The 56,570-nt window shown below is 63.1% G+C and carries 54 protein-coding genes and 1 tRNA gene (1 of these 55 running past the window's edge); 31 read left to right on the top strand and 24 right to left on the bottom strand.

What is annotated here, in order from left to right:
* Positions 1–171: the beginning of a VOC family protein gene (locus SO156_RS33120; protein ID WP_458149043.1), read on the bottom strand. Its footprint begins 261 nt before the window's first position; only the first 171 of its 432 coding nucleotides appear in the window; it begins with the start codon at positions 169–171; the stop codon falls past the left edge of the window.
* Positions 172–274: 103 nt separating this feature from the next.
* Between SO156_RS33120 and SO156_RS33115 the strand changes: the two genes are divergently transcribed.
* From SO156_RS33115 to SO156_RS33100, 4 genes are all read left to right on the top strand, one after another.
* Positions 275–1,249, top strand: a complete 975-nt coding sequence (locus SO156_RS33115) for a Bug family tripartite tricarboxylate transporter substrate binding protein (protein WP_498537693.1) — start codon at positions 275–277, stop codon at positions 1,247–1,249.
* Between the two features lie 172 nt (positions 1,250–1,421).
* Complete coding sequence (locus SO156_RS33110; RefSeq protein ID WP_498537692.1) at positions 1,422–1,871, top strand: ArsR/SmtB family transcription factor; 450 nt, start codon at positions 1,422–1,424, stop codon at positions 1,869–1,871.
* Entirely contained in the window at positions 1,808–2,215 is a 408-nt protein-coding gene (locus SO156_RS33105) for an SRPBCC family protein (RefSeq protein ID WP_498537691.1), read from the top strand. The genes SO156_RS33110 and SO156_RS33105 overlap by 64 nt, the downstream gene beginning before the upstream one ends.
* Before the next feature lie 15 nt (positions 2,216–2,230).
* Positions 2,231–2,968 carry a DUF899 domain-containing protein gene (locus SO156_RS33100; protein ID WP_498537690.1) on the top strand — a complete coding sequence of 246 codons (738 nt, stop codon included), beginning with the start codon at positions 2,231–2,233 and terminating at the stop codon, positions 2,966–2,968.
* A 335-nt stretch (positions 2,969–3,303) separates the two neighbouring features.
* Here SO156_RS33100 and SO156_RS33095 read toward each other — a convergent pair whose 3' ends face one another.
* On the bottom strand, positions 3,304–4,542 hold the full coding sequence (locus SO156_RS33095; RefSeq protein WP_498537689.1) for a S1C family serine protease: 1,239 nt from the start codon (positions 4,540–4,542) through the stop codon (positions 3,304–3,306).
* A 202-nt stretch (positions 4,543–4,744) separates the two neighbouring features.
* Between SO156_RS33095 and SO156_RS33090 the strand changes: the two genes are divergently transcribed.
* The 7 genes from SO156_RS33090 to SO156_RS33060 all read left to right on the top strand — a co-directional run bounded on the left by SO156_RS33090 (position 4,745) and on the right by SO156_RS33060 (position 9,135).
* The gene (locus tag SO156_RS33090) at positions 4,745–5,362 is read left to right on the top strand and encodes a hypothetical protein (RefSeq protein WP_498537688.1); all 618 of its coding nucleotides are present in this window, start codon (positions 4,745–4,747) and stop codon (positions 5,360–5,362) included.
* Positions 5,349–5,723, top strand: a complete 375-nt coding sequence (locus tag SO156_RS33085; protein WP_458149049.1) for a transcriptional regulator — start codon at positions 5,349–5,351, stop codon at positions 5,721–5,723. Before SO156_RS33090 ends, SO156_RS33085 begins: the two co-directional genes overlap by 14 nt.
* Before the next feature lie 30 nt (positions 5,724–5,753).
* The gene (locus tag SO156_RS33080) at positions 5,754–6,485 is read left to right on the top strand and encodes a di-trans,poly-cis-decaprenylcistransferase (protein WP_498537687.1); all 732 of its coding nucleotides are present in this window, start codon (positions 5,754–5,756) and stop codon (positions 6,483–6,485) included.
* A gap of 108 nt (positions 6,486–6,593) precedes the next feature.
* Positions 6,594–7,001 (top strand): Crp/Fnr family transcriptional regulator, encoded by a 408-nt coding sequence (locus tag SO156_RS33075; RefSeq protein WP_458149051.1) that lies wholly within the window; start codon positions 6,594–6,596, stop codon positions 6,999–7,001.
* 142 nt (positions 7,002–7,143) lie between these two features.
* The gene (locus tag SO156_RS33070) at positions 7,144–7,830 is read left to right on the top strand and encodes a DNA-3-methyladenine glycosylase I (protein ID WP_458149052.1); all 687 of its coding nucleotides are present in this window, start codon (positions 7,144–7,146) and stop codon (positions 7,828–7,830) included.
* Between the two features lie 49 nt (positions 7,831–7,879).
* Positions 7,880–8,608 carry an SDR family oxidoreductase gene (locus SO156_RS33065; protein ID WP_458149053.1) on the top strand — a complete coding sequence of 243 codons (729 nt, stop codon included), beginning with the start codon at positions 7,880–7,882 and terminating at the stop codon, positions 8,606–8,608.
* A gap of 233 nt (positions 8,609–8,841) precedes the next feature.
* Positions 8,842–9,135, top strand: a complete 294-nt coding sequence (locus SO156_RS33060) for a hypothetical protein (protein ID WP_458149054.1) — start codon at positions 8,842–8,844, stop codon at positions 9,133–9,135.
* A 124-nt stretch (positions 9,136–9,259) separates the two neighbouring features.
* On the opposite strand, the gene SO156_RS33055 is transcribed toward SO156_RS33060, so the two are convergent.
* On the bottom strand, positions 9,260–9,997 hold the full coding sequence (locus tag SO156_RS33055) for a hypothetical protein (RefSeq protein ID WP_458149055.1): 738 nt from the start codon (positions 9,995–9,997) through the stop codon (positions 9,260–9,262).
* Positions 9,998–10,297: 300 nt separating this feature from the next.
* Complete coding sequence (locus tag SO156_RS33050) at positions 10,298–10,759, bottom strand: hypothetical protein (protein ID WP_498537686.1); 462 nt, start codon at positions 10,757–10,759, stop codon at positions 10,298–10,300.
* 926 nt (positions 10,760–11,685) lie between these two features.
* On the opposite strand from SO156_RS33050, the gene SO156_RS33045 reads away from it, so the two are divergent.
* Positions 11,686–12,108, top strand: a complete 423-nt coding sequence (locus SO156_RS33045) for a VOC family protein (protein WP_498537685.1) — start codon at positions 11,686–11,688, stop codon at positions 12,106–12,108.
* A 42-nt stretch (positions 12,109–12,150) separates the two neighbouring features.
* Here the strand turns inward: SO156_RS33045 and SO156_RS33040 are convergent, their stop codons facing one another.
* Positions 12,151–12,567 carry a hypothetical protein gene (locus SO156_RS33040; protein WP_498537684.1) on the bottom strand — a complete coding sequence of 139 codons (417 nt, stop codon included), beginning with the start codon at positions 12,565–12,567 and terminating at the stop codon, positions 12,151–12,153.
* Positions 12,568–12,802: 235 nt separating this feature from the next.
* Between SO156_RS33040 and SO156_RS33035 the strand changes: the two genes are divergently transcribed.
* From SO156_RS33035 to SO156_RS32995, 9 genes are all read left to right on the top strand, one after another.
* On the top strand, positions 12,803–13,285 hold the full coding sequence (locus tag SO156_RS33035; protein WP_498537683.1) for a helix-turn-helix transcriptional regulator: 483 nt from the start codon (positions 12,803–12,805) through the stop codon (positions 13,283–13,285).
* Positions 13,286–13,708: 423 nt separating this feature from the next.
* A complete protein-coding gene (locus tag SO156_RS33030; RefSeq protein WP_498537682.1) occupies positions 13,709–15,505 on the top strand; it encodes a hypothetical protein in 1,797 nt (598 codons plus the stop codon).
* A 239-nt stretch (positions 15,506–15,744) separates the two neighbouring features.
* Positions 15,745–16,482 carry an ABC transporter ATP-binding protein gene (locus tag SO156_RS33025; protein ID WP_498537681.1) on the top strand — a complete coding sequence of 246 codons (738 nt, stop codon included), beginning with the start codon at positions 15,745–15,747 and terminating at the stop codon, positions 16,480–16,482.
* Positions 16,479–17,717, top strand: coding sequence for an ABC transporter permease (locus SO156_RS33020; protein ID WP_498537680.1), 1,239 nt, complete (start codon positions 16,479–16,481; stop codon positions 17,715–17,717). The genes SO156_RS33025 and SO156_RS33020 overlap by 4 nt, the downstream gene beginning before the upstream one ends.
* Before the next feature lie 55 nt (positions 17,718–17,772).
* Positions 17,773–19,170, top strand: a complete 1,398-nt coding sequence (locus tag SO156_RS33015; protein ID WP_498537679.1) for an HlyD family secretion protein — start codon at positions 17,773–17,775, stop codon at positions 19,168–19,170.
* A gap of 123 nt (positions 19,171–19,293) precedes the next feature.
* Entirely contained in the window at positions 19,294–19,734 is a 441-nt protein-coding gene (locus SO156_RS33010; RefSeq protein ID WP_498537678.1) for a hypothetical protein, read from the top strand.
* Positions 19,734–20,552 (top strand): hypothetical protein, encoded by an 819-nt coding sequence (locus SO156_RS33005; protein ID WP_498537677.1) that lies wholly within the window; start codon positions 19,734–19,736, stop codon positions 20,550–20,552. Before SO156_RS33010 ends, SO156_RS33005 begins: the two co-directional genes overlap by 1 nt.
* 47 nt (positions 20,553–20,599) lie before the next feature.
* Positions 20,600–20,779 carry a hypothetical protein gene (locus tag SO156_RS33000; protein WP_498537676.1) on the top strand — a complete coding sequence of 60 codons (180 nt, stop codon included), beginning with the start codon at positions 20,600–20,602 and terminating at the stop codon, positions 20,777–20,779.
* 282 nt (positions 20,780–21,061) lie between these two features.
* Positions 21,062–21,481, top strand: a complete 420-nt coding sequence (locus SO156_RS32995) for a hypothetical protein (protein WP_498537675.1) — start codon at positions 21,062–21,064, stop codon at positions 21,479–21,481.
* 70 nt (positions 21,482–21,551) lie between these two features.
* On the opposite strand, the gene SO156_RS32990 is transcribed toward SO156_RS32995, so the two are convergent.
* The 12 genes from SO156_RS32990 to SO156_RS32935 all read right to left on the bottom strand — a co-directional run bounded on the left by SO156_RS32990 (position 21,552) and on the right by SO156_RS32935 (position 37,334).
* Positions 21,552–21,628, bottom strand: a tRNA-Arg gene (locus SO156_RS32990).
* A 58-nt stretch (positions 21,629–21,686) separates the two neighbouring features.
* Positions 21,687–22,742, bottom strand: coding sequence for a GGDEF domain-containing protein (locus SO156_RS32985; RefSeq protein WP_498537674.1), 1,056 nt, complete (start codon positions 22,740–22,742; stop codon positions 21,687–21,689).
* 2 nt (positions 22,743–22,744) lie between these two features.
* Positions 22,745–25,855, bottom strand: a complete 3,111-nt coding sequence (locus SO156_RS32980) for a bifunctional diguanylate cyclase/phosphodiesterase (RefSeq protein ID WP_498537673.1) — start codon at positions 25,853–25,855, stop codon at positions 22,745–22,747.
* Positions 25,856–26,057: 202 nt separating this feature from the next.
* Positions 26,058–27,128, bottom strand: coding sequence for a branched-chain amino acid ABC transporter permease (locus tag SO156_RS32975; protein ID WP_458150765.1), 1,071 nt, complete (start codon positions 27,126–27,128; stop codon positions 26,058–26,060).
* Complete coding sequence (locus SO156_RS32970; protein ID WP_458150764.1) at positions 27,125–28,135, bottom strand: branched-chain amino acid ABC transporter permease; 1,011 nt, start codon at positions 28,133–28,135, stop codon at positions 27,125–27,127. The genes SO156_RS32975 and SO156_RS32970 overlap by 4 nt, the downstream gene beginning before the upstream one ends.
* Positions 28,132–28,854: an ABC transporter ATP-binding protein gene (locus SO156_RS32965; RefSeq protein ID WP_458150763.1), complete on the bottom strand. Its 723-nt coding sequence runs from the start codon at positions 28,852–28,854 to the stop codon at positions 28,132–28,134. Before SO156_RS32965 ends, SO156_RS32970 begins: the two co-directional genes overlap by 4 nt.
* Positions 28,851–29,627 carry an ABC transporter ATP-binding protein gene (locus SO156_RS32960; protein WP_498537672.1) on the bottom strand — a complete coding sequence of 259 codons (777 nt, stop codon included), beginning with the start codon at positions 29,625–29,627 and terminating at the stop codon, positions 28,851–28,853. Before SO156_RS32960 ends, SO156_RS32965 begins: the two co-directional genes overlap by 4 nt.
* Before the next feature lie 170 nt (positions 29,628–29,797).
* A complete protein-coding gene (locus SO156_RS32955; protein WP_458150761.1) occupies positions 29,798–30,994 on the bottom strand; it encodes a substrate-binding domain-containing protein in 1,197 nt (398 codons plus the stop codon).
* Between the two features lie 324 nt (positions 30,995–31,318).
* Positions 31,319–33,055 (bottom strand): putative bifunctional diguanylate cyclase/phosphodiesterase, encoded by a 1,737-nt coding sequence (locus SO156_RS32950; RefSeq protein ID WP_458150760.1) that lies wholly within the window; start codon positions 33,053–33,055, stop codon positions 31,319–31,321.
* Positions 33,056–33,276: 221 nt separating this feature from the next.
* Positions 33,277–34,239, bottom strand: coding sequence for a sensor histidine kinase (locus SO156_RS32945; RefSeq protein WP_498537671.1), 963 nt, complete (start codon positions 34,237–34,239; stop codon positions 33,277–33,279).
* 382 nt (positions 34,240–34,621) lie between these two features.
* Complete coding sequence (locus SO156_RS32940) at positions 34,622–35,998, bottom strand: cytochrome P450 (protein ID WP_498537670.1); 1,377 nt, start codon at positions 35,996–35,998, stop codon at positions 34,622–34,624.
* A 94-nt stretch (positions 35,999–36,092) separates the two neighbouring features.
* Positions 36,093–37,334 (bottom strand): LLM class flavin-dependent oxidoreductase, encoded by a 1,242-nt coding sequence (locus SO156_RS32935; protein ID WP_498537669.1) that lies wholly within the window; start codon positions 37,332–37,334, stop codon positions 36,093–36,095.
* 191 nt (positions 37,335–37,525) lie between these two features.
* On the opposite strand from SO156_RS32935, the gene SO156_RS32930 reads away from it, so the two are divergent.
* Together SO156_RS32930 and SO156_RS32925 are read left to right on the top strand one after the other, a co-directional pair.
* Entirely contained in the window at positions 37,526–38,938 is a 1,413-nt protein-coding gene (locus SO156_RS32930) for an MFS transporter (RefSeq protein WP_498537668.1), read from the top strand.
* Between the two features lie 122 nt (positions 38,939–39,060).
* Positions 39,061–40,257, top strand: a complete 1,197-nt coding sequence (locus SO156_RS32925; protein ID WP_498537667.1) for an extracellular catalytic domain type 1 short-chain-length polyhydroxyalkanoate depolymerase — start codon at positions 39,061–39,063, stop codon at positions 40,255–40,257.
* An 80-nt stretch (positions 40,258–40,337) separates the two neighbouring features.
* Here SO156_RS32925 and SO156_RS32920 read toward each other — a convergent pair whose 3' ends face one another.
* Positions 40,338–40,640, bottom strand: coding sequence for a hypothetical protein (locus SO156_RS32920; protein WP_458150754.1), 303 nt, complete (start codon positions 40,638–40,640; stop codon positions 40,338–40,340).
* Between the two features lie 130 nt (positions 40,641–40,770).
* Here SO156_RS32920 and SO156_RS32915 point away from each other — a divergent pair, with 130 nt between their 5' ends.
* Positions 40,771–41,142, top strand: coding sequence for a winged helix-turn-helix transcriptional regulator (locus SO156_RS32915; protein WP_458150753.1), 372 nt, complete (start codon positions 40,771–40,773; stop codon positions 41,140–41,142).
* Positions 41,143–41,153: 11 nt separating this feature from the next.
* Here SO156_RS32915 and SO156_RS32910 read toward each other — a convergent pair whose 3' ends face one another.
* Positions 41,154–41,828, bottom strand: coding sequence for an MBL fold metallo-hydrolase (locus tag SO156_RS32910; protein ID WP_498537666.1), 675 nt, complete (start codon positions 41,826–41,828; stop codon positions 41,154–41,156).
* Between the two features lie 173 nt (positions 41,829–42,001).
* Between SO156_RS32910 and SO156_RS32905 the strand changes: the two genes are divergently transcribed.
* A complete protein-coding gene (locus tag SO156_RS32905) occupies positions 42,002–43,603 on the top strand; it encodes an alpha-amylase family glycosyl hydrolase (RefSeq protein WP_498537665.1) in 1,602 nt (533 codons plus the stop codon).
* Between the two features lie 9 nt (positions 43,604–43,612).
* Here SO156_RS32905 and SO156_RS32900 read toward each other — a convergent pair whose 3' ends face one another.
* On the bottom strand, positions 43,613–45,313 hold the full coding sequence (locus tag SO156_RS32900; protein WP_458150750.1) for an alpha-amylase family protein: 1,701 nt from the start codon (positions 45,311–45,313) through the stop codon (positions 43,613–43,615).
* Positions 45,314–45,502: 189 nt separating this feature from the next.
* Here SO156_RS32900 and SO156_RS32895 point away from each other — a divergent pair, with 189 nt between their 5' ends.
* A complete protein-coding gene (locus SO156_RS32895) occupies positions 45,503–45,994 on the top strand; it encodes an MmcB family DNA repair protein (protein WP_498537664.1) in 492 nt (163 codons plus the stop codon).
* Between the two features lie 216 nt (positions 45,995–46,210).
* On the opposite strand, the gene SO156_RS32890 is transcribed toward SO156_RS32895, so the two are convergent.
* Together SO156_RS32890 and SO156_RS32885 are read right to left on the bottom strand one after the other, a co-directional pair.
* The gene (locus SO156_RS32890) at positions 46,211–46,765 is read right to left on the bottom strand and encodes an ActR/PrrA/RegA family redox response regulator transcription factor (RefSeq protein WP_254101122.1); all 555 of its coding nucleotides are present in this window, start codon (positions 46,763–46,765) and stop codon (positions 46,211–46,213) included.
* 104 nt (positions 46,766–46,869) lie between these two features.
* Positions 46,870–48,192 (bottom strand): ActS/PrrB/RegB family redox-sensitive histidine kinase, encoded by a 1,323-nt coding sequence (locus SO156_RS32885; protein WP_458150769.1) that lies wholly within the window; start codon positions 48,190–48,192, stop codon positions 46,870–46,872.
* A gap of 109 nt (positions 48,193–48,301) precedes the next feature.
* On the opposite strand from SO156_RS32885, the gene SO156_RS32880 reads away from it, so the two are divergent.
* From SO156_RS32880 to SO156_RS32865, 4 genes are all read left to right on the top strand, one after another.
* A complete protein-coding gene (locus SO156_RS32880; protein WP_498537663.1) occupies positions 48,302–49,108 on the top strand; it encodes an ABC transporter ATP-binding protein in 807 nt (268 codons plus the stop codon).
* A 109-nt stretch (positions 49,109–49,217) separates the two neighbouring features.
* On the top strand, positions 49,218–50,036 hold the full coding sequence (locus tag SO156_RS32875) for an ABC transporter permease (RefSeq protein WP_458150747.1): 819 nt from the start codon (positions 49,218–49,220) through the stop codon (positions 50,034–50,036).
* A gap of 121 nt (positions 50,037–50,157) precedes the next feature.
* Positions 50,158–51,486, top strand: coding sequence for a polyhydroxyalkanoate depolymerase (locus SO156_RS32870; RefSeq protein ID WP_458150746.1), 1,329 nt, complete (start codon positions 50,158–50,160; stop codon positions 51,484–51,486).
* A 206-nt stretch (positions 51,487–51,692) separates the two neighbouring features.
* Positions 51,693–52,532 (top strand): M48 family metallopeptidase, encoded by an 840-nt coding sequence (locus SO156_RS32865; RefSeq protein ID WP_498537662.1) that lies wholly within the window; start codon positions 51,693–51,695, stop codon positions 52,530–52,532.
* Positions 52,533–52,880: 348 nt separating this feature from the next.
* On the opposite strand, the gene SO156_RS32860 is transcribed toward SO156_RS32865, so the two are convergent.
* Positions 52,881–55,079 carry a transglycosylase domain-containing protein gene (locus tag SO156_RS32860; protein ID WP_498537661.1) on the bottom strand — a complete coding sequence of 733 codons (2,199 nt, stop codon included), beginning with the start codon at positions 55,077–55,079 and terminating at the stop codon, positions 52,881–52,883.
* A 167-nt stretch (positions 55,080–55,246) separates the two neighbouring features.
* On the opposite strand from SO156_RS32860, the gene SO156_RS32855 reads away from it, so the two are divergent.
* A complete protein-coding gene (locus SO156_RS32855; RefSeq protein WP_498537660.1) occupies positions 55,247–55,672 on the top strand; it encodes a DUF1330 domain-containing protein in 426 nt (141 codons plus the stop codon).
* Positions 55,673–55,920: 248 nt separating this feature from the next.
* Here the strand turns inward: SO156_RS32855 and SO156_RS32850 are convergent.
* On the bottom strand, positions 55,921–56,570 hold a 650-nt coding region (locus SO156_RS32850; RefSeq protein ID WP_498537659.1), incomplete at its 5' end, for an ABC transporter substrate-binding protein.

Below are 56,570 nucleotides of genomic sequence, written 5' to 3'. Positions count from 1 at the left end.
GACGTTGATCTTCTGGTTGCCGAACTGAAGCGAGGTCCGCGGCGCTTTGCCGCCGCCCGGGTCGAACACCCTCACTTCCATGCCGAGGATTTTGCGGTACCACTCGGCGGTGCGCGCGACGTCTGCGACGTTGATGACGAGGTGATCGAGGGCTCGAACCTTGACGGACATGCCTTATCCTTTCGTCGCGATGCAGGTAGCGCACTTCTCGTCGCTGGCGCGCTTTGTTACAACGCGCTGCCTTCAAGAACAACAAACTGGGAGAAGACTTCAGATGATCACACGCCGCACTGCGCTGGGCCTGCTCGCCGCCAGTCCGCTTGCAACGGCGCCGCTCTCAAGGGCCTTTGCGGCGGATTATCCAACGCGGCCGGTGAAATGGGTCGTCGGCTATCCGCCGGGAGGCGCTACCGACATCCTGGCGCGGCTGATCGGCCAGCGGCTCTCGGAAAAGTTCGGCCAGCAATTCGTGATCGAGAACAAGCCCGGCGCCGGCAACAACATCGGCACCGAGTCCGTCGTCAACGCCGAACCCGACGGCTATACGTTGCTGCTGGTCAATCCGGCCAACTTCATCAACGCTTCGCTCTACGCCAATCTCAAGTTCAACTTCGTGCGCGATATCGCGCCGGTTGCCTCGTTCCAGCGCGTGCCGAACGTGATGACCGTGAACAAGGACGTGCCGGCGAAAAACGTCGCCGAGTTCATCGAATATGTGAAGGCCAATCCCGGCAAGGTGAACATGGCCTCTTCGGGCAACGGCACCTCGGTGCATCTGTCCGGCGAGATGTTCATGGCGATGACTGGCTGCAAGATGCAGCACGTCCCCTATCGCGGCGCGGCGCCCGCGATCACCGACATGCTCGGCGGCCAGGTGCAGGTGATCTTCGACAACATGCCCTCGATCATCCAGCACATCCGCGCCGGCTCGCTGCGCGCTCTCGGCGTCACCACAGCTGGTCGCTCCTCGCAATTGCCCGACGTGCAGGCGATCGCGGAGACCGTCCCGAACTACGAGGCGAGCGCGCTGTTCGGCATGGGCGCGCCGAAGAGCACGCCGAAGGAGATCATCGCCAGGCTCAACGGCGAGATCAACGCGATCATGAAGGAGCCCGACATGACCAAGCGCCTGGTCGAGCTCGGCGGCGAGCCGCTCGTGCAGACACCGGACGCGTTCGGCGACATGATCAAGGCTGAGACCGACAAGTGGAAGAAGGTCGTCGAGTTCGCCGGCCTGAAGGTCGAGTAGCGATCTCGGCTAGCGCATGACGATGCTGACGAAGCCCCGTCGCGAGGCGGGGCTTTCTTCATTTGCGGTTCCGGAACCGGTTTCCAAGCGGGCACGCGATCACGCACTCGTGCGGACCTCCAGATGCGCGTTCCCGCTTGACCGGAGCCCGCATCCACTTATACTAAACCATATGGTTAAGTATAAGGACGAGACGCTGGACCGAACCTTTGCGGCGCTGTCCGATCCGACGCGGCGTGCGCTGCTGGCACGGCTCGGCGAGGAGGACGGCCTGTCGGTGAGCGAGCTGGCCGCTCCGTTCTCGATCTCACTGCCCGCGATCATGAAGCATCTCGAGGTGTTGTCGGATGCAGGTCTGATCGTGCGGGAGAAGTCCGGTCGCACGGTCGCCTGCCGGCTCACCGCGCAGCCGATGGAGCCGGCGATGAATTGGCTCAATCGCTACGCGCGCTTCTGGTCCGACAATCTCGATCGCCTTGCAGCTTTTGTGGAGGAAGACCCATGGCCGTCAACCAAGCAGCCGCAGCCCGCACCGGCGAACGCCCAAGCCTCACCCTCATGCGCAGGCTCCGCGCGAAGCCGGAAAGGGTCTACGCCGCGTGGACGCAGGCAGAGCAGCTAGCGCAGTGGTTCGGGCCGCCAAACATGAAGCCCGCGATGGTGCGGGCCGACCTCGACGTCCGCACCGGCGGCCGCTACCGGATCAGCTTCACCCGCGACGACGGCGAATATTTCGAGGCCGGCGGAATCTACCGCGAGGTCGTGCCGAACGAGCGGCTGGTGTTCTCTTGGGCCTGGCACTCGACGCCGGAACGCGAGTCGCTCGTCACCATTTCGTTCAAGCCCGATAACGGTGGCACGCTGATGATCTTCCATCACGCCCAGTTCTTCGACGAAACCGCACGCGACAACCACCAGCGCGGCTGGAACTCGTTCTTCGACAAGCTCGACGCCTTCGTCGCCTGATCAACGGAGTTCATCATGCAGCAACATCAGATCGTTTCCCGCCAAGAGTGGATCGCGGCGCGCAAGGCGCATCTGGCGCATGAGAAGGAGTTCAGCCAGGCGCGCGAGCGTCTTGCGGAGGAGCGCCGCAACCTTCCCTGGGTCAAGCTCGACAAGCCCTATGTATTCGATGGGCCGGCCGGCAAGATCACGCTCGCCGAGCTCTTCAAGGGGCTTCCGCAGCTCGTCGTGCAGCACGTCATGTTCGCGCCCGACTGGGAGGCGGCCTGCAAGAGCTGCTCGTTCTGGGTCGACGGCTTTGAGCGCATGGTGCCGCATCTGGCCGCGCGCGACACCACCATGGTCGCGATTTCGCTCGCGCCCGTCGCCAAGCTCGAAGCGTTCAAGAAGCGCATGGGCTGGACGTTCGACTGGGTGTCCTCGGGCGGCAATGACTTCAACCACGACTATGGTGTGACGTTCACGCGCGAAGAGATCGACAAGGGCGAGCCGAAATACAATTTCGGAACCACGCGGTTCTACGGGCCCGAGTTGCCCGGCATAAGCGTGTTCTTCCGTGACGAGGCCGCCACTGTCTTCCACACTTACTCGTGCTTTGCCCGCGGTCTCGACATGATGAATGCGGCCTACCAGTATCTCGATCTCACCCCGCTCGGTCGTCACGAGGAAGGCCTGCCCCATCCGATGCACTGGGTACGCCTGCGCGACGAGTACCAGCCCGATGCGGCGAAGGCGGGGTGTTGCCACACCTGAGGTGATTTGCTTGCGCGCATCCATAGCCAGGTGCCGTAGGGTGGGCAAAGGCGCGAAGCGCCGTGCCCACCATCTCTCCTGAATCGCGACCAAAGTGGGGGCACGCTTCCGCCTTCGCTCTTCGAGCTACGGCGGACAAGTCGCTTTGCCCACCCTACGACTCTGAATTGGTCGGGTCGTTCGATCCACACTGATGCTGTCATCGCCCGACTTGATCGGGCGATCCAGTATTCCAGAGGCAGCGACGAATACGGAAAGGCCGCGGCGTACTGGATTCCCCGCTTTCGCGGGGAATGACAGCGAAGATTGACGAGGCAGTGTGCCTCGCACAGCACCTATCGCTTCGCGTCGGCCTCTTCCGTTGCGGTGCAGGTGATCAGCATGGTGTAGGCCCGGGCGTTGCCGGCGATCTCGGCGGTCTTGAGCTCGCCCTTGGGCTCCGCCGTCTGGTACGGCACCACGCTGTTATCGAGAAAATCGCGCAGCGCGCCGGTCTTTATCGCGAAGTTGATATTCTCCGTCAGCTGGCCGGTTTCCCGGATCATTTTCAGCGCGTTGAGCTTGGAAACGACGACGCCGGCCAACTGGCCGGATGTGTCGAACAGTGGCCCGCCACTGTTGCCCGGCTGAATCGCCGCGCTGATCTGCAAACGGCGAGTGTCGTTTCTGATTCCACTGAGCGAGCTCACGATGCCAGTCGTGACCGTCAGGTCGGACGTAAGATAGCCGTGAAGGGGAAAACCGATCGCGACCACCGAATCGCCCGACTTCATCGAGCGGTCTCTGATCCTCGCAAAGTCCTTGAAGGTTGCGGTGGTTGGCGCCTGGAGCAGCGTCAGGTCGTTATAGGCGTCGCGCGATACCACGCGAAGGATCATGGCCGATTCGCCCGAGAGATTGCCCTTGATGTCTCCGACGCAGCCGTCGATCACATGGTTGTTAGTGACGACGTGCCCGCCGGCGCTGACCACGAAACCCGTGCCGCTGACATCGAAGGTCTTGCTTGGCTTGCCGCTTGGCGGCGCCGGCTTGTCACCCGCTGCTGGCTTCGCGGCGAGCTTGGTGAAATCGCCCGCCTTGTCGAGCCCATCGGCTTTCACCCGGGTGACGCAGGTGGCGAGCGCCGCGATCAAGGGCGCCGTCGAGGTCAACTGAAATTGCAACGCGTTGCGACTCGCGGTCGCTACCATCAGGCTCGCCTTCTGGAACATGCGCGTCACGTTCGGCGGCATGATCGCCGTGAGCATGTTCGGCGCGTTGGCCGTCGCAAACAGCCGAGCCTGCTCCTGTCCGTCGAAGATCACGTCGATCGCGGCATTCTCGCCCTTGGTGAACTTGAAGCTGGGACTCGCAAAGCTCAGGAGCCACGAGCCGGCGACGTTATGCCCGACGACGAGGCTGACGCCATTGGCGTAGGGCGCAGTCGCCGCACAATGCGAGAATGCGCCGGTCTGCTCGTTACTGAAGGCGCCGCCGATCCAGTTGCCCATCGAAACCGAACCGAACGGCCCCGCGGCATTGGCAAACCCGACAAGAATGACATGCAGCACGCACGCCGCTGCCCACTTCAACATTGCAAAGCCCCCGGAACGCTTTTCGTGCGGCACCTTACCTGTCCGACCCGTCCTGGCGCAACCGGCAGTTGTCTGGCGCCGACCATCGCCCAGTCGGATCATGGCGCCTTGCTTTTACTTTGCAGTACGGTATACTTTGCATTACAAAGTTAATGATGCCCCGAATTGGGGGGTGAGGGTGGAGCGAGGCTCGACGTTGCAGATGCGCGAACTCGACAAAGCGCTGGCGGATATCGGGGCGATCCGCAGCCAGATCGCAGCCGGCACCGCCTTTCGCGGCTACGGCCCCGCGACGATGATCGCAACCGGCGCACTCGCGCTGATCACCACGATCCTGCAATATTGGTTCATCGACGATCCGACCACCCAGCCGCTCGCGTTCTTCCTCGGCTGGGGGCTTGCGGCGGGCCTCTCGGGCTTCGTCATCTGGATCGAGATGCGCGCGCGCTCGCGCCGCCATCACTCCGGTCTTGCCGACGTCATGATCCACCAGGCGATCGAGCAGTTCCTGCCGGCCGGCGTCGCCGGCGTGCTGCTCGCGGTGGTGCTGTGGAAGTTCTCGGCCGAGACGCTCTGGCTGTTGCCCGGCCTGTGGCAGATCCTGGTGTCGCTCGGCATTTTCGCCTCGGTCCGCTCGCTGCCACGCAGCGTGGCGCTGGCGGGAGCCTGGTATTTCGTGTCGGGCTTCGCGGTCGTTGTGCTGGCGAGCCAGACCCGCACGCTCTCGCCCTGGACCATGGGGCTGCCCTTCGTGATCGGGCAGTCGCTGATGGCCGGCATTCTCTACGTTGCGTCCGGAGACCATGATGTCGAAGACTGAAAACGCGCCCTTCTCCTATGAAGGGCTCGATCGTGTCATCCATGAAAAGGCAAGGCTCGGCCTCCTGACCTCGCTGATGGCGCATCCGAAGGGACTTGCCTTCGCCGATCTCAAGCAGCTCTGCGGGCTGACCGACGGCAATCTCAGCCGACATCTCGCCGTGTTGCAGGAGGCTGGCCTTGTCGAGGTGACCAAGGGCTACGAAGGCAACCGTCCCCACACCTCCTGCCGGCTGACCAAGGCCGGCCGCCGCCGCTTCCTCGATTATCTCGCCGTGCTCGAGCGCCTCGTGCGCGATGCCGCCAAGGCGGCCGGCCGCGAGGCGCCGCCGCTCGGCCGCCTCGGCATCATCTCGACCTGATCATCCCATTTTTTGACTGGAGACTTTGCGATGCAAAGTGACGTCACGCAGGCAAACGAAAAGCTTCACGTGGGCATCATCATGGACGGCAACGGACGATGGGCGACGCGGCGCGGCCTGTCGCGTATCCGTGGCCACGAAGCCGGCGTCGAGACGATCAGGCGCATCATCGAAGCAGCCCCCAAGCAAGGCATCGGCACGCTGACGCTCTATGCGTTCTCGACCGACAACTGGCGCCGGCCCAAGGCCGAGGTCGCAGCCTTGATGACGCTGCTCCGCTTCTATCTCGCCAATGAGGTGCAGAGCCTGGTCAAGAACGGCGTGCGGCTCTCGGTGATCGGCCGCCGCGATCGCCTGCCCGAGGGCATTGCCACGGCAATCGCGGGCGCTGAGCGCGCGACCGCCCACGGCAACGCGCTGCATTTGCGCATCGCCGTCGATTATTCGGCGCGCGACGCCATCCTCAATGCCGCCGCGAAGGCGGCTGCGTTGACGAGCCTCACCCGCGAGGCCTTTTCGCAACTCGTCACCGGCGAAGCGTCCTTGCGCGACGTCGATCTCATTATCCGCACCTCTGGCGAAAAGCGGCTGTCGGACTTCCTGCTGTGGGAAGGCGCCTATGCCGAGCTGCATTTCACCGAGCGGATGTGGCCCGAATTCGATGCCAGCGATCTCGCCGAGGCGCTCTCCTCGTTCCACCGCAGGGAGCGCCGCTTTGGTGGCTTGCAGGCCTTGCCGCTAGAGCCCGCACCGAGCCTGTGATGCGATGCGGCATAGCCGCTGATCCCGAAAAGTTGAGCGGGCTCGCCGCTGTTATCCCTTCGACGCCGACCGCGTCGGTGCCTAGTCTGACGCGGACGGGATATCAACATGCGCGCCGTGCTGGACCATTGCAGAGGTGGAACGCGGCAGCGGGTCGCGACCGGCACGCTGATCCTCACCGAGGGCGGTGCCTCCGGGCACCTCTATGTCCTGTTGGAAGGCAAGCTCGAGGTGATCAAGGGCGACACCGTGGTCGCAACCATCGCCGAACCCGGTGCCGTGTTCGGCGAGATGTCGGTGCTGCTGCAACAACCCCACACCGCCACAGTGCGGGCCTGCGTCGATTCCGTCATCTACGAGTTCGACGATGCCGCCTCGTTCCTGATTCAGGAGCCCGAGGTCGCGTTGATGCTCGCGCGCATGCTGGCGCAGCGGCTCAATGTCGCCAACACCAGTCTCGCCGATCTCAAGCGCCAGGCTGCCGGGCAGGGCAACCACGTCGCGGCGCGGCGCTGATGAGTTGATCGACCCTGCGGCAGCGAGCATGCAGCTCAGTGATGACCCGGGCGGCGCGTCGGCTGCAACTGTCGGGCATCGCAGGGCTGGACCTTCCCAGTGAAGTCTGATGTCGTAGCGCGGCCTCATGGCAGGTGACCGCATGACCTCGTTCAAGACCATTCGCGCTCGGGCCGAGAAGCGCAAGGGCGGGCCCAGGCAGCTGGAGAAGTTGCTGCCGGCGAAGCCCGATGCAAAGGCGCTCGCCAAACTGCCCGACGATCGTATCCTCGCGGAGATGTCGAAGCGGGTGTTTTGCGCCGGCTTTGCCTGGAGCGTGATCGATTCGAAATGGGACGGCTTTGAGCAGGCCTTCCTGCACTTCCAGCCGGCCAAGCTGAGCTTTCAGCCTGAGGATTATTGGGAAGGCCTGATGCGCGACGCCCGCATCGTGCGCAACGGCGCAAAGATCCTGTCGGTGCGCGAGAACGCCGCCTTCGTGCAGGAGATCGCAAAAGAACACGGCAGCTTCGGAAAATTCCTGGCAAAATGGCCGGCCTCGGACGAGATCGGCCTGCTCGATCTCCTCACCAAGCGCGGAAGCAGGCTCGGGGGCAACACCGGCCAGATGCTGCTCCGCTTCGTCGGCTGGGACGGCTTCGTCACCTCCAAGGACGTCGTCGCGTGCCTGCGCGATGCCGGCCTCGACATCGCAGAAGAGGTGAAGTCGAAGGGCGATCTCGCCAAGGTACAGGCGCAGTTCAACGCCTGGGCCAGTGAGACTGGCCTGCCCTACATGCACCTCTCGCGCATCTGCGCGTTATCGGTCGGGGAAAACCGCGGGGAGTGACGATTGCCGGGCAGGCGCCCGACGAAGCGCCCAACAAGGAGGAATGTCCATGGCAGGAGATCTGGACGGCAAGGTTGCCGTCGTGACGGGGGCTGCGTCGGGCATTGGCCTCGCGACCACCGAGGCAATGCTGGCCGCAGGCGCGCGCGTGGTGCTGGTCGACCGAGATGCAGCGGCCCTGAAGGCCATTTGCAACAGGCACGGCGACGCGGCGATCCCGCTCGTCATCGACTTGCTGAACCCGACGGACTGCGCCACGCTGCTGCCCCGCGTTCTGGAGAAGACCGGTCAGCTCGACATCCTGCATGCCAATGCGGGCACGTATATTGGCGGCGACCTCGTCGATGCCGATGGCGCCGCGATCGACCGGATGCTGAACCTCAATGTCAACGTCGTGATGAAGAATGTCCACGACGTGCTGCCTCACATGATCGAACGCCGGACAGGCGACATCATCATCACGAGCTCGCTCGCGGCCCATTTTCCGACGCCTTGGGAGCCGGTCTATGCATCGTCCAAATGGGCGATCAATTGCTTCGTCCAGACGGTGCGGCGCCAGGTGTTCAAGCACGGCATCCGCGTCGGATCGATTTCGCCCGGTCCCGTCATCACCGCACTGATCGCGGACTGGCCGCCGGAGAAGCTGAAGGACGCGAAGGCCTCCGGAAGCCTGCTCGAAGCCAGCGACGTCGCCAACGTGGTGATCTTCATGCTGACGCGGCCACGCGGCATGACCATTCGCGACGTGGTCATGCTGCCGACCAATTTCGATCTCTAGACGCGTCTTGAGGATGCAACCGCCCCAGCGTGTTGGATCACGTGCGACTGCAATCTCGATGTCGCCCCAATCATGCCACGAGCGCGGCGGCCGCAATCGGTCGCGTGGACATGGAAGCGCGGGGAACAATTGCGCGCGCGGTCTGTTCGGGAGTCTAGGCCGGGGCGGGTGCTGGAACAAAGTCCGCCACGGCCACGCCGGGGATAACAGACAAGCGCGAAATGGAGCGGCTCATGAAGCTCAATCCCATCCAGGTCAAGGAGACCATGAGACAGTTGGACGCCCAGGTTCTTCCCGACGGACACCCGGCCGTACCTCAGCTCAACAGCCTGTTCGGAGACCATACGTTCTTCGTCGACGAGAGCGGATTGAAAGTGCTGGAGCCCACCGACTCATCCGAGATGGAGGGCAGGACCGGCGAAGTCGTCAGTCTTGCCGACTGGAGCGATCCGGAGCTGACCAGCCTCAGGGCGCATGAGCCGGAGCCCACCGGCGTGATCGTGGTGTTCGAGCCGAGCAAGCATTGAGCGAGGCCTTGAGGTAGGCGCGGCGGCGCCTACGGATTGCGGGCTGAAGGGGTCTCGGCGCGCGAACTACAGGCGTCGCGCCGTTGCGGGGAAGCCAATCCGGCCAAACCCAGGCTCATGTCGATCAGTGCCCCGGGTCCATTTCCCAGACGCCATTGGGATTGACGTATTCGTGTCCGTCCGGGTAGCGACGATCCGCGACGTGCTTCAAGACGTACCTCTGCGCTCCAGCCGCGTTGCGCGAGAATGTGTGTCCGGCTTCGAGCGGCGGCCGGGTCTGCCACAGATGAATGTTGAACTCGAACAGCACCCACGCGGGCCCGGCATCGATTCCTGCGTCGGCGACACAGCCATCCGCCAGTCCGAATTGCACCATGCCGAAAGAACACAACCGGCCGCGCTCGCGATACGGAACCTGCACCACGAGGGCCTGGAACAGCCCAGCCGGTAGTTCGGCGCCAAGCAGCGCATCCCAGCGCTTCCAATCATGGCTCAGGCCGGAGTAATGCACGCGCACTGCGAGGCCGCCAGCTTTTCTCACTGCGGCGGCCAAGATCCTGAGATGCTCTTCCACTCCCGGACCAGTGTCTGTCACGACGAGTTGCACCACCGACTTGTGAGCGGCGATCCTGTCCATCGTGTTGCGATCGAGTGAGCGTCCTGCGCCGATCCACATCGCATTTGCGAGAGCTGGGTCGTGCGGCATGACGTCGAAGGCGGCATGTACGCGACGGTCGGCACTGAACATGTCGGGGCCGGACACGACCACAGCAGGGCCATTGGCTTCAGCAAAGTCCGCGAGGAACGCGGTCCGGTCCGGCCACGGTCCCGGGATATCAAGTACTATGCCTGTTTGCGTCATCTCGGCCTCAGTTGCGCGTGAGCAGGTAGATGCTAGAACTCCCGACAGCACGAACGCGGCTATCAGCCTGCTGCAGATAATCGAGACTGCCCAATTGTGTGTCTTGGCAAGCTTGCTGGGAGGGGGCATGGTCGACGGCATGTGATCTGCTACCTGGCAACCGGCGACGGAAGATAGCCGACTGGGATGTTGTCGCGGGCAAGGGACTGTCGGGTTCAAGCCGAGCGTTGAGAATTTGGCTAGTTGAGTTTCTGATCGAAAAGAATGCGGAAGGCCTTGCGGCTGGGACGAGCCGACGGCTCAATTCGGGCATTTCTCAAAAAAGCTTGCCCGTTCGATTTCCGGCAGGCCTTCAAATTGAACACGAATGATTTCGATCCGCGTGCCGACCTTTTGAAAGACAAGACGCACGCCGTCATATTCATGTTGAGAAGCGGCCTTGCCGTCTGATCTGGTGACCGTCGCGGCCCGCAGGGCTATCCTGATTTTCTTGCTATCAATGATTGACGATTCAAGAACTTCATGGACTGCAGTAACTAATGCCTCGCCTTTATTCTCTTGAATTGTCGCTGTGGCGCTTCCCTCGCCCGGTGCAGCAAAAGATAGCTTGGAGCCTCCCGGATCAGAAATTGCTTTGCTGCAATTTGGTGACCATGTTCCCAAAAGCCCGAATTCCTTCAAGGCGCCTTTGATGTCATCGCCAAACGCTGGAGCGGAAAGCGTGCTGGACGCCAGGACAGTCGCGACAAAGATGCGGCGCATTAGTCTCATCTGTACACACGACCCCCATGCGAAAAGCTGTGACGTTGAGCGCCTAGAGAACCATGCAGGAGCACCCGTGTGTCAAGGCAGAACGTCTCGTCCGGCTACGACTTTGAAGACATATACGGGTACTCGCGGGGCCGTCCGCGTCGGAAATCAAGTCTTTGTATCGGGTACGACGATCCGCCCGCCGCAACCAGACGGCGACGCTTATGTGCAAGCCAAGGTCGCGTTGGCGATGATAGCCGACGCGCTGGCCAAGGTCGGCGCAGGAATGCGGCACGGCTAGTTCTTTGAGACTAGTCGTTTATCTCTAACTCTGATGTCCGGCTTGGCGTCGGCAAGGCGCAATGGAATTCTCGGCTGGCACGACCGTATTGGCCGTGCGTCTGAACAGGAGCCGACGACAATGATTTTCCGTGCGTTCTGCCTTTCATTACTCGTTGTGAGCGCATTGGTCGGCGTCGCGCATGCCGACAGCAACCCCGCGAACAACTCTTTGCCGATCATCATCGGTCCGCTGCCTCCAGTGCACATCGGCCCTCCACCGCTGCCGTGGTGGCCGCCACATATCCCTGTCGATCCGGTGCCGATCCATCCGTGGCCGCCACTTCCGACGCCGCATCCGACGCCACAACCGATTGTTCCTGGTCAGGGGTGCGTGCCGACACCAGGTACAGCCTGCCCGCTCTGAGGCAGGCACGGTCCGCTCGCGCCTATGCGCACGTCGCCGAACAGACGAGCCAAGTCTGGCGGCGAGGATCGTCCTTGCTGTGGCGGCGCGTCAGGACGGGCGCGCCGCGATCAAAGCGACGGGCCGAACTGGCAGGGCCGCACCACATCACGCTGCCGCCCTGATTGAGCTCGATATGATGTTATGCTGGCCTTCTTGACAGCCAACTTCTCGCAACTCGCCAGGTTGGACGATGAATCGGTATCTCTCCCTCGTCAGCCTTGTGGTCGCGGACTATGACGAAGCGATCGCCTTCTTCACCCGCGCTCTGGATTTCGAGCTCTGCGAGGATGCGCCGCTCGGCGGCGGCAAACGTTGGGTGGTCGTGCGCCCACCGGGCGGCGCCGGCTCCGGCCTGCTATTGGCGCGGGCTGACGGTCCGGCCCAGTTGGCGCGCATTGGTGACCAGACTGGGGGGCGGGTCTTCCTGTTCCTCGAGACCGATGATTTCGATCGCGATCATGCGCGCATGATCGCAGCCGGCGTGCGCTTCGTTGAGGAGCCACGGCGCGAGGCGTATGGCGTCGTCGCGGTTTTCAGGGATATCTGTGGCAACCGCTGGGACCTGATCCAGCGCAACGCACCGCCGCGAAGCCAGTCCTTAGCCGCTGGTTGACCGACCAGTCAGCGAGAGGCGCGTCCGCGTCCAGGGCTGCGGTCAGAAGAGCCGGTAGTTGCATTGAAAGTACTGAAACAGGTCGATGACCTCGGCCGCATGGTGCTGATTGAGGTCGGCGATTAGCGCGTTGATCTCATTGGCGCCCGCGAACTCTACACCATAAGAACCATCGTTGTTCTTTTCGATGCGGCCGACGCCCGGCAAGGATCGCACAAAAGCGAGCGCGCGTGCCTCGTCTCTGGCTGTCGGCCTGAACCCGATCTTCGTGCTGTTGCAGGGCGGATTGTTGGCGATCGCCGGATTTGCGGAAAGTGATGAAGACCAGGCGCAGGCGAGGAGGAGGAAAACCGAACCCCAGGCCGCCGGCCGAAACAACGTCCCCGATCGCGCCTGCGAAAACCTGACGCCGATAGACTCGTTCATTCTGGTCCCCCGCAATCCCTGACCCGGCAGCAAAATGCTTCCGCCGCGAGCCTTGGTCGCAGCTGCTCCTTTTCGGGTTCAAGCAGCCACACGCCTGGCAGACCTCGCGCGCGTCGCGCAATGACGCCTCGTCCGGTTGGTTATGTCGTTCTCGTCCAAGCGCGTTCGGCATGAAGGCGAAAAAGAAGAATTCTCCAATGCGGCCATCGAACCACAGCGGCGTCCAGGCCTACGAAGGCTCATCTGCACGAACCAGGGGGCGTGAGACGTGCGATCGTCGGAAGGTGCCTTTCAAGGCGTGGGCGCGATAGAGGATTCGCATGGCGCAGCGCTGCCGGTCGCCTCGGCGACTGTCAAAACGCTGAAGGCTCGGCGCTGCGAGATTGCACCAAGATCGGAGCGCCGGGCCAAGCGTATCGATCGGTTGAGACTGATCAAAACCACCATCGTTGAAAACATCGGCAGTTCGTCGCTTTCGATCGACAGCATCGCCGCACGTCAAGGAGTGACGTCCCGTGCCGTTCAAAAACTTTTCAAGACCGAGGGGGTGACGTTTTCCGATTTCGTATTGGAAGCGCGTTTGGCCGAAGCGTATCGAGTGTTGAAGGATCCGGACTTCTCCGGCAGGCGGATCAGCGCGATCGCGTATGATCTTGGTTTTGGCGACCTGTCCTATTTCAATCGCGCATTTCGCCGCGCCTTTGGAATGTCGCCGTCCAGACTCCGCGACGCGACAAGACGACGGCCGTGACGGTTGCCGACAAGCACGATGATCGTGCGATGAACCACTGACGGCCGCTTCGAAAATCATGACGCACGCGTGACGATCGCGTAACGACCATCGTATTCAGTGAGCAGCGAGAGACGACACCGAGTACATCGCATGTGCCGCGATCGATTGCGCTCTGAAAAAAACCAAGCCGCGGCGATTCGGAATTGTACTTGAATCTCTTCGGCTTGCGCTTGTCGTCTCGAACCAACGCGACGATCGGCCATTCATGACGGCGGACAGCATGGAGATAGACGGAAGAGTTGTTTGCATTGCTTGCAGGCAACTCAAGCAGCGAATTTGGTTCGGCCCAGTCCAAGAAAATTGCGTCCGTTTGCTTCATCAACGTGCCGCTCGACTCGTCGCCGAGCGCTAAACGCGACGATCCAAGATGGAGACTGTTTGATGAAAAGAACTGCACTAGTGAGTGTGTCGGTCATGGCACTGCTGATTGCCGCAGGCCCCGCCAGGGCCGACAATGACGGGACGGGCGTGCTCAATAGCACTGTGGAGCTGTCTATCCCGGAGGGCGGCCAGTGGGTCGATGGCCGCGGCTTCGTGCGCAGCGCGACGGCCAATTGGGTGGAAAATAATTACGAGGCCATCAAGGGCGGCATTACCACCGTGGCGAAGCTCGCGATCACGTCGGCTGTCACGTCGGCAACCGGCAACCCCAAAGCGGCTGCGGTCGCTGGCTCAGTCATCGCAAATGGCCTTGTCTCGGTTGGCGAATCCGCGGGCGCCGGCACCGGCACCGTCGCGGGAGCCGCGAAGAAATCCATCATTGCCGCGGCGGGCGCGGGGGCTGCCGAAGCGATCGGCGGCCTTATTCCCAAGGGCACAGGTCCGCTTGCCGATGTCAACGCGGCGGCTGCGAAAGCCGTGGTGAAAGCCGGCGTCGATGCTGGGGCGGCCGCCTTGCAGGGCAAGGATCCCGTCAAGGCCGCAGGCGGAGGGCTCCTCGCCGGAGCCGCGGATGTGGTGCTGAACGCTGCTGGAGTTGCGGGCCTCGCCAAGGACGCGATCAAGGGCGTACTTGGTGGGATCATCAAGGACGGCCTGAATGGTGCAAGCGGCAGCAATGCTGCTCCGTCGGCGGGTGCGCCCACCACCAACAACAACACGACCGGCAGCATCGTCAGCGGAGGTGGCGGCATCGGCGGATCCGACACCTCCGGCGGCCCTGTTATCGGCCCCGTTCGCTCGGGAGACCCCGAAGGCAGTAGCAGCGGTAGCAGCAGCGCAACCAGCGACGGCGGTCCTGTTGTCATTGTCGGAGGCAACGATCAACCCGGTGGAACTGGTGGAGGGACTGGCGCCCTCGGCACCGGAACAAGCGCGTCAGGTGGACCAAGCGGTGGTGGCACCACGACAACCTCGGGCGCCAGTGGCAACACCGGCTCCATTGACACCGGCTCGGTCGGCCCCACCAGCGGCCCAGCCACGTCTGGAGAGACCGGGAACAGCGGAAACGACCAGCCCGTCGCCGGCCCGAGTGGCAATCAATCCAATGGCAGCGGCCAGGGCAACCAGGGTCAGGGCAACCAGAACACCCAGACGGGAAGCAATAACTCCAATAGCAACGACCCCAATAGCAACGAATCGAACAACAATCCCAGCAAGACTGGCGACAATGATTGTTCGGATTGCGTTGCCAACAACGATACCTCCGCCCCGGGTAACCAGCAGACCGCGGGAAGCGCGATGTCCGCTCCCGATCAGAGCGGCGGGGACGGTTCGCAATCTGCCGTTCTCGCTCAACACGGCATCCATCTTCCGGGCGCTGGCTTGATGGGCAATGACGACAACGGCACCGGATCGAAACCGGGCAACAACGGCAAAGGTCCCGGCAACCCCGGCGATCCGAACAGCAACTCCGATTCGAGCGGCGTGACCATCGTGCTCGGATCGAACCCGGCTGCGCCGGCGGGTGGTACCGGTGGCAACACCAACGGCGGCTCCGGCGATCCGCAAGATCCGGAAGGAAATGGCGGCTCGGATTCGACGCCTGGTGCGAAGGGCATCAGCAACAACGGCCGCGGCAACGCCGTTTCGCCGGGATCGAGCCCGGACGGCACTGATGCTTGGTCATCCGGCGGTCATATCAATACCGCGGGCGCACCGACATCGGTGATGCTGACGACCGGCTCGACTGCCGCCACGGTCACCGCGAGTGCGGGGAACGTCGTCGTCGCGCACTGACGACGTCGACCACCACTCCCTCGATCGCCTGCGGCGCTTTCGCCGCAGGCGATCTGCCCGAAGCCGTACCTCTTGCCGGCGCCACCGTTCTTCCGTTCCAAATTCGAAGCTCGCTGGCCATGTCGTGCTGCCGCGAGTGAACCCATTCGCTGCTGTCTCAAACAAAGGGGCGAGCAACCGACTGCGATGATCCGTATGTCCTACGTACACGAGACAATTCAATGCCAGGCGATCAATGCATGACGGCTGAGTTGCGCGCAAATGGTGTCGCTCCGGCAATCGAGATGCGCCGTGTCGTCAAAATCCATGCCGACGGCCGTGGAGGCAGCGTTGCCGCGCTCGATGGTCTCGATGTCTCGATCGCCGTCGGTGAATTCGTCGCCACGGTCGGTCCCTCCGGTTCTGGCAAATCCACGTTTCTCGGCATCGCCGGCTGTCTCGACACGCTGACGTCAGGGGACTATCGGCTATGCGGAATCCCGATCGCGGGCCTAGACTACGACCAACTGGCCTGGCTGCGCACGCATCGGCTCGGATTCGTATTTCAATCCTTCCAGCTGCTGGGTCATTTGAGCGTCCTCGACAACGTCGTTCAGCCGATGATCTATGCGAGGCAGCCGAAGCACCAACGCAGGGACCGGGCCATGGCATGTCTCGAACGGGTCGGCCTCGCCCAACTTCATGACCGGCGGCCGTATCAGCTCTCGGGCGGGCAGCAGCAAAGAGTCGCGATCGCCCGCGCGCTCGCGAACGAACCTTCCATCCTGCTCGCCGACGAACCGACGGCGGCACTCGACCCCGACAACAAGGCGCAGGTGCTTGATCTGATCGAGGGCCTCAATGCCGGCGGGCTCACCGTTGTCCTGGTCACGCACGACGCCGATTCGGCGAGGCGTGCAGGGCGGCTCGTCCGTTTTCATGCCGGACGCGTGGTGAACGACGGACGATCCGACCCACTCCTCGAGAATGCGGCATGATGAAAGCACATATCTCCGGTGCGATCACCGCGCTGCGCGCTAAGCCGTTGCGAAGCCTGCTCACCATGGCCGGCCTCGCCGCAGGCGTCGCCTCGCTCATCGGTCTTGCCGGCATCGGCGCGGGTTTCCGCTCTGCGGTCTCCGATGAAATGGCGGCGCTCGGCACGCGCCTCCTGGTGGTCGAACCTCGCCCTCCAGCACAAGATCACCGCGCGGATCGGAAGCTCCCGACGACGCTGACCGCGGCCGACGCCGTCGCTATCGCCACCATTCCCGGTGTTGCCGGCGCCGTGCCTCTGTTGCAAGGCGAGCAAGTCGCATTGGGGCCAGGCGGCAACGGCAAGCTCGCCTTGATCGGCAGTCCACCACCATTCGGGCAGGCACTTCGCTTTCAGATGCGCGCGGGGCGATGGCTTGGAACCGCCGATGAAGCCGCCAGCGAAAAGCTTATCGTGCTTGGGGTTCGCGCCGCGCGCATTCTTCTCGGGAAGGATGCGGACGCGCTCATTGTGGACGGAAGCGCCGAGATCAAGGTTGGACAGGCCTTGCTTAGGGTTGTCGGCATCCTGCAGCCAATCGGCAGTTTCGGAGGGTGGAACATCGACGAGTCCGGCTTCGTGCCGTTCTCGACTGCGCGATTCAGGCTTCTCGGTGCCGACAAGAACTCCCCGAACAAAGTCGATGCCCTGCTCATCGATCTTGCGGATCCCTTGGCCAAGGCGGCCATTAGCACGGATGTGAGACTGGCGCTGCGGGAACAGCATCGCATCGCGCCACAGGATTCGAACGATTTCGCGGTCGTCGATCTCGCAGCGAGCGCTCGCGCGGAAAGCGCCATCATGGACACCATTCGTCTGTTTCTGGCTGTGACCGCGGTCACGACCATGCTGGTCGGTGGCGTCGGAATCGCCAACATCATGCTGGTTGCCGTTGCGGAGCGCAGCGGGCAGATCGGCCTGCTACAGGCGTTGGGTGCACGACGCAGCGATATCCTCGTTCAATTTCTCATCGAGGCGGCGATCCTGGCAACGATCGGCGGTCTCGCCGGAGCGGGCCTCGGGGTTGCTGGCGGCACATTCGCAGCCCAGCTCGCGGGGCTTCGGTTTCAAGTCGCCGCAAGTCTCGTCGTGGTGGCCCCCATTGGCGCGGCCCTGGTCGGCGTACTGTCCGGGCTGCTTCCGGCGCGACAGGCGGCGAGACTGAGCCCGCTCGCAGCTCTGCGACGCCCTGGATGACGCTGAACGAGATGATCGAGACCCGCCCAATCAATCAACAAGAAAGAGATACGCAATGGCTGATCTGGTGACGCAGATCGATCCTATGGTCCCGCCGCCGTCGCGGCGACGGCGGCGATATATCCTCGTCGCACTGGCGGTGGGCCTCGGGCTCACGTGCAGCGCTCTCTACGCGCACAACAAGGCTGGCGTCGCGCCGCAGATCGAACTCGTGACCGTGCCGCTGGGACGCGGCAACGTGACCAGCACGATCTCGGCGAGCGGAAACGTCCGTCCTGTCAGCATCGTTCGGGTGAGCACGCTTCAAGGCGGAACGCTGAGCCATATTCCCGTCGATTTCAATTCCGATGTTCGAAAGGGCGATCTCCTGGCGCAAATCGAAGACTCGGCCCAGCGTGCCGAACTTCGCCGTGCGACGGCCGAACTCGCTGCGACATCCGCCCAACTTCGCATGCAGGACGCCCAGATCACACTGCACAAAGCGGAACTTGCGGCCGCGCTATCCCAGCAGGCCGCCGCTGAGGCTGCCGTCGCGACGGCGAAGATTGAGCTGCAACTGGCCGAAACGGCCCGGGGCCGCCAGCTCACCCTGCAAAAGAGCGGCTTTGCGACCCTCGTCGCACTGCAGAGCTCCGAAGCCGCCCGCGACATCGCCAAAGCCAAATTGAACCAGGCGGAAAGCGAACTCGATCGCGTATCCGCCCTCCTGGCTGCCGCGCGCGCGACTGTCATCGCGGCCGAAGCCCAAAAAGATTCCGTTGACGCGGCCCATGAGCAGGCGGCAGCACGCGAGCAGCGCGCCAAAATCGATCTCGATCGCACACGGATTCGGTCGCCGGTCGACGGCACCATCGTGTGGAAAGCCGTCGATGTCGGGCAGACCGTGTCGACCAATGTCGATCCCCCCATCCTGTTCTTCATCGCTCAGGATCTGACGGAAGTTCAGATCGAAACCACCATCGACGAAAATGATGTCAGCCATCTGCGGATGGGACAGCCCGTTGCTTTCACCGTCGCGGCTTATCCCGGCGAGCAGTTCAAGGGGGAAGTGAAACAGATCCGGACCGGCTCTGAAGCGCTGTTCGGCAACAAAGCAGGCACCGCTTCCGCCGTCACCTACATCGTCGAGATTGCGACAACGAACAAGGATCGACGGCTGCTGCCGGGCATGACGGCCTCCGTCCGGATCATCACGGCAGATGCGAAAGACTCCATGACGGTACCCGCCACCGCGCTGCGCTATGGCGAGCAAATCGTCGCAAGGCACAGATTGACACTGCCAAAGAATTCGGGGGCACGACCGCTCGTTCTTCTCGATACCAACAACGTCCAGCGGGTCGTCACGGTCCATGCCTCGGCGAGCGACGGCGTGACGGCGGCGATCAAGACGAACGTGCCGATCTCGGAAACGGACCGGGTCGTCATTGCCGATCGGCCGGCGCATGACGGTTGAAGCAGCCGCAGCGACCAAATTGGCTTTTCATCGCGTGGCTCGGCGCGGTAACGTCGCGATGTCGTCAATCATTCTACTCGTGAATAAGGTGAGCTAAGGAACGTGAAATTCATGCGATGCCCGATGGCTATGATTGCCTTGATCCTTGCATTCGCTACGGCCAATCCTGCACAGGCCGCCGAACGAAAGATCCCACAACTTTTGGGAATGCTGACCGAAAGCACCTATCCGGAGTTTGAGCAGTTCGTCGACGATCACGTCAACAAGGTCATCGCCCTGAAAATCACGATTGAACGCTCCGGCTCCGACGCCGCCCCGCTTCAGGCAAGTGCGGACGACGGACAATTGGTCGTATACCTGAAGTCTACGCCGGACGAGCCAAGCGAGTCCGAGATCGTCGCGGGCAAGGACTTCTCCTACCGCAACGGCTCCTACCTTCTCGACGGGCTTTTCATCGTCAAGAACGGCGGAATGCATCAAGGCGTCGTATCGTACAGTCTTCAGAAGACCAAGCCCGACCCCTCGATCAAGCTTGAACAGATCGAGCTAGGAAAGAAGAGCTGATGAATCCCGATCGAGATCGCTGCCGCGGATTGTGGCAATTGTTGAGTTTCATGATCGTGTTTGCAGCTCCAACGGTGGTGTTGGCAGAGCCTGCTTTGCTCTCGGGCACGATCGGCAAGGCGCCGGTGATGCTGAGCCTCACCAATGACAACGGCAAGTTACACGGCTGGTATGTCTACCTGCGCGTCGGAAAGCAGATCAGGCTCGAGGGAAAACTGAATGCCGACGGCGCATTCACGCTCGAAGAGTTTCCCCTGGACGATCCCAAGCAACAGAAGAGCACCGGCGTTTTTGCCGGTACGGTCGCGCAAGGGCGTTGGACAGGGCTATGGCACAAGCCCGAAGGCGGACCTGAGGTGAGTGTCGATCTCGGTGAGAACCACTCAACGCTCGCCAATTCGAATATCGATTTGAGTTGTGCGGCGACCAAGACCGACAAGCGTTTCGGTTACACCTACAAGTATACGCTTGCGCTCGCCTTGGCCAACGGAGCCATGCACAAGTTTTCACTCGCGCAGAAATCAACCTCCAGGTCTGGCGTGGACCAGGGCTGCATGATCGACCTCGGCGATCTCAAGCCCATCGAGTCCGACGTGGGCTTCCTGCTTGGGACCGGCGACCTCGCTGAGGACGGAACGCCCCGGTGCACGATCCGCCTCATCGAGGTCGGCAATTATCTGTTTGTCCGGATCGGCGACGTCACGGCGGGGCGCAACGATTGTCGCGGCGGTGACGAAGTGATGTATTGCAGCCCGCGCCAAGACTGGGCCGACATGATCGTCGACCGAAAGTCCTCGGTCTGTCAGCCGGTGGAGTGATGCTCGGCAGGCAAGCGGAGTTGTGTTGTTGTTTCGGAGATGCGTCCATGAGACCAGTGATCAAGCTCGCGGTCGGCTTCGGGATCATCGCCGCAGCCTGGATACCCTATAGCTTTACGACCCGGTACGACATTCCATTTGGTGAGGTGATCATCGGCTTCGCCGGCAGTGCCGTCGGCGCGGTCATGATTCTCATCGCTCTCGTGCAGGGCCTCAGGGCGGATTAGCGAAGCGCAATCCGCCCTTCCGCAGCCAAGCGGCAGCACTCCGCGCGCATCCGCGGTTGCTTTGTCGGGAAAAATCGTAGAGTGGCGCGCCACGGACGATGAAGATGGGCACTATTGCCTCGCCGTGGCGCTTTGATGTTGCAACCCGCGAAGCGCTGAGATCGGCAAGCACGCGAAGCCCCGCGATCTTACGCTACGCGTCATGCGCTCCCCGGTATCGCAGGGTGGTTCGTGTACCCTTCGACAGCGTTCCTTTTCGATCAGTCCGGGGATCGACGTGATATGCCGACTGTTGACAATTCCGACCTGAACCTCTGTAAGTCCGCCGACGTCAAAATACGGATATTCGCCTTCGTAGAGCGTGCGTCCATGACATCAAAGTTGGATCTATGGCCTTTGCTGCCCTGGCTTTTCCTTGCTTGGGTGGGCGGTGCCTTTGTGGCCATCGCCGGACTAGCAATTGACGAATATCGTAGCCACTTGCCCGAGCGCCCGCTTCTATCGGCCGCATGGCAATGCGCGCGAATCGGCATCTTTTTCACGATCTACCTTATCGGCTCGGAGGTTTATTCCCACGAACTCATATCGCTGAGTTCATTTGTTCTCACAGTAGTGGGGACAATCTTGGTTCTAGTCGGGACGGAGTGGCTGACGGCCCGTGAACGGAAAGCCGATGATGATACACCCCCCGGCGCAAGTTGACGCATGCAGCGACCAGCGGCTCAGTGTTCGGCGCGCCCCTTCGCCAGCAATTTCGGATTAAATCGTGGAATGGCGCACCCGACACGATTCGAACGTGTGACCTTTGCCTTCGGAGGGCAACGCTCTATCCAGCTGAGCTACGGGTGCAGCGAGGCCTCATTTAGCTGATTGCCGCGGGGTCGGCAACCTCCGCTCGACGCCTGTGTCAGGCCCGGCCGGACCGGCGCGCCGCCTGGGCCGGAACCTCCCGGATCCCGCGATCGGGGCGGGCGAATTCGGCCAGCATGGCTTCGGCGGAGATGACGCGATTGCGGCCCAGCCGTTTGGCGGCATAGAGCGCCTGGTCGGCTGCTCCGAGCAGCCGGTCCGGGCGGTTATCGCGCTCGCCGGGGACGTGGCTTGCGACGCCGATGCTGAGCGTGACGTGTTCGCCGGCGCCTTCCGCGCCGTGGGTAATCCCCAAGCCCATGACCGCGCAGCGGATCTGCTCGGCGAGGGCGCAGGCGGCCTCGCAACTCATCTCCGGCAGGATCATCGCGAATTCCTCGCCGCCATAGCGGGTCGCAAGGTCCAGCGGGCGCACGGCGTGGCTGCGGACGACATTGGCGACCGCGCGCAGGCATTCGTCGCCGGTCTGGTGGCCGTGCAGGTCGTTGAACAGCTTGAAATGGTCGACGTCGACGAACAGCAGCGAGAGCGGCAGCTGCGTCCGCTGTGCGCGCGACCATTCGGTCATCAGCATCTGGTCGAAGGAGCGGCGATTGGAGAGCCCGGTCAGCCCGTCCTTGCTGGCGAGCTCCTTCAGCGCCATCTCGGCGCGCTTCTGGTCGGTCAGGTCGCGCAGGGTTTCGACCACCGCGATCAGATTGCCGGCCTCGTCGTGGATCGGTCCGGCGTCGATCGCGAGATAGAGCTGATTACCGAGCTTCGGCATCATGCACCAGTTCTCGGCGCCGAAGCCGAGCCCGTTATGCCCGCGGGCGGCGTATTCGGAATAGAGTTCCGGCAGCTGCTCGGGCAGGTCGAGCGCGACGAGATCGGCAAGACAATAGCGCTTCGTCTCGTAGAAGGCCTGCCAGTGCTTGCTCGTGCCGATCACTTCGGAGGCGGCAACGCCGGTCAGGCGCTCGCAGGCACGATTCCAGATCACGACGCGACGCTTGGGGTCGATCACGAAGGTCGGAACGACCAGATGCTGCATCAGCCGCACGGCATAGGAATGCGCAACATCGAAATGTCTGGGAGAGGCGGGCTTCGCCATCTTCAGGCCACCGCCGCCACTTGCGCGCTGCGCGGCCTGAACAGTTTTCGCACCTCGCCCGCAGCCTTCGGCGCGCTGAACAGATAGCCCTGCATCTCCGTGCAACCGAGGGCGCGCAGCATCTCGCGCTGCGCCTCGGTCTCGACGCCTTCGGCGACGGTGGTCATGTTGCTGGCGCTGGCGATGTTGACCACGGCCTGAACGATGACGGGCGCGCCGCCCTTCTCCGCGATGTCTGCGACGAAGCAGCGGTCGATCTTGATCTTGTCGAACGGGAAGCGCTTCAGATAGCTCAGCGAGGAGTAGCCGGTGCCGAAATCGTCGAGGGCGATGCGCACGCCGATCGAGCGGAGCTGATGCAGGATCGCGAGCGCGGCCTCGTCATCGCGGATCAGCACGGCCTCGGTGATCTCGAGCTCGAGGCGGCACGGATCGAGGCCGGAGGCGGCGAGCGCGCCGGCAATCTTCAGAGCCAAGGTCTCGCATTTGAGCTGCACCGGCGACACGTTGACGGCAAGCCGCACATGCCGGGGCCAGCTTGCGGCCTCGGTACAGGCCGTGCGCAGCACCCAGTCGCCGAGCTCGTTGATCAGGCCGGTGTCCTCGGCCACGGGAATGAACTCGGCCGGAGAGACCATGCCGCGTTCGGGGTGACGCCAGCGCAGCAGCGCCTCGCAGCCGGAGACCTCGCCGGAGCGCAAGTTCACCAGCGGCTGATAGTGAAGCTCGAAGCCGCCATCGACCAGGGTCTGACGCAGGTCCTGCTCCATGGCAAGTCGCGCCTTGGCGCAGGCATCCATCGCCGGCACGAAGAAGCGATAGGTGCGGCGTCCCTCCGCCTTGGCACCGTACATCGCGAGGTCGGCATTCTTGATGAGCTGGTCGAGATCGGTGCCGTCCTGGGGCGCCAGCGCGATGCCGATCGAGGCATCGGTCGATAGCTGATGGCCGAGACAATGGCAGGGCCGCCGGATCGCCTCGTGGATTCGCGTCACGAAGGCCAGCACGTCTGCGGCTGTCTGGATCCCCGTCTGGATCACCGCGAACTCGTCGCCGCCGAGCCGCGCGATCAGGTCGCCTGGCTTGAGGCAGGTGCGGATGCGGGCCGCGACCGCTTTCAACAGCTCGTCGCCGACATGATGGCCGAGCGAATCGTTGATGCCCTTGAACTCGTCGACGTCGATATAAAGCAGCGCGAACTGCTCGCCGCCAGCGACCTTTTCGAGCTCGCGCTCGATCTGCTCTCGGAACAGCACCCGGTTCGGCAGGTCGGTCAGCGCATCGTAATGCGCCAGATGCGCGATCTTCTCGTCGGCGCGTCGACGCTCGGTCACGTCCTCGATGACGTTGATGATGTAGCGGGGCTCGCCGGCCTTGTCGGGGATGCCGATGCGCTTGGAGATGACGTAGCGGTGGCCGCCGGTCCGCGTTTCCCAGGCCTGCTCACCCAGGATCAGGCCCTCGGGCGACTTCAGCAGACTGTCGTCGTCGCGGGTAACGGCCTCGGCGTCTGCCATCGGGAGAATGTCGAAAGCCGTCTTGCCGACGATCGTCGTGCCCGATTCCCCGAACACCTCCTCGGCAATCCGGTTGACCAGCAGATATTGCCGCGTGTGGGCATCCTTCACGGTGATTTGCGAAGGGATATGGTCGATGATCTCGCGCAGGAAAGTGTAGTTGCGGTCGCGCTCCTGCTCGAGATTGCGCCGCTCGGTGATCTCCTCGATCGTGGCGACCCATCCACCCTGTGCCAGCGGGGTGTTGATGACCTGGAAGGCACGGCCGTTCGAGAACTCATGGATCCTCGTGGAGACCCTGCCCTCGGCGACGATCTTCATGACGCTGGCGCAAAACTCCTCGACATTGCCGTCGAACGTCCCGCGCTCCTTGCGATGATACATCGCCTCATGGATGTGGCAGCCGGGCTTGATGACATCAGGGGACAGGCCGAACATGTCGGCATAGCGCCGATTGCAGGTGACGATGTGTCCAGTGGCGTCGTAGAGGATCAGGCCTTGCGACATGTTGTTCAGGGCGGTGTCGAGCCGCAGCCTTTCGGACTCGATCCGCGCTTGCGTCTCGCGATTTTGGCCGCTGATCTGGCGGATGATGAAATAGAGGATGAGTGCGATGATCGTCGCCACCAGCGTGGCCGTGATGATCAAGAAGCGGGTTTGCTCCCGCCAGTCCGCAAGCGCCGATTCCATCGTATTGGTTGCGATGATGATGATCGGGAAATGCACGAGCGGCGCGCCGGCGCCCAGGCGTCCCTGACCGTCGATCGGACTTTTCTCGATCCGCACCGTCTGCCGGCCGCCCTCGGCTGCGATCTTCTGCAACAACGGCGCTTTGGCGTAGCTCTTTCCGATCAGCTCGTCGACGTGCGGATAGCGCGCCAGCATCGTTCCGCTGCGGTCGAACAGCGAGATGGCCGCGCCGCTCCCGAGCACGACGGAGGAGAAATATTTCTGATAGCTCGCAGGATCGATCCGGCGCACCATGATCCCGAGGAGCTCGCCTTGCGGGCTCGTCAGCCGGCGCGCCACCACCGTGGTCCATTTGCCGATGATCAGGCTGCGCACGCTCTCGAGCAGCACCGGCTCGGACTGAGGGTTGGATTTGAACGTCTGGAAATAAGCCCGTGACGAGATGTTGACCTTCGGCAGCGGTTCGTTTCGCGACCAGTTGATGAGGTCGCCGTTGGTGTCATAGATCGCGATGTCGCCGAGATAGTTCACGGCACTGATCTTGTTCGCAAGCATGCGATGGGCTTCATCGCTCGACATGCGCTCGCGGAAGATCTCGGGCGAGGCGATGTCCGGCAGGTTCATCTGCGTGATCAGATCGACGGCGACGGTCTCGGAATCTTCGAACTGCTGATCGAAATGGCGAGTCAGCAGGAGGACTGTGTTCTCCAGCTCGCGTTCGTTATTGACGAGCGCGCGCTCGCGGAAGTCGCCGATCACCACGGTGGTGACGACGAAGATGCCGGCCACCAGCAGCGCGCCGCACAGTGTCAGCCACAGCACGGGTCCGCGCCGTACGGCAGCGTCCCAGCCGCCCTTTGCGGCCGCGAATATTCTGCTCGTGATCGTGGACGACATCCGGCGCATTCCCCCTCCCCTGGGGAATAGGCTTACTGTGCACAAATGGCCCAAACCTTAGGAAAGCCGGTTACCCAAGCTTTAATCGGTTACCACAAGGCCTTAGCCGGTTTGGCAAGCGTTGAATCATGCGCCGTCGCTTCAAGGTTGCGCGCTGCACAGACGAAGCCGGCGCAGCCGCATCGTTAATGACAGCTTAACCCGTGAGGTGTCACGCCTTCTTCGCGCCCGCATTGCGCAGACGTCCGACCACGCCGGTCGGAAAGAAGTAAACGCTGGCAATGAAGAGCAGCCCGAGCCACAGCAGCCAGCGATCCGGGTGCAACAGGCCCGGCAGCAGCGGCAGGCCGGCGTCGGCCGCGGCCTTCGAGGCAACGCCCATCAGTGACTGCAGATAGTTTTGCGCGAGGATGAAGATGGTCGCACCGATGATCGCGCCGTAGATCGTGCCCATGCCGCCGATCACGACCATCAGAAGAATATCCAGCATGATCGAGAAGCTCAGCGACGTGTCGGGTCCGGCGTAGCGCAGCCAGAGCGCGTTCAAGACGCCGGCACTGGCGGCGACCAGAGCGGCCAGGCAATTGGCGTAGGTGAGATGGAACACGGTGCGGAAGCCGAGTGCCTCGGCGCGAAACCGGTTCTCGCGGATCGCCTGAAGCACGCGGCCGAACGGCGAGTTCACCACGCGCAGCAGCGCGAGGATCATCAGGGCCGACGCAATGAAGACGAGGTAGAAGGTCAGGGTCCGGCCATTGAACTCGAAGCCTGCAAGACTCTTCGGGATCAGCACGGTGCCGGGCCGCAGCAATTCCGGCAATTGAAAGCTGCGCCCGTCTTCGCCTCCGGTGAGCCAGGAGAGCTGCGAGGCCAGCACCTGGAAGGCCGAGGCGACCGCAAGCGTGATCATGGCAAAGAAGATCGCCGCGACCCGCAGCGAGAACAATCCGATCGCAAGCGCCAGCAGCGCCGCGAGCGGCAGGCCAACGACGATGCCGGTTGCCACCGCGCCCCAGTTCGGCCCCATGGAATAGAGCGCGATCGCGATCGCGTAGCTGCCGATGCCGTAGAACATCGTGTGGGCGAACGACACCGAGCCGGTGTAGCCGAGCAGCAGGTCGTAGGAGGCGACCAAGGCGGCAAAGATGCAGATCTTGGCCGCAACGTTCATCGCTTTCGCGCCGGGAAACAGATAGGGCGTTGCCGCCAGCGCCAGGATGATGACGACGAGAATGAGGGTGAGAACGCGGCTCCGCGGCGGGTCGCCTGACAGGATCATCATCGGCTGGTCACCGCGTAGAGCCCGCGCGGCCGCCACATCAAAACGGCGACCATCAACAGGATGTTGGACACGAGGGCGAGTTTCGGCACCAGGAAGCCGCCGTAATTGGCGACCATCGCGACCAGAAGCGCGCCGATGAAGCAGCCGCCGATCGAGCCCAACCCGCCGATGATGACGACGATGAAGATCAGCACGGTGAGATCGTCGCTCATGGAGGCATGGACCTGCTCGCGATACAGCGCCCACATCACGCCGCCGAGGCCGGCAAGCGCCGAACCCGTCATGAACACGCCGAGGAACAGGCGGCGGATGCGATAGCCGAGCGCCTCCACCATCTCGCGGTTCTCGACGCCGGCGCGGATCAGGAGCCCGAGCTTGCTGCGGTTGAGCACGAGCTGGATCGCGATGAAGACGACGAGGCCGACCAGCATCGCGAGCAGTCGGTATTTTGCGATCGCGACATCGCCGATGATGAACGAGCCGCGCAGTGAGGTCGGCAGCGGCAGCGGGATGATCTGTGGGCCCCACACGGCATAAAGCGTCTGCTCGGCGACGATCAGGCCGCCGGTCGTCATCAAAATCTGCTTCAGGTGCTGGCCGTAGACGGGGAGGATCAAGACGCGCTCGACGACGAGGCCGAGCGCGCCGGACACCGCCATAGAAAGCAGCGCGGCAGGCGCCAGCACCGCGAGGTTCATCAGAAGCGAATCCGCCTGCATCGCGGCCGCGAACGGCAGCAGGATGAGCGTCGCCACATAGGCGCCGACGGCGATGAAGGCGCCGTGGCCGAAATTGAGCACGTCCATCAGGCCGAACACCAGCGTCAGCCCTGAGGCCATGATGAAGATCATCATGCCCATGGCGAGGCTCGCGACGGTCAGCGTCAGCCAGGAGCTGGTCGAACCGACGAAGGGGATCATGGCGAGTGCGAGCGCAATCGGCAGCAGGATCGGCGCGATGTCGCGCTTGGGCTTCGGCAGCGGATCGGTTGCGGCAAGGTCTGTCACTGATGCGCCTCCAGGCTCAGGCCGAGCAGCCGCTCCTGGAGCGGCACGTCGGCGGCGAGCGCCGCCATCTCACCGCGATGGACGATGGTGCCGTTGTCCATCACCAGCACATTGTCGCCGAGCTCGCGGGCGGCAAAGAAATTCTGTTCGACCAGGAGAATCGTCGCGCCCTTGCGCTTGATCTCCTTCAGGCACTCGATCAGCGCCATGACGATGGCGGGAGCCAGGCCTTTGGTTGGCTCGTCGATCAACAGAAGCTTGCGCGGCTCGATGATGGCGCGCGCAATCGAGAGCATCTGCTTCTGCCCGCCCGAGAGACTGCCGGCGCGCGACAGCCAGAAGCGGCGCAGCGCCGGGAAGAAGCCAAAGATCCAGTCGAGCTGGGCGTCGTTGAGCGGGCCGTCACGCGCCGCCAGCACCAGGTTCTCCTTCACCGTGAGGTCGGAGAACACCGCCATGCTTTCCGGCACGTAGCCGACGCCGAGCCGGGCGATATCTGGCGTGGCGCGGCCCTCGATGCGTTCGCCGGCGAGACTGATCTCGCCCCTGGAGGCCTGCCACAGGCCCATGATGGTGCGCAGCGTCGTGGTCTTGCCGGCGCCGTTGCGCCCGAGCAGCATGGTGGTCTGGCCCTGGGCGACCACGAGGTCGATGCCCTGGAGGATGTGATAGCGCCCGATATGGGTATGCACGCCGGAAAGTCTTAAAAGCTCAGTCATGCCGCGCCCTCTGCAGCTTTCTTGGGTGCGACGCCGAGATAGGCTTCCTGCACGATGGGGGAAGCGATCACCTCGGCCGGCGGCCCGTCGGCGACGAGTTGCCCGTTATGCAGCACGATGATGCGGTCGGCGAGCGAGCGCACCACGTCCATCTTGTGCTCGACCAGGAGGATGATCTTGCTCCTGTCCTGCTTGAGCTGTGCGATGAGATTGAGCACGACAGGCACCTCGTCGATGCTCATGCCCGCGGTCGGCTCGTCGAACATGAAGACCTTCGGCTCCAGCGCGATCATCAGCGCGACCTCGAGCTTGCGCTGGTCGCCATGCGAGAGCGCAGTTGCGGCGACGCCGCGGCGGCCACCGAGCGCGACCTGGTCGAGGATGCTGTCCGCGCGCGCGATCAGGTCGCGCCGGACCATCCAGGGCCGCAGCATGTCATAGTGAGTGCCGTCCGCGGCTTGCACCGCGAGACGGACATTCTCTTCCACCGTCAGGTTCGGGAACAGGTTGGTAAGCTGGAAGGCGCGACCCAGGCCAGCACGGGTGCGGAGCGGCGCCGAGTGCTGCGTGATATCGGTGCCGTCGAACAAAATGCTGCCGCTCGACGCGCGCAACTGGCCCGAGATCAGGTTGAAATAGGTGGTCTTGCCGGCGCCGTTCGGCCCGACGATGGCGGTGAGCTCGCCCGGGCGGAAGCTGCAGCTCACATTGTTGACCGCGACGTGGCCGCCAAAGCGGATGGTCAGGTCGCGAGTTTCGAGAGTCAGCGTCATTGGCAATCTAGCGAATGATAGGGTTGGGACGCATCCACGATCACACTGCGCTCCCTCCCCCGCTTGCGGGGGAGGGTTGGGGAGAGGGTGTTTCCGCAGGCGAGAACCCCCAAGAGGACAGAACCCTCTCCCGGCCTCTCCCGCAAGCGGGAGAGGTGAAGCAGGAAAAATCAGCGCTTGTTGCGAATCGGAACGTTCATGTCCTCGATCTTCAGCTCGCGCACCGGCTCGAGGATGGCCCAGGCGACGTTCGGATCGACCTTGACCTTGAAGTGATACATGCTCTGGAGCGCCTGATGGTCTTCCTTGCGGAACACCATCTTGCCCTTCGGCGTATCAAACTCCATGCCTTCCATCGCCGTGATCAGCTTCTCGGTGTCGGTCGATTTCGCCTTGTTGACGGCGGCGACGACGGACATCGCAGCGGCAAAGCCGCCCGCGGTGAAGAAGTCCGGCGGCGCGTTGAAGCGCTTCTGGTGCTCGGCCACCAGCCAGTCGTTCACCGGGTTCTTCGGAATGTCATAGTAGTAGTAGGTCGCGCCTTCCATGCCGGGCAGCGCCTTGTAGGCCGCGAGCGCCGGCAGGATGTTGCCGCCGGTAGAGAGCTCGATGCCGTAGCGCTTCGGATCCATGTCCTGGAGCTTGGCCAGCGGATTGCCGGCGCCGGCCCAGATCACCCAGATCACCTTGCGGCCCGGCTTGTCCTTCAGCGCGTCGAACAAGCGCTGGCCAACCGCGGTGAAGTCGGTGGTCGAGGTCGGGGCGTATTCTTCCGCGGCTAACGTCGCACCGGTCTTGGCCAGCGCCTCCTTGAAGGCGGCGACGCCGTCGCGGCCGAAGGCGTAGTCCTGCGCCAGCGTCGCGACGGTGACGCCCGGCTTGCCGATCGCGACCGCGTTGGAGATCGCGTCCTGCGAGGAGTTGCGCGCGGTACGGAAGATGTAGCGATTCCACTTCTCGCCGGTAATCTGGTCCGCAACCGCAGGCTCGACGATCAAAATCTTCTTGTTCTCTTCGGCAACTGGCAGGATCGCGAGCGCCGCGGCCGACGACGTCGTGCCGATCGCGATATCGACCTTGTCGTCCTGATAGGCCTCGGCGAGCGCGGCCTTGGCAAGATCCGGCTTGCCCTGGTCGTCCTTGGTAATGATGACGATCTTGCGACCGTCTAGCGTCATCGTACCCTTGGTGGCGTATTCAAAACCCATTTGCAGGCCGGTCTCGGTCTGCTTGGCGTAAGCCTCCAGCGGTCCGGTCTTGCCGTAGATCAGCGCGACCTTGAGATCATCTGCGCGCGCTGTGGTGGCCGCGGCGAGGCCAAGAATCGTTGTTGCTATGGTTGTTGTTATGATGACCGATAAACGCAAGATGGTCCCTCCTGTTTCATTTTGTTGGGCAATAGCGGTTTGCACAGCGCGGCGAACATTGCAATTCAACCTTCCGCCCAACACCGCGCATGCAAGGTCTGCGTCATTTCTAAGCCTGCCGCGCGCTGCGCCATGGTCGCCTCAGAACGTTGTCCTGGACAGCGCAGCGCTGTCCCGTAGCGGAGCGCAGATCCACGACCCATTACTCCAGGGAGTGGTTTGGCGAAGACTCGTGGTCACCGCCTTTCGCTCCACAACGCCTCGCTCGGGTGATGGGTCCTGGCATTCGCTAGGACGACACGGAGAATGTTGCGCGCTTGCGCCCTACCGCCGGTATCCACCCGCCCGCGAATAGCCCTGCCGGTTCTGCTGCGCCGGGCGGCTTGCGATGCTGACGCGGGCTTCGCTGGCCGAGGGCGTTGCGAGCTTCAGCTCCTCCAGGAAGATCGGGCGGGCGAAATAATAGCCCTGCGCGTAGCGGATCTTGGTCGCGGCCTGGAGATAGGCCAGCTCCTCATAGGATTCGAGGCCTTCGGCGATGACCGTCATGCCCAGCGCTTCGCTCAAGGATTCGATCGCGCGCAAGATGCCCTGGCTGCGCGGACGTTTATGGATGTCGGTGATGAAGGAGCGATCGATCTTGATCTCGTCGGCGGTGATGTCGGCAAGCGCCGAGAGCGAGGAAAAGCCGATGCCGAAATCGTCGATGGAGATGCCGACGCCAAGTTTACGGAACATCGGCAGGATCTCGGACTGAAAGAGATTCGTGGCGACGAAGGCGTCCTCCGTCACTTCGATCATGAAGCGTTTCGGGAAGCCGGTCTCGTCCAGCGCCCGCGCAAAAGAGCGCATGAATTCGGGATTGCCCGCCTGCTTGGCGGCGACGTTGATGCTGATGCTGGCGTCCGCGCCAAAAGTGTCGTTGATCAGGTCGATGGACCTCACGATCTCGGCCAGCACGAGATGGGTGAGATCGTCGATCAGCCCGAGCTCGACCGCGAGGTTGATGAACGAGCCCGGCGCCTGGATCACACCCTCGTCGTCGCGCAGGCGCACCAAGGCCTCGATGCCCTTTACCGCCTGCGTGCGGATGTCGACCTTGGACTGGAAAGCGCAGCAGAAGCGCTTCTCGAGGATGGCGAGCCGCAGCGACTGCTCGATCTTCATGCGCGCGAGCGCCTCGCGCTCCATGCCGGAATCGAAGAACGCGGCGGAGCCCTTGCCATCGTTCTTGATGCGGTACATCGCGATGTCGGCATTCTGGCGCAGCACCTCGAAGGAGCGGCCGTGATCGGGATAGAGGCTGACGCCGACCGAGGTTGAGGCGAAGATTTCGGAGGAGTCGATGAAGAAGGGCGCAGTGAGGCGCTTCAGCGTCGCCTGGATGAATTCGGCGACCTCCTCTTCGCTCTTGATCGGCGAGAGCAGCAGCAGGAATTCGTCGCCCGAGATCCGCGACAGCATGTCGGTCTCGCGCAGGTCGCGGCCGAGCCGCTTCGATAGCTCGACCAGCAGCGCATCGCCGACCGAATGACCGTAATAGTCGTTGATGTGCTTGAAATTGTCGATGTCGAGGAAGGCGAGTGCAAAACGCTCGCCGCTGCCCTCGCGCGCCAGAATGCCGTTGGCGCGATGCTCGATCACGCGCCGGGAGGGCAGGCCGGTGAGCTCGTCGAAGTAGGCCGAGCGAAACAGCTGGTCCTCGAAATTCTTCTGCTCGGTGATGTCGGAGGAGGAGGAGATGAGCAGATCGCGGCCGCCAAGGCGGACCGGGCGATGGGTAGTGAGCAGGACCTGGCGCGCGGTGCCGTTATGGACGGATTCCTCGGCCACCACCGGCTGGCCGGCCTGCATCGCCTGCTGGCAGGCTTCCCGGCGCTGGCTCAGGTCTGGCGTCGGCCGGCTGCCATCCATGCCGAGATGGCGGGCGGCGGCATCGTTAACCAGAATAAGGTCGCCGCGGGCGTCCTGCACGGTCACGCCGACAGGCAGCATTCTAACGATTTCCTTGAGAAATCCGAGCTCGGCATCAGGCGCGCCGGAGTATTTGCTGTCGCTCATAGAATTCATGAATCTTGTTGTTCGGACGCGGCTTTGTAATGGCGCGATCTTGCCGAAGTCCCTCTTAGTTTTGGTTAAGGGATACGCGGAAATACGGGTGTGGTTTCCACAACCTGTTCGCGCCGGCACGCGCGGCAGCCATCGTCATTAACAGAGTATCAACGGCACGTGCGAAAACTGCGAGGATGCGCGCGGGCTGCTTTCGCTTCGCGGCCGGAGTGTCAGGATTTGGGAATGCGACATTGCATGGTGCAATGAACGCCGCTCTTCAAGTATGAGATCTCGGTCTTGCCGTCGAAGGCGATGAGCGCCGATTTCAATAATTTGGTGCCGAAGCCCGGCGCCGAGACCTTGTCGACGCTGGGTCCTTCGGTTTCGTCCCAGGTGATAGTGAGGCGATCGTCGGAGACGGTCCACGACACCATCAACAGGCCGCGCAAGGCGGAGAAGGCGCCGTATTTGCTCGCGTTGGTGGCGAGCTCATGAAACATCAGCGACAGCGTGACCGCGAGCTTTGCCGGCAGGTACAGCCGCTCGCCGTTCAGCGTGAAGCGGACATGGCCGTAAGGGCCGAGCTCGGAGATCAGAAGGTCGCGGATGTCGCAGCCGGAATTGTCGACCCGCGCGATCAGATCGTCGGTTGCCGCCAGCGACCGCAGCCGTGGATCGATGCGGGCCCAGACCTGCGGCTGGTCATGCAGCACCTGATGCAGCACCGCATGCACGGTTGAGAGCTTGTTCTTCAGCCGGTGCTGCAATTCGTCGACCAGGAGCTTGCGATACTCCTCTTCCTCGATCAGGCGCTTGGAGATACGGCGCTGCTCGATGAGCAGCGAGCGATAGTGCTCGACGCCCCAGATGGTGAGCGCGCTGACGGCCCAGTACAGCACCAGCAGGACAAAGCGCGCGCGGTCGGCATGGACGTCGCCGAAATTGAGGCTGACGCCGAGCACGCCGCCGATCAGCGCGGTGATGACCCCGACGCGCAAGCCGCCGAATGCGGCGGCAAAGAACACGGCTGGAAAATACGGCGTGAAGAAGATGTCCGGCCGTACCTGGGCGAGGCCCCAGCGCACCAGCGTCGCGAGCACGAGACAGATCGCCCCAAAGCCGACGCTGAGCGCCAGCGAAGGCGGCGATATGCCAAGCCAGCCCTTTCGGAATTCCTCGACCAGTTTCATCATCTGCCGTTCAACCGCAAAGCGAACGCGAAAGGCGGGCTGCAAATGAGGGCGATGCAAAGGCCACCTGCGCAAGCATAGCTTGCCCCAGCATTGGCAGGCGGGACTATTGGCCGTTGGAACGGCCACGCGGCGCGGTGCCGGTCAATTGGCCTTAAATCATTCGAAAACAGGAACATCCCACGGGTAGGCTGGAGCGACCAGTGGGAGTCTTTGTCGCTGAAGGTGCCAAAATTGTGATCGCGAGGCGGCGTATACCGGAAGGCGAGGCAGCGAGACACAGCGAAGGAATTAATAGGGTGGGCAAAGCGAAGCGTGCCCACCAATTATCCATCCGCGAGAAGTGGTGGGCACGGCGCTCCGCGCCTTTGCCCACCCTACGAATTCACACCGGTCTCACCACAACCCGCAATCCGTCTCGCGGCTTCGGGATCGGCCACATCTGCCAGTCCGGCTTGTAGCCGGGCTCCAGCGATACCTCGAGGTTCTGCAAAAAGTGCCGCGCAAAGCATTTCGCCTGCATGTAGGCGAAGTGCAGGCCGAGGCACATATGCGCGCCGCCGCCAAAGGGTATCCAGGCGAAGCGGTGGCGGTTGCGCTGCGCGTCCTCGGTGAAGCGAAAAGGATCGAACTGATCCGGCTCCGGCCAGACATCCTTCATATAGTGCGTGTAGAGCGGATTGACGCCGACCGCGGTGCCAGCGGGAATCGGATACCCCTTGAAAGTAAAATCGCGCATGGCACGGCGCGGCATCGACGGCACTGGCGGTCTGATCCGTAGCGTCTCCTTAAACGCCATCTCCGACAGCGGCATTTTTTCCAGATCATCAAAGCCGATGGGCGCGTCGGCGGCCAGCCTGAGCGCAAACACCTCGCTGCGCAGCCTCTGCTGCCAATCGGGGTACGCCGCGAGCGCGCCGATGAAGGATGTCAGCGACGAGGTCAAAGTGTCGTGCGCAGCCATCATCAGGAAGCTCATATGGTCGATGATGTCCTGCTCGGAGAGCAGCGCGCCGTTCTCGTGCGTGGCGTGGCAGAGCTGCGAGAACAGGTCCTCGCCGCCTTCCTTGGCGCGGCGGAGCGGAATCTGTTCGCGGAAATAGGCGACGACACGCTTTCGCCCGGCCACGCCGCGCGCCATCTGCGTGCCCGGCAGCGGTCGGCGGATCGGGGCGACGGAGGCTGCCACCATGTCGGCAAAGGCCCGGTTGATGTCCTCGACCTCCGGTCCGATATCGGCGCCGAGAAACGACGTCGCGGCGAGATCGAGCGTAAGCTGCTTCATTGCCGGGTAAAGCTGCATCACCCCTCGCTTCGCCTTCCATTGCGCAATCCGCGCCGCGATGCCCTTGTCGAGGTCGGTGAGATAGGACTTCATCGGCCCGGATTTGAAGGCTACCGAGAGTGCCTTGCGGTGCAGGCGGTGCTCTTCGAAATCGAGCAGCATCAGGCCGCGCGGGAACAGCAGTTCAAGCACGCGGTTCCAGCCATGGGTCGATGAGAAGAGCTTTTGCTGGTCGAACAGCACGAACTCGTTGGCCTCGGGTCCGAGCAGCATGACGTTGGTCTGGCCAAAAGTGTGGGTGCGATAGACGAGACCGTATTTCGCGGCGCACGCCTCGACATTGCCCTTGGGATCGGCCAGCACCTCGAATGTCTTGCCGATAATCGGCCAACCCTCGTCGCCCGGGATATGCTTCAACTGGTTGCGTTTGGGCGACGCGAAGCCGAGCTCAGGCGAGGCCACATTCTGCATCGACATGCGGTTGCTCCGGTTGGCCGAACGCGCAGCATAGCACAAGCCCAGGCAAAAGGATGTGTCCTCGAGTCGGCGCGAACCGGCTTGCAGCGCGGACCTATCCCCGCTGCTTTGCCGCCTCCTTCTGCAGATCCGGCGCATTGACGGCGGGGATCGCGACGCGGCCGAGGCCGGTTTGCTTCAAGGCCTCGGCGGCCTTCTCGTTCTCCATGATCTTGGCCATCACCGCCTGTCCCGCGCGTTCGAAGATCGCGCGGTTCTCGATCACGAATTTTTGCGACTTGCGAAGCCCGTCGACATAGCCGTTGATCTCGGGCACCACGTAGCGCGCGACCATGTCCCAGCTCCGGCGCGTGGCTTCCGGATTGGCCCAGTCGTGCACGAATCCGATGACGGCGCCGACGCCGCCGGACACCTCCATCACGTTCTTGATGGTTTTGACGAGATCATCGGGCGTGCCGATGGTCGAGGCCGCGCCGTCGACGAAGGCCGTCTTGTCCACGGCCTCGTCGGGCGAGGAGAAGGCGGTCAGGCCCGGCCGTTGCAGCGTGCCGACATTATATTCATTGTGCCAGCGCATCAGCCCGGCGCCGGCCTCGCGGCGCGCCTGCTCGCGGGTTTCGGCGATGTGCCAGGTCAGCAGCACGCGCCAGTCCGCGCGATTGACCTTGGTGCCGTGCTTTTTCGCGGCATCCTCGGCGAATTCCCATTGCTGACGCAGCGACATTAATCCCTGCGTCGTCATCGAGCCTAGCGAGATGATGCCGATGCCGTATTTGCCGGCGAGCGTCATGCCGGAGGGCGAGATCTGCGAGGCCACGACGAACGGCATCTCCTCCTGGAGCGGCAGGAGCTGGAGCGCGGCGTCGTTCATGGTGAACCAGTCGCTCCTGGCGGTGACGCGCTCGCCGTTGAAGAGACGGCGGATGATCGCGATCGCCTCGTCCTGGCGGTCGCGCTGCGTCATCGGGTCGATGCCGAGCGTATGCGCGTCGGAGGCGAGCGCGCCGGGGCCGGAGCCGAAGATCGCACGTCCGCCGGTCATGTGGTCGAGCTGCACCATGCGCTGCGCGACGTTGAACGGATGGTGATAGGGCAGCGAGACGACGCCGGTGCCGAGCCCGATGCGCTTGGTGCGCTCGCCGGCCGCCGCCAAAAACATCTCCGGCGATGCAATCATCTCCCAGCCGGAGGAATGATGCTCGCCGCACCAGAACTCGTCATAGCCGAGCGCATCGAGCTGCTCGACGAAGTCGAGGTCGCGCCGGAACTGCAGCATCGGATGTTCCCCAATCGGGTGATGCGGGGCAAGGAAGGCTCCGAACTTCAGGCGCGCCATGGCGTTCTCTCCGGCTGAATTTTCTGTTTGTTAGGGCCGGAAGGCTACGTGCTCGCGCATGCGAAGGCAATCGCGCCGTCTCCCGCGCAGCGGAATGCAGCCATGTGCGAAATCCTACCTCCGAGGTAATCGCGGCGATGCATCCGGTCTGAGACCATGCCGGCGGAGAAGTTCGAAAGAGGCCCGCGCCAATGCATCAGATCGTCGCAAAGCAGCTGGATTCGGTCCGCCGCTGGTGGGTGCTGGCGATCGTTGTGGCCGCGCAGTTCACGTTCGGCGTCGACGCCTTCGTGGTCAACGTCGCGATCCCCACCATCGCGGTCGACCTGCATGCGACGCCGGCGCAAATCGAATCCGTGATTGCGATCTACCTGATCGCCTATGCGACGCTGGTGGTCACGGGCGGCCGGCTCGGCGACATCCATGGCACCAAGAACGTTTTCCTGGCCGGTGTCGCCGGCTTCACGCTGACCTCGCTGTGGTGTGGGCTTGCGCAATCCGCTTCCGAGCTGATCATCGCGCGGCTGGCGCAAGGTGCAACTGCGGCACTGATGGTGCCGCAGGTATTGGCGACGCTGCATCTTCTATTCACCGACGAGACGCGCAACCGCGCCTTTGGCATCTACGGCATCGTGCTCGGGCTCGCCGGTGCCGCCGGCTTTCTGCTCGGCGGCCTGCTCGTGACGGTCGACCTTGCGCATGCCGGCTGGCGCTCGGTGTTCTTCGTCAACGTGCCGCTCGGCCTCATCATCATAACGGCCGCGCTGCGCATCATGCCCCAGGTCGCGCGCCGCGCTGGCACGCGGCTCGATGTCGCCGGCAGCTTTGTTCTGTTCGCGGGCCTGTTGTGCCTGATCGGACCGCTGCTGTTCGGCCATGATGTCGGCTGGGCAGCGTGGCTCTGGGGCGTGATGGCCATCGGTGTCGCGATACTCGTGGCCTTCCTGCGCCTCGAGCATGCGGTGTCGCGGCGTGGCGGCATGCCGCTGATCGATCTCACGCTGTTGTCGGACGCTGCTTTCCTGCGCGGACTTGGCGCCGCGTTCTTTTTCTTTCTCGCCAATCTGTCCTTCTACCTGATCATGACGCTGTTCATGCAAAACGGCTTGAAGATCCCGCCGCTCGCGGCCGGCAGCGCTTTCATTCCGCTCGCGATCGCCTTCGTCGTGGCGTCACGCCACAGCGGCGTGCGGGCGCGGCATCGCGGCACCAAGGTGCTGATCGAGGGCTGCGCGCTTCAGATCGCGGGTCTCGCGGCGCTCGCGCTTCTTGCCTTCTCCGTCGATGCGCCGACGCCGGTCATGCTTGCGCTCACCATGATCATCTTCGGCTATGGCCAGGGCCTCGTGATGGCGCCGCTCTCGGGCGCGGTGCTCTCGACGGTGAAGCCTGTCGCGGCAGGCTCGGCATCCGGCATGTACGGCACAACCATACAGATCGGTAATGCAGCTGGTGTCGCCGCAATCGGTGCGCTCTATTTCGCGGTCGAATCAACGCAGTCATCACGTGCAGCATTCTTCGTTGCACTCGCCTCGTTTGCGACGTTAATCACTGTCTGCGTCGCATTTCTGACATGGATGCGTCGCGTACATGCTCGAAGTTGAGGCATTTCGGGGAATCCCCGTGGATTCCCGGGTGACTGAACGGCACACACACTTTTTATTTTGCGCCGCAGCAACTATCTGTTTTGGGGTGACGTTGGAAGTTGCCCCATCAGGAGCTGTCGGTGTCGTTAACCAGGAATATCGATCTCTTAAGACGTCTGCCAAAGCTGGACGGTCTGCGCTTTGCCGAAAACTTGCGCGGCGTGGGCCAGCACAGTCCGCTGACGGAGATCACCGGACTCGGCTCTAATCCCGGAAACCTGCGCATGTTCGCCTACGTGCCGGCGCAATTGCAGCAGGTCCGCGCGCTCGTCGTCGTGCTGCATGGTTGCGGCCAGTCCGCGGCTGGTTACGATCTCGGCGCGGGATGGTCGACGCTTGCAAAGCATTACGGCTTCGCGCTGCTGATGCCGGAGCAGCAGCTCGCCAACAACGCCAACACCTGTTTCAACTGGTTCAATCCGGAGGACACGACGCGCGAGCGCGGCGAGGCGTGCTCGATCCGCGAGATGATCGCGCATATGGCCACGACGCATGGCATCGATGCGCGGCGCATCTTCATCACCGGTCTCTCCGCCGGCGGCGGCATGACCTCGGTGATGCTTGCGACCTATCCGGAGGTTTTCGCAGCCGGCGCGGTCATTGCGGGGCTGCCTTACGGCGTGGCATCGAATCTGCGTCAGGCGCTCGACGGCATGTTTCATTCGCCCGAGCGTCCTGCGCGCGAGCTCGGCGACCTCGTGCGCAAGGCGTCCGATCATCGCGGCCCCTGGCCGAAGATTTCGGTCTGGCACGGCAGCGCCGACCGCACCGTCAATCCCGGCAATGCAGATGAGATCGTCAAGCAGTGGCTCGACCTGCATGATCTGCCGCTGACACCGATGGCGGAGACCGTCGTCGACGGCTACCCGCGCCAGGCCTGGTGGAATGCGGACGGCGAGACCATCGTCGAATCCTTCGCTATCACCGACATGGCGCACGGTACGCCGCTCGGCATCGCCGACAACGATCATCGCTACGGCATCGAGGGCGCCTTCCTGATCGAGGCCGGCATCTCCTCGTCGTACCACATCGCAAAATTCTTCGGCCTGACCGACTGGATCCGCAGCCCCGCGCCGGAGAAGAAGCCGACCGCGGTGGCGAAGCCGGCGCCGGCCCTGTCGCCCGCGCCGCATCTTGCGAGGTCGATCCGCGCCGCCGTCGCCGAGCCGCCAACGAATGCCAAGCTCAAGGCCAAGCCCAGCAAGAAGGCCAAGCGAGGCTTCGACATCAGCGCCGTCATCACCCGCGCGCTGACGGCCGCGGGCCTGATGAAGTAGCGGCAATTTCAACTCGTCGTCCCGGACAAGCGCAGATCCGGGACGACGCCTGAGTTCGTGGCGGCGCTACAGCGTCAATCCTACGCCGTCTGATCGATCAGCTCGATCGGCGTCACCGTCACCTCGCCGCCGGCGACCTTTCGCGTCATCTCGGTATAGTGCCTGAAGAAGTCGCGCGATTGCAGCGTCTTCTGTGCGGCATCGTCGGTGACGCTGGCAAGATGGAAATAGCTGTTGTCGTCGCGGTTCTTCATGCATCGATAGCCGATCCGTCCCTTCAGCTCCGGATCCGCGTCGATCGCCTTGATGAAGCGGCCGATCTCCTGGTGCCAGGCCTCCGTCGTGCCGTTCTTGAACTGGTACTTGATCATGAAGTGCTTCATGTGACGCTCCCTTCGTCATGTGCGTCATCATCTGCGCCTTGGGGGCAGTCCTGCAAGTATGGACAAAATTGATAGTATGGACTTTTTTGGGGTCCGTCCTATCCTCTTCCGAGCGCAGAGAGGTGACGAGATGGCGAAAGCGAGATCGGCCCTGCGGAGCTGCCCGGTCGCAGCCTTCCAGAAGATGATCGCAGGCAAGTACAAGCTCAGGATCGTCTGGGACCTGAAGGACGGGCCGCGCCGCTATGGCGAGATCAGGAGCGGCCTGCTTCGAGGTGCCGCTGGCAGCGCCGAGATCACCCCGCGCGTGCTCAGCCGCGAATTGAAGGCGCTCACCGAGAGCGGGCTGATCGATCGCCGGGATTTTGGCGTGGTGCCGCCGAAGGTCGAATACCGCCTCACCCGCAAGGGCAAGAGCTTCGTGCCCGTGATATCGGCGATCCGCGATTGGGGCGAGCGGCATTTGAACGAGCCGGCGGCGCTCGCAGACGCAGCCGAGTAGGGCAGTCTGAGCTACATCTCGCCGGTGATAAAGGGGTTGGTCATCCGCTCATGGCCGATGCGCGAGCCCGCGCCATGGCCGCAGATGAAGCCGACGTCGTCGCCGAGCGGCAAAAGCTTCGTCTTGATCGAGTTGATCAGCGTCGCGTGACTGCCGCCGGGCAGGTCGGTGCGGCCGACTGAACCTGCGAACAGGACGTCGCCGACATGGGCAAAGCGCAGCTCCTTGTTGAAGAAGACGACGCTGCCGGGCGAGTGGCCGGGGCAGTGCAGGATCTCGAAGGAGAGATCGCCGATCGAGACGGTGTCGCCTTCCTCCAGCCAGCGGTCCGGTGCGAAATTGCGCACGCCGGTCATGCCGAAGCGCGCGCCGCTCTCGACCACATTGTCGAGCAGGAACTTGTCGGCGATGTGCGGCCCTTCGATCGGCACTTTCAGGGCGTCACGCAGATCGGCGGCACCGCCGACGTGATCGATATGGCCGTGCGTCAGCCAGATCTTCTCCACGGTCACGCCGGTCTGGCTGATCGCGTCCAGGATCTTGGCAACGTCCCCGCCGGGATCGATCACCACAGCCTTCTTGCTGGGTTCGTCCCAGATGATGGTGCAGTTCTGCTCGAACAGCGTCACCGGAACGATGATTGCACCCGCTTTCGCCGCCTGGGATTGTTCAGTTTGCTCGGTCATGGCCTCACATTGCCGATTTTTGGCGGCCCGCCAAGCAAAAGATTCGTTTCCTAGGGATGCGGGAACAGGCGCTCGCGCGGTCACACGGCGGTCTCAAAGGCCTGCTGGTCTGAACTCCGGCGTTGCCAGCGCGTTGCTTGGCGCGAGGCAGATTTTGGAGCGGCGATTCCAGCATGGCTAAGGGCGACGAGTACTGGTGGCGCGACAGCATCTTCTATCAGATCTACCCGCGCTCCTTTCAGGACACCGATGGCGACGGGGTCGGCGATCTCGCCGGTATCCTCCGGCGCCTGGCTTACGTGAAATCGCTCGGCGTCGATGCCATCTGGCTGTCGCCGGTCTTCCGGTCGCCGATGGCCGATTTCGGCTACGATATCTCCGACTACACCGGCATCGATCCCCTGTTCGGCACCATGGAGGATTTCGATGCGCTGCTCGAGGCCACGCATGAGAACGGGTTGAAGCTGATCCTCGATCTCGTGCCGAACCACACCTCCGATCAGCATCCCTGGTTCATTGCGAGCCGCTCCTCGCGCGACAACCCCAAGCGCGACTGGTTCATCTGGCGCGATGGCGGACCCGATGGCGGGCCGCCGAACAACTGGCTGTCCGAGTTCGGCGGCAGCGCTTGGCAATATGACGAGGCGACCGGTCAATATTACTACCACGCATTCCTCGCCCAGCAGCCGGACCTCAACTGGCGCAACCCAGATGTCCGCGAGGCGATGTATGGCGTGATGCGGTTCTGGCTGGAGAAGGGCGTCGATGGATTTCGCGTCGACGTCATCTGGCACCTGATCAAGGACGCCGACTTCCGCGATAACCCGCCGAACCCGTACTATGTCGAGGGCCGGCCGCCGAATGAAAAAATCCTCACGCAATATTCGACCGACCAGCCCGAGGTGCATGACGTCATCGCCGAGATGCGGCGCGTCACGGATGCCTTTGGCGCGCGCGTCTTGATCGGCGAGATCTATCTGCCGCTGCATCGCCTGATGGCCTATTACGGCAACGATCTTACCGGCGCGCAGATGCCGTTCAACTTTGCGCTGCTCTCGACCTTCTGGAGCGCACGCTCGATCGAGAAGATCATCGAGGACTATGAGAAGGCGCTGCCGAAGGGCGCATGGCCGAACTGGGTACTCGGCAATCACGACCGGCCGCGCGTCGCGAGCCGCGTCGGGCCGGAGCAGGCGCGGGTCGCTGCCATGCTGCTGCTGACGCTGCGCGGTACGCCGACGCTGTATTACGGCGACGAGATCGGAATGAACCAGGTCGCGATCGCGCCCGAGGATGTCCGCGATCCCTTCGAAAAGAACGTGCCCGGCATCGGCGTCGGCCGCGACGGCTGCCGTACCCCGATGCAATGGGATTCCTCGAGTTTTGGCGGCTTCTCGGAGGTTCCGCCGTGGCTGCCGCTGCCGGAGATCTACGTTCATGAGAACGTGGTCAATCTCGAGGCCGGCAAATTCTCGATCCTCAATCTCTACAAGCGCCTGATCGCCTTGCGGAAGGCGCATCCGCCGCTGGTCGCGGGCGACTATCATCCGATCGCTGCGCAAGGCGACCTTTTGATCTATCGCCGGCAGGCCGGCGACCAAGCGCTGGTCGTCGTGCTCAATCTCGGCCCGGACCCCGTCGCCGTCACCACCAGCGCGGCTCCCTTCGGCAGCGAGATCCTGCTTTCGACCTTCCTCGACCGCGAGGGCGAAGAGCTCGAGGGCGTGCTCGACCTGCGCGGCAACGAAGGCATGGTGATCGTGCCGGGGCGATGACGGAGCGCGTTAGCGTCCACGCGCATTCTTCCGCATCGCCCTGGTGTCGATATCGCTGCGCTTCAAGAGATAATCGAGCCCACCGACGCGGTACCAGCGATAGCCGTAAGGCTCGAGCACGACGTGGTGTTGGCCGCGCTTGTCGGCGCGGCTGTGGTCTTCCGCCAGAAGATTGATCAGCAGCCCGCCATGGCCCTCGGGCAGCTTGGCCGAGAACGCGATCTCGCGTGGCTTCTCATCGAGATTGTGCACGAACAGCACCGAATTGTTGCGCCAATCATAGCGGATGATGAAGACGGCGGGGTCGTGCACGGCGATGACCTCGAAGTCGCCCCAGCCGACCTCCGGCACCTCCTTGCGCATGCGGATGATTCGCTCGGTCCAGTTCAACATCGAGTTCGGATCGCGCCGTTGCTTGGCGACGTTGACGTGCCCGAAGCCATACGGTCCCTTGTCGATGACCGGCAAGACGGGGCTGTTGCCGTCGGTGAAGCCGGCATGCGGCTCGGTCGACCATTGCATCGGCGTGCGCGCGCAGGAGCGTTCGGGCAGCGACAGGTCGTCGCCCATCGCGATCTCGTCGCCATAGCGGATCACCGGCGTCCCCGGCAGCGTGCACATCAGGCTGTAGGCAAGCTCGAGCCGGCGGCGGTCGCCGCCGAGCATCGGCGCAAGCCGCCGGCGGATGCCGCGATCGTAGAGCTGCATATCCTTGTCCGGCCCGAAGCATCTGAACACGGCGTCGCGCTGGGCCTTCGTCAGGCGTCCGAGATCGAGCTCGTCATGGTTGCGCAGAAACATGCCCCATTGCGCGGAGGCCGGCCGCGGCTTGGTCGCCTTCAGCGCCTTGGCGAGCGCGCGCGAGTCGCCCGAGGCCAGCGCATAGAACATGTGCTGGTTGACGTGGAAGTTGAACATCATGTGCATGCGGTCGCCGTCACCGCCGAAATACTCCATGTCTGTCCTGGGCAGCACATTGGCTTCCGCAAGGATGATCGCGTCGCCCTCGCGCCATTGCAGGAATTCGCGGAACGAGCGCAGCATGTCGTACTGCTCCGTCGGCGCCTTGACCTTCGCCCCCTTGGTGGCGATCACGAATGGCACGGCATCCATCCGGAAGCCGGAGACGCCGAGCTGGATCCAGAAGCCCATGATCTTCAGAAGCTCCGCCTGCACATGCGGGTTCGAGGTGTTGAGGTCGGGCTGGAAGTCGTAGAAGCGGTGGAAGTACCAGGCGCCTGCTTCCCTGTCGCGCGTCCAGGTCGATTTCTGCACGCCCGGAAACACGACGCCCTTGGTTGAGTTCGCAGGCTTTTTGTCGGACCACACATACCAGTCGCGATAACGCGAGTCCTTCGAGCTGCGCGCGTCCTTGAACCACGGATGCTGGTCCGAGGTGTGGTTGACGACGAGGTCGATGATGACGCGGATGCCGCGCTGCTTGCAGCCATGGGCGAACTCGACGAAGTCGCCGAGCGTGCCGTAGCGTGGGTCGACACCGTAATAGTCTGATATGTCGTAGCCATCATCGCGGCCGGGCGATGGCTGAAACGGCATCAGCCAGATCGCCGTGATGCCGAGGCCGTCCAGATAATCGAGCCGCCGCAACAGCCCCTTGAAATCGCCGACGCCGTCGCCGTTGGCATCCATGTAGGTGGCAACAGACAGGCAGTAGATGACGCCGTTCTTGTACCAGAGGTCGTCAATCATGTCGGGGCAGCCTCGTTGGTCCGCACGGCGATGAGTGGCTGCGTGATAAGTGCGGGTGGAAGGCAAGGTTCCCGCCTCACACTCGCCGTCGTCCCGGGCTCGCGCTGCGCGCGCCCCGGAATGACGAATGAAAAAATGGGCCTCCATCGTACAGTGTGCCCAGCAACTGGAATCGGCTAAACTCATCCCATGGACAACGCCGCCCGCCACATCGCTCTCATGCCGCCGCCTGACGGCCGCCAGTCCGAGACCGCGCTCGCGGTCGCGCGCGGCACGGCGCGGCTGTTGCGATCGCTTGGCTTCTGCTGCATCAGCGAACTGCCGCTGCCGTCGGGCCGTCGTGCCGATCTCGTCGCGCTGAACGAGCGCGGCGAGATCTGGATCGTCGAGATCAAGTCATCGGTCGAGGATCTGCGCAGCGACCAGAAGTGGCATGAATACCGCGCCCATTGCGACCGGCTGTTCTTCGCCTTCATGCAGGATCTGCCTTGCGAGATCTTTCCGCAAGACACCGGCCTGATCATCGCAGACGCCTATGGCGCGCATCTCCACTGCGAGGCGCCTGAACACAAGTTGCCGGCCCCGACGCGCAAGCAGATGACGGTGCGTTTTGCGATGGCCGCCGCGTTCAGGATCAACCGTCTGGTCGATCCGCAGGGCCATGCGGAGTTTTGGGAGTAGCGGCGACTTCGTAGGGTGGGCAAAGGCGCCTAGTGCCGTGCCCACCTCTTCTGCTTCAATGCTGGATGGTCCAAGAGTTTTGGGAGTAGCGGGCAGCGATTTGTAGTCTTGTAGGGTGGGCAAAGCGAAGCGTGCCCACCACTTAAACCGCCGAATATGAAGCAGAAGAGGTGGGCACGGCGCTCCGCGCCTTTACCCACCCTACGATATGCGGAGCTACCTTGGCGCGCGCTTGGCCAGAATGCGCTGCAAGGTGCGGCGATGCATGTTGAGGCGGCGCGCGGTTTCCGAGACGTTGCGGTTGCACATCTCGTAGATGCGCTGGATGTGCTCCCAGCGCACACGGTCGGCCGACATCGGGTTCGCCGGCAGCTCGGACTTTTCGGTGCCGGTCGACAGCAGGGCCGCTACGACATCGTCGGCGTCAGCGGGCTTGGAGAGATAATCGATCGCGCCCATCTTCACCGCGGTCACCGCAGTGGCGATGTTGCCATAGCCGGTGAGCACGATGGCGCGCGCGTCGGGGCGCTTCTTCTTCAGCGCCGAGACCACGTCGAGGCCGTTGCCGTCGCCGAGCCGCAAGTCGACCACCGCGAACGCTGGCGCGGCTTTGCCGATCTCAGCCAGTCCATCCGAGACGGTATCGCAGGAGGTCACTGTGAAGCCGCGCGTCTCCATGGCGCGCGACAGGCGTTCCAGAAACGGCTTGTCGTCCTCGACGATCAAGAGCGAGCGGTCGGCCTGTTCATTCAGTTCGGCGATGGCGTTCAAGGTTTTGTCCTCTCTCCAGCGCCCTGACATATGGCGTTGCAATCGGGCGCTGCCAAGGTCGCCGAAAGTCGATCGTACCTACAGTGCGACCCAACGTCGCGGCCCTATCCTATTGTTTCTTCGGCCGTCTCGGTACCCTCGAAACGCTCGCGCGGCCATACGATCTGTACCACGGCGCCATGCTCGGGAAACGTCCGATTGGTAAACGAGACTTTGGCGCCCGTGCGCTCCAGGAGCGTGCGTGCGATGAACACCCCGAGCCCCAGGCCGCGACGCTCGCCTCCGCTGTCGTCCTGCAAGCGCCGCCGCGACAGATAGGGTTCGCCGATCCGGTTCAAGATGTCGGGCGGAATGCCGGGACCATCGTCAGAGATCACGATCTCGATGTTGTCGATGTTCCACCAGGCGTTCACCTCGACGGTCGTGTGGGCGAAATCGACGGCATTTTCGACGATATTGCCGACGCCATAGAGGATCGCGGGATTGCGCGAGCCGACCGGTTCCACCGTGGCCGCCACCGCGATCCGCACCTTGATCGCGACACCGAAATCGCGGTGCGGTGCCACGACCTCCTCGATCAGCTCGGACAGCTTCATGCGGTCGAACGGCGCACCGGTAGAGGAGAGCTGGGTGATCTTGCTCAGGATGTCGCGGCAACGCTGCGTCTGCTCGCGCAGGGTTTTCAGATCGGCGGCGAAGCTGGCGTCCTTCACCGTCTTCTCCAGTTCGCGCGAGATCAGGAAGATGGTCGCCAGTGGCGTGCCGAGCTCATGCGCGGCGGCGGCCGCAAGTCCGTCGAGCTGGGTCAGATGCTGCTCGCGCGTCAGCACCAGCTCGGTTGCGGCGAGCGCGTCTGCGAGCTTGCGCGCCTCTTCCGTCACCTGGAAGGAGTAGAGGCTGGTGACGCCGATCGCGAGCACGATCGAAAGCCAGACGCCGACCAGATAGATCGGCGGCAGCACCAGGGGATCGTCGGTGTCCCAGGGCAGCGGCAGATGAAAGAAGACCAGGATCGAGGCGCAGGCGACCGCCAGCAGGCCGAGGCCGAAGGTGAGCCGGGCCGGCAGCGCGGTCGCGGAGATCAGGACCGGGGCCAGGAACAGGAATGAGAACGGGTTCTCCAAACCGCCGGTGAAGAACAGCAGGCCGGCCAGTTCCACGATGTTCAACGCCAGCAGCGCGGCCGCGTGGGCACCCTCCAGCCGCTGCATCGGATTGACCGCCATTTGCAGAGCGAGGTTGAGCGCCGCCGACAGCCCGATGATGGTGATACAGGGAATGATCGGGACGTTGAATTCCAGCCCCTGCGCCACGACGAAGATGGCGGCGAGCTGGCCCAGCACTGCGAGCCAGCGCAGCCGCAGGATCGTATCCAGGCGGATATGTCGCCGCGAATGGCGAAACTCGGAAGCGGCAATTTCAGTCATATCGGCCAATTGGGCACTGCCTTCTCGGGTCGCAAACGCGGGTGGCTCATACAATCCGTCTGGTTACAAGTCTTGCGCTGGCCGCCGCAATAGCAGAAGAACGCCCAGCATGACGGAGAATGACAAGGCTTCAAGCCGGCTGACTGTCGCGGAGCGCACCCCGTCGGCGGCGATCGAGGTCGACCATCTCGTCAAGGTCTACAAGCAGACCCGCGCGGTCGACGACATTTCCTTTACGCTTCCGCGCGGCAGCATTACGGGTCTGCTCGGCGGCAACGGCGCCGGCAAGACCACGACAATCGCGATGATCATGGGCCTCGTGCTGCCGACCTCCGGCCGCGTGCGGGTGCTCGGGCATCGGATGCCCGAGGAGAGCGCCGATGTGCTCGGCCGGATGAATTTCGAAAGCCCCTATGTCGACATGCCGATGCGGCTCACGGTGCGGCAGAATCTGACGATTTTCGGCAAGCTCTATGCGGTGAAGGATCTGTCCGGTCGCATCGCGCAGCTTGCCGACGATCTCGATCTCAACGAATTCCTCGACCGGGCCAACGGCAAGCTCTCGGCCGGGCAGAAGACCCGCGTTGCGCTTGCGAAGGCGCTGATCAACGAGCCCGAGCTGCTGCTGCTGGACGAGCCGACGGCCTCGCTCGACCCTGACACCGCCGACTGGGTGCGGGCGCATCTCGAGGCCTACCGGAAAGCGCGCAATGCGACCATCCTGCTCGCCTCGCACAACATGCTCGAGGTCGAGCGGCTCTGCGACCGTGTCATCATCATGAAGCGCGGCCGCATCGAGGACGACGACACGCCCGACGCCATCATGGCTCGCTACAACCGTGCCACGCTGGAAGAGGTGTTTCTGGACGTCGCGCGCGGCCGCAGCAACGGAGCGGCGCGGGAGGCGGCGCGATGAGCGAGCCCCTATGCTTCAGCCGTAGCCCGGGTGAGCGCAGCGATACCCGGGAACGCCGCAAGCAAAGTCCCGGATATCGCTTCGCTCATCCGGGCTACGGATCGCAGCAATGAGGGAATTTGCGCTCCATCGCGGCCTGGCGATGCATCGCATCAATGCGATGATCCTGCGCTACTGGTACCTGTTGATGTCGTCCTGGCCGCGGCTTCTGGAGCTGCTCTACTGGCCGGCGCTGCAGGTCATCACCTGGGGCTTCATCCAGCTCTATATCGCGCAAAACGCCAATTTCTTCGCGCGGGCCGGAGGCACGCTGATCGGCGCCGTCATTCTCTGGGACATCCTGTTCCGGGGCCAGCTCGGCTTCTCGATCTCGTTCCTGGAAGAGATGTGGGCGCGCAACCTCGGCAATCTCATGATGAGCCCGCTCAAGCCGATCGAGTTCCTGCTCGCGCTCATGGTCATGAGCCTGATCCGGCTCGCGATCGGCGTCATCCCGATGACGCTGCTTGCGCTGTTTCTGTTTCACTTCAACGTCTACAGCCTCGGCCTGCCGCTGATCGCGTTCTTCTGCAATCTGATCTTCACGAGCTGGTCTGTCGGCATCTTCGTCTCCGGCCTGGTGTTGCGGAACGGGCTTGGAGCCGAAAGCATCGTCTGGACGCTGATGTTCGCGATCATGCCGCTCGCCTGCATCTACTATCCCGTGAGCGTGCTGCCGCCCTGGCTGCAAGTCGTCGCCTGGACGCTGCCGCCGACCTACGTGTTCGAGGGAATGCGGGCGCTGCTGATCGAGCACAGTTTCCGCGCCGACCTGATGCTCGATGCGCTTGCCATCAATGCCGGCCTCCTGGCTGCATCTTTCGGGGCATTCCTTGCCCTTTTGCGCAGCGCCAAGAAGCACGGCTCGCTGCTGTCCAGCGGCGAGTAGATTCACTTTCCCGTGGATTCAGGCTCGTTTTTGCTACTCAGAGCCCGTACATGTACGGAACCATGCATTGACGCAATATTACGCATTCGGCAGTATGCTGCGATGCGAGAGGATATACGATATGCCTATTGGTGAGTTTGGCGGCGCACCGCCCCTGGTGGCCGAAGGCAGTCCGGTTCTGACGACGCCGATGTACTGGATGTACGAGATGGCGCAGGCCTCTCTCAATCCGGCGCGCGCGGTCACCGACGCCACCAAGATCTTGTTTCAGAATCCCCTGAATCCGTGGTCGCACACCGACCTGGGCAAGTCGCTGGCCGCGGCCTGCGAATTATTCGAGCGCACGACGCGCCGCTACGGCAAGCCGGAATGGGGCATCGACGACACCGAGGTCAACGGCATCCGCGTTCCCGTCGAGGTCCGGCCAGTCTGGGAAAAGCCGTTTTGCCGGCTGCTTTATTTCGACCGCAAGTTTACCCGTCCGCTGCGCAGCCCGCAGCCGCGCGTGCTGATCGTGGCGCCGATGTCCGGCCACTACGCAACGCTGCTTCGAGGCACAGTCGAGGCCCTGCTGCCCGCGCATGAGGTCTACATCACCGATTGGGCCGACGCTCGCATGGTCCCATTGAGCGAAGGCCGCTTCGATCTCGACGACTACATCGACTACGTCATTGAGATGCTGCATGTGCTCGGCGGCAACACCCACGTGATGGCGGTGTGCCAGCCCTCCGTGCCTGTCGTCGCCGCCGTCTCTATCATGGAAGCGCGGCGCGACCCGTTCGTGCCGACCTCGATGACGCTGATGGGCGGCCCGATCGACACCCGCCGCAATCCGACGGCGGTGAACAAGGTTGCCGAGGAACGCGGCATCGACTGGTTCCGCAATCACGTCATCACCAAGGTGCCGTTCCCGCATCCGGGCATGATGCGCGACGTCTATCCGGGCTTCTTGCAGCTCAACGGCTTCATCAGCATGAATCTCGACCGGCACATGGATGCGCACAAGCAGCTGTTTGCCAATCTGGTGAAGGGCGACGGCGATCTCGTCGACAAGCACCGCGACTTCTACGACGAATATCTCGCGGTGATGGACCTGACCGCGGAGTATTACCTGCAGACGGTCGACACCGTGTTCGTCAAGCACGCGCTGCCGAAGGGGGAGATGACCCACCGCGGCATACGGGTTGATCCCACCAAGATCACGCGCGTCGCGTTGATGACGGTGGAAGGCGAGAACGACGACATCTCGGGTCTCGGTCAGACCGAAGCGACACATGGTTTGTGCAGCTCGATCCCCGAAAATCGCCGCGTGCATTACGTGCAGAAGGGCGTTGGACATTACGGCGTGTTCAATGGCTCGCGCTTCAAGTCGGAAATCGTTCCGCGTATCCACGATTTCATGATTTCGGCGGCGAATCCGAAGGCTTCACTGGCGCTGGCGGCCGAATAGGCCGCTTTTTCGGGTTTCCCGCGTCTGCCAGGGCCTTCCGACGGGCCCGGGTTCCCGCCAGATTCGCGGTATTTAGGTAGTTTTCTAGGAGTGAGTGCGGCCTCAGATTTTGGGGCCCCAGCATGCGTCCGGCGGGGGCGAAAAAATCGGGTTCCAACCCCAGTCTGTAGGGCCTCCCGGGCTGCCAACCCCTGTATATTGGGCAAATGATTTGTTTTTGCGCCGAGCGCTTTCCGTGGCGGCGGTTATGGCAGAATCCGGGCGATCTCCTGCTCCCCGGACTGACAGACATGGCCACTCGCGCGCTCCTTTATCGGCGGCCCCACGAACCCAAGACCTTTGTGATCCACCACGGGTCGCAATTCTTCGCGATAAGGCTGCGCCGGCACCGTCGCGCGCGGCGCTATACGCTTCGAATTCATCCGAGCGATCGCGAGGCGATCCTCACCATGCCGCCGCGTGGCACGCTCGCGGAGGCAAAAGACTTCGCGCAGCGTCACGGCCCATGGATTGCCGCGCGCCTTGGCCGCTTGCCGAAGGCCGCGCCGTTCCAGGCGGGCACCGCGATACCGCTTCGGGGCTTGCCGCACCGGATCGTGCATCGCGCCGGCGTGCGCGGCACGGTGTGGACCGAGACGCGCGATAGCGGCGAGCGCATCATCTGCGTTGCAGGCGGCGTCGATCACGTCGATCGCCGTGTTCATGACTTCCTCAAGCGCGAGGCGCGCCACGATTTGCAGCGGGCGGCGGAAGCCTATGCCGCCGAGCTCGGCGTTCGCGTCAGGCGACTGTCGATCCGCGATCAATCGAGCCGCTGGGGCTCCTGCACCTCTGCCGGCTCGCTGTCGTTCTCGTGGCGCCTGATCCTCGCGCCGCCTTACGTGCTGGACTATCTTGCAGCCCACGAGGTCGCCCATCTCGTCGAGATGAACCACTCGCCGCGGTTCTGGCGCGTGTGCGCAAAGATCTGCCCGTCGGTGGAGCGCGCCAAAAAGTGGCTCGACACGCACGGCAACGATCTGCATCGGTACGGGATCGAGGATTAAGTCTCTCGCTACCAGCCACATTGTAAGCCGTCTGCTGTATTCGAAGCTGTCATCGCCCGCGAAAGCGGGCGATCCAGTATCCCAGAGGCCGGGACGTAATACGGAGAAGCTGCGGCGTACTGGATTCCCCGCTTTCGCGGGGAATGACAGCGGAGAATGAGGCGGCATCAGCGTGTTTCGCGCGATTCCCGCCCCACGCCGCGCTGATTGCGCCGTGCTCTTGATTTGCCCCGCTGTATCAGTGGTTTCGTACAATCCACCGCACGTCATGCCGGAAATCGCCGGCTACTTTGCATGGGGTTGTTTTCGACGTTCTTGTTGGAGGAGTCTCAGGTCGCGATCCCGCCGCTACCTGTTCCCGCCAAACAACCGGTCCATCAGCCAGCCGTCGAGCCCCGCGGCCGGCTCCGGTCGGACATTGGCGCGCGTCGGGGGCGGGCGAGTGCTGCCGTTGTTGACGGGAGCGGGTGGCGTCGGCGCGGAGACCTGCGAGGCTGCCTGCGCGAGGTTCGACAGGCCCCAGCCGACTTGCGAATTCGGTAAGGCTACGACCGGCACGCCTTCGTGCGCGGTGCGCATGAAGCGGGACCAGACCTCCACCGGCAGGCCGCCGCCGGTCGCCTTCTTGGTCGGCGAGTTGTCGTCATTGCCGAGCCAGACGCCGGTGACGAGGTTGGCGGTGTAGCCGATGAACCAGGCGTCGCGGTAATCCTGGCTGGTGCCGGTCTTGCCGGCGGCCATCCAGCCCGGGATCTCCGCCTTCTTGGCGGTGCCGGAGATCAGCGTTTCGCGCATCATCGTGTTCATCATCGCCACATAGCGCGGCTCGATCACCTGGTTGCGCTCGTCGGGCTGGCGCATGTAGAGCAGCTTGCCGCCTTCTATCGTCTTGATCTTCGTCACCACATGCGGCGACAGCGCGAGGCCGCCATTGGCGAACGGCGCATAGGCGCCGACCAGCTCGACGACCGAGACTTCGGAGGTACCGAGCGCGATTGAGGCGTTGGGCTCGAGCTTCGAGGAGATGCCGAGCCGGTGCGCGGTGCGTACCACGTTCTTCGGCCCGACTTCGAGGCCGAGGCGGATTGCGACGGTGTTGAGCGACATCGCGAGCGCCTGCGTCAGCGTCACCGCGCCGAAATACTCATGTGTGTAGTTCTCGGGCTTCCAGCCCTTGACCTCGATCGGCGCGTCCTGGCGAATGGTGTCGGGCGTCAGCCCCTGCTCGAGCGCGGTCAGATAGACGAACGGCTTGAACGAGGAGCCTGGCTGGCGTTTGGCGGTTACCGCGCGGTTGTACTGGCTCTCCGAATAGTTCCGCCCGCCGACCAAGGCGCGCACGGCGCCGTCCGGCGTCATCGCCACCAGCGCGCCCTGGCTGACGTTGAACTTCACGCTTTTCGCCGCGAGTTCGTCGATGATGGCGGCCTCCGCCACGCTCTGGAGCTTTGGATCGATCGTGGTCTCGACCGTGATGCTCTGGTCGATCTGGCCGACGAGATCATCCAGCACTTCGCCGATCCAGTCGGCGACGTAGTTAACGGTACCGGCGCCGGCGGGCTTCACGTTGTAGGAGGGATGGCCGATCGAGGCCTGCGCCTGGGCTTCGGTGATGAATTTGGCGTCCGCCATCGCGGCGAGCACGACCTGCGCGCGCTGCTCGGCGCCTTCGGGATTGCGGTTGGGTGCAAGGCGCGAGGGCGATTTGACGAGGCCCGCCAGCATCGCGGCCTCCGCGATGCTCACGTTCCTGGCCGACTTGCCGAAATATTTTTGCGCGGCAGCTTCCACGCCATAGGCGCCGGAGCCGAAATAGACGCGGTTGAGGTAGAGTTCCAGAATCTCGTTCTTGGAGTGCTTGCGCTCCAGCCAGATCGCAAGCTCGGCCTCCTGCAGCTTGCGCTGCATGGTGCGCTCCTGCGTCAGGAACAGGTTCTTGGCGAGTTGCTGCGTCAGCGTCGAGCCGCCCTGCGAGACACCGCGATGGAGAACGTTGGTGACCAGAGCGCGCAGGATGCCGACCGGGTCGATGCCGAAATGCGAATAGAAGCGGCGGTCCTCGATGGCGATGAAGGCCTTCGGCAAATACGGCGGCAGATCCTTCAGCGCCACATTGGCGCCGGCCATCTCGCCGCGTTGCGCCAGCACGCTGCCGTCCATGCCGACGATCTGGATCGTCGGCGGGCGCTTGGGAATTTCCAGCGATTGAATCGGCGGCAAATGGGCGCCGACCCAGATCACGACGCCGATCACGGCGATCACGCCCCACAGGCCGAGCACCGCGCCCCAATAGAACAGACGGCCAATGCCAAAGCTGGACTTCGACTTCGACCTTCGCTTTGCGCCGCTGCGGCTCACGGGCGCTTTCCTTTCCCGCGGCGGCTCGTCATCGGCGTCGTCGCTTTTTTGCTTGGCCTTGACCTTCTTCGGCTTGTCGTCGGCGGCATTGGGGATTCGATCGGCCGCGGTCAGGCGCAAATCGGCCAACGCTGCGGGCAAGCCAAACAGCGGCTCCTTGCGCCCGCCTTTTTTCTTTGCCCACGCCATCCACAAAACGCCCGGTCAGCCCACCCCACCACACGCTAACCGTGGCTGTTTAAGGCCCGGTTACGCAAAGCTTAACGCGCGATTAGGAGGTGCGGCGGGCGCGTGCTGGTGGTTCCGCGAGGGAAGCGGCAAAGCTAGGATCGAGACATCAACGAAAGGGAACGCTCATGGGCCATATCGATCCGACCAAGGAGATTTTCGCGCAATTCCGGGAGAACGACCGCCCGGGCCCGATCCACATGCTCAACCTGGTCCGCCTGCGCAAGGAGGCGGCTTATCCGGACGGCCGGAAAATGTCTGGCGCCGAGGCCTATGCGGCCTATGGTCGCGACAGCGGCCCGGTGTTCACGCGCCTCGGCGGCCGCATCGTCTGGCAGGGCAAGTTCGAGGTCATGCTGATCGGCCCCGAGGCCGAACGCTGGGATCATTGCTTCATCGCCGAATATCCAAGCGTTGCCGCCTTCGTCGAGATGATCCGCGACCCCGTCTATCGCGAAGCGGTGAAACACCGGCAAGCGGCCGTCGAGGACTCACGGTTGATCCGGCATGCGGTGCTGCCGGTGGGAAAGAATTTTGGCGAGGTGCCGGAGTAGGCGAGGGGACTGTTCGACGTCGGAATGAAGTCAGTCCTCAATCTCCGCTGCGTTCCCTCCCCCTTGCGGGGGAGGGCTAGGGAGGGGGGCAGCCCCAGGCCAGATCAGCGCTTTGAATCCGAACTGCCAGCAACAAAGCGGAGAGGGAGTTTCACGCAACGGATAGACCGCCCGTGTGGCATCCCCCTCGCCAACCCTCCCCCCCAAAGGGGGAGGGAGCGAGAGCGCGTACGCTCTAGCCTAACGGACTAACCCGCCGGGCCTGCATCCTCCAGGATCGGGCCGAACAGTTCCCAACGCTCGCCGTTGAACTTCATCATCTGAAGCTGCTTGTTGACGCGATAGTCGGTCGGAGACGTGTTGGCGACAATGCCTGGCAGCGCCAGGTCGAGCTTGACGTCCTTCAGGCTGGTCGCCTGCTTCATGACGTTCTCACGCGTCAGGTCGTCGCCGCACTTCTGCAGCACGTAGACCATCAATTGAGACGTCGAGTAGCCATAGGCGTTGAAGAGCGAGTCCTTGTCGCCTTCGGGATAGTACTTTGCCATGAACTCGAAATACTTCTTCATGCCTGGATCGTCCTTCCAGGTCGGATCGAGCGGATCCTTGCCGTAATTCACGCTGATCACGCCCTTGGAAGCTTCGAGCCCCGCCGGCTTCATCACCGCGCCGACCGATACGGAGTTGATGTCGAGGATGTGAACCGGATGCCAGTCGAGCTCGGCGATCTTCTTGATCGCCTGTGCCGCCTGCTTCGGCGTCGTCGCACTGAAGAAGAGATCCGCGCCCGCGTCCTTGATCTTGAGGATCTGCGAATCGATGGTCGGATCCGAGACTTCGTAAGACGCTTCCGCCACGATCATCTTTGTGGCCTTGTCGCCGAGGCCGGCCTTGATGC

The sequence above is a fragment of the Bradyrhizobium sp. UFLA05-125 genome, assembly GCF_059803515.1.
This window is presented reverse-complemented; position numbering and strand designations above follow the sequence as displayed.

Coding starts and splice junctions, on each gene's coding strand:
- SO156_RS32895 (WP_498537664.1), top strand. CDS start 45,503: ATGGACAACGCCGCCCGCCACATCGCTCTCATGCCGCCGCCTGACGGC.
- SO156_RS32930 (WP_498537668.1), top strand. CDS start 37,526: ATGCATCAGATCGTCGCAAAGCAGCTGGATTCGGTCCGCCGCTGGTGG.
- SO156_RS33085 (WP_458149049.1), top strand. CDS start 5,349: ATGTCGAAGACTGAAAACGCGCCCTTCTCCTATGAAGGGCTCGATCGT.
- SO156_RS33105 (WP_498537691.1), top strand. CDS start 1,808: ATGCGCAGGCTCCGCGCGAAGCCGGAAAGGGTCTACGCCGCGTGGACG.
- SO156_RS33055 (WP_458149055.1), bottom strand. CDS start 9,997: ATGACGCAAACAGGCATAGTACTTGATATCCCGGGACCGTGGCCGGAC.
- SO156_RS33090 (WP_498537688.1), top strand. CDS start 4,745: ATGCGCGAACTCGACAAAGCGCTGGCGGATATCGGGGCGATCCGCAGC.
- SO156_RS33005 (WP_498537677.1), top strand. CDS start 19,734: ATGAATCCCGATCGAGATCGCTGCCGCGGATTGTGGCAATTGTTGAGT.
- SO156_RS33015 (WP_498537679.1), top strand. CDS start 17,773: ATGGCTGATCTGGTGACGCAGATCGATCCTATGGTCCCGCCGCCGTCG.
- SO156_RS33045 (WP_498537685.1), top strand. CDS start 11,686: ATGAATCGGTATCTCTCCCTCGTCAGCCTTGTGGTCGCGGACTATGAC.
- SO156_RS32945 (WP_498537671.1), bottom strand. CDS start 34,239: ATGATGAAACTGGTCGAGGAATTCCGAAAGGGCTGGCTTGGCATATCG.
- SO156_RS33060 (WP_458149054.1), top strand. CDS start 8,842: ATGAAGCTCAATCCCATCCAGGTCAAGGAGACCATGAGACAGTTGGAC.
- SO156_RS32965 (WP_458150763.1), bottom strand. CDS start 28,854: ATGACTGAGCTTTTAAGACTTTCCGGCGTGCATACCCATATCGGGCGC.
- SO156_RS32975 (WP_458150765.1), bottom strand. CDS start 27,128: ATGATGATCCTGTCAGGCGACCCGCCGCGGAGCCGCGTTCTCACCCTC.
- SO156_RS33095 (WP_498537689.1), bottom strand. CDS start 4,542: ATGTTGAAGTGGGCAGCGGCGTGCGTGCTGCATGTCATTCTTGTCGGG.
- SO156_RS32980 (WP_498537673.1), bottom strand. CDS start 25,855: ATGCGCCGGATGTCGTCCACGATCACGAGCAGAATATTCGCGGCCGCA.
- SO156_RS33010 (WP_498537678.1), top strand. CDS start 19,294: ATGGCTATGATTGCCTTGATCCTTGCATTCGCTACGGCCAATCCTGCA.
- SO156_RS32870 (WP_458150746.1), top strand. CDS start 50,158: ATGCCTATTGGTGAGTTTGGCGGCGCACCGCCCCTGGTGGCCGAAGGC.
- SO156_RS32880 (WP_498537663.1), top strand. CDS start 48,302: ATGACGGAGAATGACAAGGCTTCAAGCCGGCTGACTGTCGCGGAGCGC.
- SO156_RS32950 (WP_458150760.1), bottom strand. CDS start 33,055: ATGAGCGACAGCAAATACTCCGGCGCGCCTGATGCCGAGCTCGGATTT.
- SO156_RS32995 (WP_498537675.1), top strand. CDS start 21,062: ATGCCGACTGTTGACAATTCCGACCTGAACCTCTGTAAGTCCGCCGAC.
- SO156_RS33110 (WP_498537692.1), top strand. CDS start 1,422: ATGGTTAAGTATAAGGACGAGACGCTGGACCGAACCTTTGCGGCGCTG.
- SO156_RS32935 (WP_498537669.1), bottom strand. CDS start 37,334: ATGGCGCGCCTGAAGTTCGGAGCCTTCCTTGCCCCGCATCACCCGATT.
- SO156_RS33115 (WP_498537693.1), top strand. CDS start 275: ATGATCACACGCCGCACTGCGCTGGGCCTGCTCGCCGCCAGTCCGCTT.
- SO156_RS32960 (WP_498537672.1), bottom strand. CDS start 29,627: ATGACGCTGACTCTCGAAACTCGCGACCTGACCATCCGCTTTGGCGGC.
- SO156_RS33100 (WP_498537690.1), top strand. CDS start 2,231: ATGCAGCAACATCAGATCGTTTCCCGCCAAGAGTGGATCGCGGCGCGC.
- SO156_RS33020 (WP_498537680.1), top strand. CDS start 16,479: ATGATGAAAGCACATATCTCCGGTGCGATCACCGCGCTGCGCGCTAAG.
- SO156_RS32985 (WP_498537674.1), bottom strand. CDS start 22,742: ATGGCGAAGCCCGCCTCTCCCAGACATTTCGATGTTGCGCATTCCTAT.
- SO156_RS32905 (WP_498537665.1), top strand. CDS start 42,002: ATGGCTAAGGGCGACGAGTACTGGTGGCGCGACAGCATCTTCTATCAG.
- SO156_RS32860 (WP_498537661.1), bottom strand. CDS start 55,079: ATGGCGTGGGCAAAGAAAAAAGGCGGGCGCAAGGAGCCGCTGTTTGGC.
- SO156_RS33080 (WP_498537687.1), top strand. CDS start 5,754: ATGCAAAGTGACGTCACGCAGGCAAACGAAAAGCTTCACGTGGGCATC.
- SO156_RS32900 (WP_458150750.1), bottom strand. CDS start 45,313: ATGATTGACGACCTCTGGTACAAGAACGGCGTCATCTACTGCCTGTCT.
- SO156_RS33070 (WP_458149052.1), top strand. CDS start 7,144: ATGACCTCGTTCAAGACCATTCGCGCTCGGGCCGAGAAGCGCAAGGGC.
- SO156_RS32885 (WP_458150769.1), bottom strand. CDS start 48,192: ATGACTGAAATTGCCGCTTCCGAGTTTCGCCATTCGCGGCGACATATC.
- SO156_RS32920 (WP_458150754.1), bottom strand. CDS start 40,640: ATGAAGCACTTCATGATCAAGTACCAGTTCAAGAACGGCACGACGGAG.
- SO156_RS32910 (WP_498537666.1), bottom strand. CDS start 41,828: ATGACCGAGCAAACTGAACAATCCCAGGCGGCGAAAGCGGGTGCAATC.
- SO156_RS33075 (WP_458149051.1), top strand. CDS start 6,594: ATGCGCGCCGTGCTGGACCATTGCAGAGGTGGAACGCGGCAGCGGGTC.
- SO156_RS33025 (WP_498537681.1), top strand. CDS start 15,745: ATGACGGCTGAGTTGCGCGCAAATGGTGTCGCTCCGGCAATCGAGATG.
- SO156_RS33000 (WP_498537676.1), top strand. CDS start 20,600: ATGAGACCAGTGATCAAGCTCGCGGTCGGCTTCGGGATCATCGCCGCA.
- SO156_RS32875 (WP_458150747.1), top strand. CDS start 49,218: ATGAGGGAATTTGCGCTCCATCGCGGCCTGGCGATGCATCGCATCAAT.
- SO156_RS32940 (WP_498537670.1), bottom strand. CDS start 35,998: ATGTCGATGCAGAATGTGGCCTCGCCTGAGCTCGGCTTCGCGTCGCCC.
- SO156_RS32855 (WP_498537660.1), top strand. CDS start 55,247: ATGGGCCATATCGATCCGACCAAGGAGATTTTCGCGCAATTCCGGGAG.
- SO156_RS33050 (WP_498537686.1), bottom strand. CDS start 10,759: ATGCGCCGCATCTTTGTCGCGACTGTCCTGGCGTCCAGCACGCTTTCC.
- SO156_RS32865 (WP_498537662.1), top strand. CDS start 51,693: ATGATTTGTTTTTGCGCCGAGCGCTTTCCGTGGCGGCGGTTATGGCAG.
- SO156_RS33030 (WP_498537682.1), top strand. CDS start 13,709: ATGAAAAGAACTGCACTAGTGAGTGTGTCGGTCATGGCACTGCTGATT.
- SO156_RS32915 (WP_458150753.1), top strand. CDS start 40,771: ATGGCGAAAGCGAGATCGGCCCTGCGGAGCTGCCCGGTCGCAGCCTTC.
- SO156_RS33065 (WP_458149053.1), top strand. CDS start 7,880: ATGGCAGGAGATCTGGACGGCAAGGTTGCCGTCGTGACGGGGGCTGCG.